Genomic DNA, 41,174 nt, shown 5'->3' with positions numbered 1-41,174 from the left:
GACCCACCGCGTCGGCGATGTTGCCGGTGCCGGCCTCGAACTTGTTCGGGATCGGCTGGAACACGGTCTTCTCGAAGGTCACGTCGGCGATCATGTTGCCGCCGCCCTGCCAGGGCGGCATGTCTTCGAGCACCTCTCGCTTGCCCCAGACCACGCCGATGCCGGTCGGGCCGAACACCTTGTGGCCCGAGAAGACGAAGAAGTCGGCGCCGATGTCCTGCACGTCGACCCGCATGTGCGACACCGACTGCGCGCCATCGACCAGCGCCAGCGCGCCGGCCCGGTGCGCGAGCTCGACGATCTCCTTCACCGGCACCACCGTGCCGAGTGCATTCGAGACCTGCGTGACGGCGACGATCTTGGTCCGGTCGTTGAGCAGCTTGCGGTACTCGTCGAGCAGCACCTGGCCCGAATCGTCGACCGGGATCACGCGCAGCTTCGCGCCCTTGGCCGAGGCGAGCTGCTGCCAGGGCACGATGTTGGCGTGGTGCTCAAGGTGGCTGACGATGATCTCGTCGCCCTCGCCCACGTGCTGGCCGCCCCAGCTCTTGGCCACCAGGTTTATCGCTTCGGTGGAGCCGCGCACGAAGATCACTTCGTCCACGTCGGGCGCATTGATGAACTTTCGCACCCGCTCGCGCGCCCCCTCGTAGGCATCGGTCGCGCGCGCCGCGAGTTCGTGCGCGGCGCGATGGATGTTCGAGTTCTCGTGCTCGTAGAAGTAGGCGATGCGGTCGATCACCGACTGCGGCTTGTGGGTGGTGGCGGCATTGTCGAACCAGACCAGCTGCCGGCCGTTGACACGCTCCTGCAGGATCGGAAAGTCGCGCCGCACCGCATGCACGTCGAAGGGCTGGCGCTCGCCGGCGGCCACCGTCGGCACGTCGCCGTGCGGTGACGGCTTGGCCGGCGTGACGTAGCCGCTCGGCAAGCGCACCGCATCGACGAAGTAGTACTGCGGCTGCGTCGAGGGTTCCGGAGCCGGGCCGGCTGGCGTCGGCGGCTGCTTCGCCAGCAGTCCCTGGACATCGCTGCTCCCGGGCTGCGCGAACGGATAGTCGGCCAGCCCATCGTGCACGCCGGGCGCGCCGGGCGCGCCGTCGGTGCCGCGACCGCCCGGTGACGGCCGGCCGTAGCTGTCGCCCAGGAAGTAGAACGGCGACGACTGCGAAGGCGTTGCCGCCAGCGCTTCGGGCACGCCCAGCACCGCACCGCCGAGCCGCGGCTCGTAGGCCGGCAAGGCGCCCAGCACGTTGTCAGGAACGCCGTTGCCCGCCAGCGCGTGCGGCTGCAGCGCCGGCGCGCGGTTGCCGAGCGACAGTACCTGGGTCGGCGAGGCCGGGATCAGGTTGGTCCCGGGCACCTGCCCTTGCGGGATCGGCGTGCCCGGCACGCTGGGGCCGAAGCCGGCCGGACTGGCCGGCGGCGAGCCGGGCGGAGCGAGTTGCGACGGCGCCTGCACGCCGGGCGGCACGGCCTGCCCCGGCAGCGCCGCGAACAACTGGCTCGCCATGCGGGCCAGCACGGCGGGGTCGAACGGCGCCTCGGTGGGCTGTGGCACGTGCGGCAGCCCCGGTGGAGAAAGTGAGGTGCTCACTGCGCGACTTATTTGTAGGTGTCGAGGACGGTGTAGTCGTGGTACTTGCCGATCTCGACGTCGTCGAGCACGGCCAGCGCATCGGTGGTCAGCACCGCGACCGAGCAGTAGAGCGAGATCAGGTACGACGCGATCGCGTGGTTGTTGATGCCCATGAAGCGCACCGACAGGCCCGGGCTCTGCTCGCCCGTGAGGCCCGGCTGGAACAACCCGACCACGCCCTGGCGCTTGTCGCCCACGCGCAGCAGCAGGATCTTGCTCTTGCCGTCGGCCACCGGCACCTTGTTCGACGGGATCAGCGGGATGCCGCGCCAGGTGATGAACTGCGAGCCGAACAGGCTCACGGTCGGCGGTGGCGTGCCGCGGCGCGTGGCTTCGCGGCCGAAGGCGGCGATGGCCAGCGGATGGGTCAGGAAGAAGGCCGGCTCTTTCCAGACCTTGGTCAGCAGTTCGTCGAGGTCGTCGGGCGTCGGCGCGCCGGTCAACGGGAAGATGCGCTGCTCGTCGGTCACTTGCGACAGCAGGCCGTAGTCCGGGTTGTTGATGAGCTCGCTCTCCTGGTTCTCCTTGATCGTCTCGATCGTCAGGCGCAGCTGCTCCTTGATCTGGTCGTGCGGGCTGCTGTAGAGGTCGGAGATGCGGGTGTGCACGTCGAGCACGGTGCTCACGGCATTGAGGTTGTACTCGCGCGGATGGTCTTCGTAGTCGACCCAGGTGCGCGGCAGCTGGTTTTCGCTTTCCTTGGCCGTGCAGACGACCTGGATCGACTCGGGGTTGCGGACCTTGTTCAGGCGGTAGATGCCGGCCTCGACCGGGACCCATTGCAAGAGGTGCGTGAGCCAGCGCGGGCTGATCGTTTCGAGCTGGGGAACGCTCTTCGTGGCATTGGCTAGCTGGCGGGCGGCGTTGTCGCCCAGGGCGGTGGTGCCACCGACGGTTGCGGTCATAGGAAGAAACTCCGTGGTTCGAGGTGGAATTGCAGGAAAGTGTCGAAGGATTCGGGTTTTCCCTCAACGGGCTATAGCCGACAAACTGATGAGTTGGCCGGCGCGCGCCTCGTCGAGCTGCTGGCAGCGCGAGAGCAGGGCTGCGACGTCGAGCTGCAGCGCGACGGCGAGCTTCTCCGCCGTGACGATCGAGGCGATCACTCGTCCCCGTTCGATCTCGCCGACATAGGAGCGGTCCAGTTCCGAGCGTTCGGCCAGCTGCACTTGGGACCAGCCGTTCTGGACGCGCAACTGACGCACCGTCACGCCGAAGCGCTCGATCAGCGCACTCACTGGACCGACACCGCGAGCGCCTCGCCAACGGGCGCTGCGTTCTGTACGCCGGCCTGCGTCACGCTGGCGCCGGCGGGCACGTCCGCAGTCAACCAGACGTTGCCGCCGATCACCGCGCCGCGGCCGATCGTGACGCGCCCGAGGATCGTGGCGCCGGCATAGATCACGACCTCGTCTTCCACCACCGGGTGGCGCGGCAGGCCCTTTTGAAGGATGCCGTGCGCATCGGTCGGAAAGCGCTTGGCCCCGAGCGTGACGGCCTGGTAGACTCGCACGCGCTGGCCGATCACGGCGGTCTCGCCGATCACGACGCCGGTGCCATGGTCGATGAAGAAGCCGCTGCCAATCTGCGCGCCGGGGTGGATGTCGATGCCGGTTTGGCCATGGGCCAGTTCGGCCACGATGCGCGCCAGCAGCGGCAACTGCAGCCGATAGAGCTGGTGCGCCAGCCGGTGGTAGATCATCGCCAGCACGCCCGGGTAGCACAGCAGCACCTCGTCGACGCTGTGCGCGGCCGGGTCGCCCTGGTAGGCGGCGATGACGTCGCTGTCGAGCAGCCGGCGAATGCCCGGCAGGGCGGCACCGAAAGCGCGCACGCCCTCGCGGGCCTGGGCGTCGATCTCGGCCGCCGCCCGCGGCGCATGGCGCCCGACGTAGTGAAGTTCGAGACGCGCCTGCTCCAGCAGGGCATGCAAGGCGGCATCGAGCGTGTGGGCGACGTAGAAGTCCTCGCCGTCGTGGCGCAGGTCGGAAGGGCCGAGCCGCATCGGAAACAGCGCGCCCTTGAGCTGCTCGATCACGACCGACAGCGCATCGCGCGACGGGAACTCCCGACCGGCGGGCTCGCGCGGGCGCTTCTGCGCATCGCGCCATTCGCCGCGCACGCTGCGCAGCGCGCCGACCACTTGGTCGACATCAAATCCCGACATTGCTTTTCCTCCGCGTTGCGAGTCCATGCGGGCGCGCGCTCGTGACGGCGCGCGTCCCGCACTCAGTCCTGAACCCAGGGCAGTTGATGGAAGCGCCAGCCGTCGGCCGCGCCCCGGTGCTGCGCGGCGTCTATCTCGCCTTCGAAGCCTTCGAGCACGTTGAACACATGGCTGAAGCCGGCTTTCGCGGCCGCCTCGGCCGCCAGCGCCGAGCGCTTGCCGCTGCGGCACAGCAGCAGCACCACGGCATCCTTGCCGCCGTCCTTGGCCAGCTTGGCTTCGAGTTCGCGCACGAAGCGCGGGTTGCGCGTGAGCGCGGTGCCGGTGGCCCAGGGCACGTGCAGGCTGTCGGGCACATGGCCCACGAACTTGCGCTCCTCGCCCGAGCGCACATCGACCAGCACGGCATCGCGCTGCTGAACGAGTTGCCATGCGACGGGCGGCGTGACGCCCCCGGCGTAAGGCAGGTTCTCTTGCTCCGCAGCGGCCTGGGCTTGCTCCAGCACGGCCGGCAGTGCGAGGGTTTCGACGTCCGATGACATGAAAATGCTCCGTTGGTTTGAGTGATTGCTCGGGTCGCCTTGATGGCGATAGACCACTTCAGGACGAAGCCCTTCAAGCACAAACGACTGAAAAGTCAATTCCTAACAACCAACTGATCTATTCATTGCCAGGCAACGCCGGACGTGTGCAGAGGGCTCAGAGCTTGGCGATCGAGACCTCGGTCGACTTGACCAGCGCGACGACATCCGAACCCACCTTGAGTTCGAGTTCGTCGACCGAGCGCGTGGTGATGACCGAGGTCACGATGCCGAACGGCGTCTCGACGTCGATCTCGGAGACGACGGTGCCGCGCACGATCTCGCGGACCTTGCCGCGAAACTGGTTGCGGACATTGATGGCCTTGATGGTCGAAGTGGTGGTGGATGTCATGCGAAGCTGCCTTGAATGGGAGGAGAGGGGCGTGGTGGAATCGGAATCGAGGCTCAGCGACCCGGTACGAAGAGCGCTGCCTGGAGGGTGTCGACCCGCCGTGGCAACAGTTTTTCGGCGAAGAAGGCATCGGCGATGCGCTGCTGCTCGCCGAGGCCGCCCGTCACGACCGGGCGGACTTCGTAGCTGCGCCGCGCGTTGGCCTGTTCGATGGTGGCGACGTCCAGCCCCCACACCGGCGCCAGCAATTCCGCGGCGTCGCGGGGATTGCTCTTGACCCACTTGCCCGCCTTGTCGAGCGCGGCGTAGATCACGCGCAGCACATCGGGACGCGCCTGTGCGAACTTCGTCGAGGCCAGGTAGTAGCGCTGATAGGAAGCGATGCCGGAACCGTCGACCAGCACGCGCACGCCGGCCTGGCGCTGCGCTGCCGCGAAGAACGGATCCCAGGTCACCCAGGCGTCGATCGCGCCCTTCTCGAAAGCCGCGCGACCGTCGGCCGGTGTCAGGTACGCGACCTCGACGTCCTTCAACGCGACCCCGCCCTTGTCGAGCGCGGCCAGCAGAAGGTAGTGGCCCCCGGAGCCTTTCGCGACCCCGATCTTCTTGCCCTTGAGGTCGCTCAGGGCCTTGAGGGGCGAGTCGGCTCGCACCACGATCGCCTGCGCGGTCGGCGAAGGCGCCTCCTGGGCCACGAACGTGAGTTGCGCGCCGGCAGCCTGCGCGAACACCGGGACCGTGTCCGCCACGTCGGCGCTGAAATCGAGGTTGTCGAGGTTCAGCGCCTCGAGCAACGGCAGGCCGCTGGTGAACTCGTGCCAGCTCAACTTGACGCCGAGCGGCGCGAGCTCGCGCTCGAGCGTCCCCTGCGCCTTGAGCACGGCGATCAGCGTCGACGACTTCTGGTAGCCGATGCGCACCACCGGGCTGGCCTGCGCGAAGGCGACCGTGCCTGCCGCGACCATGCCCACGGCCAACAGGGCCCGGGCCAGGCGTCGAATCATCCTCATGGCTTGGCCGCGACAACGGCGTCGCTGACCTTGATGGCCTTCGGAATCAGTTTCAAGTCGAAGAACGTGTCGGCGATCTTCTGCTGGTCGGCCGCGACGTCGGGCGTGATCGGCTTGACGTTGAACTCGTAGCGCTGCAACGCGAGTTCGACGACGTCGACCGGCAGGCCCTGCAGCGGCGCGATCAGCTCGGCGGCCTGGCGCAGGTTCTTCTTGAGCCAGATGCCCTGCGACACCGAATCCTCGAACAGCGCCTCGATCACCTTCGGGTTCTTCGTGACGAAGCCGCGCTCGCCCAGGTAGTACTGGTAGTTGTTGACCACGCCGGGCGAGCCGTCGGCCAGCACGCGGGCGCCGGTGGCCTTCTCGGCAGCGGCCTGGAACGGATCCCAGATCACCCAGGCGTCGACGTTCTTGCTCTCGAACGCGGCACGGCCATCGGCGGGGGCCAGGTACACCGGCTGGATGTCGCTGAGCTTGAGGCCGTTCTTCTCGAGCTGCTTGACGAGCAGATAGTGCACGTTGCTGCCCTTGTTGAGCGCCACTTTCCTGCCCTTGAGATCGGCGACCGAGCGGATCGGCGAGTCCTTGGTGACGAGGATCGCTTCGGCCCGCGGCGCCGCCGGGTCGTAGCCGAAGTAGACGAACCTGGCACCCGCGGCCTGGGCAAAGATGGGCGGCGCTTCGCCGACATAGCCGACATCGACCGCGCCGACGTTGAGGCCTTCGAGCAGCTGCGGGCCAGCCGGAAACTCGACCCACTTGACGCCGAAGCCGAGCGGCTGCAACTTCTTCTCCAACGTCCCCTGGACCTTCTGCAGAACGAACAGGCTCGCGGACTTCTGGTAGCCGATGCGCAGCTCGCCCTTGACCGCTTGCGCATGGGCCGAGGTCACCGCGAGGAAGCCGGTGATCAGCGCGATGGCACAGACGACCAGCGCGCTGAGCACGATATCGCGCAAGGTCTGCCAGAGGGAGCCCTCCGGCGGGTCGAGGTGGACGTGTTCTGCGGGGACGGGCGACATGTGAATTCCTGGGATCGTCTAAGAGCGGACGCGATTCTCGAAAGAGGTCGTCGAAAGAGGAACGACCGTTAAGTCAGTTGCATATAGCCAAATCAACCGACTACGCGGCGGCTGGCAAGGCGGCCGGTGTGGAGGCGCGTGCACGGCGTGCGTCGACGCTCCAGGGGCCCGGGCCAGCGGCAGCGATGTACAGGAAGACGAAGGAGAACAGCACCGCCGCCTCGCCCTGGTTCAAGAACGGCACCCCCACGAAGCCCTTGGTCGCATGGCCGATGAAATAGGCGAACGCCAGCAAGCCCGAGAGGACAAACGCTGTCGGACGCGTGAAGAGCCCGATCAGCAGCAGCACGCCGCCGACCAGTTCCAGGACGCCTGCCACGCCGAGCAATGACAGGATCTGGAGATTGTCGAAAAAGGCGACGTGAGGAAAGCCGAGCAGCTTGGCCGACCCATGCTGGATCAGCAGAAAAGCGGAGACGATGCGCAGCACGGACAGGACGCGGGGCGCCAGGAGTTCGGGATTGCGAAAGGACATGGTGAGCCAATCAATAAGGAGGGAGTGAAGGCCAGTGCGGTCAAATGCACGGCAGCAGACCGGCGAATTCTGCGGACGTACAACACGTCCGCCAACGAACGAATGCGAGTTTGCAGATGCGCTTTCCGTTGGCTTGCATAAGCATCCAAGCAATCGGTCTTTGGCGGCTTGGCGGACGCGGCGTACAAGTGCGGTCTATGTCTTCGACCCGCCAACTCAAGCTGGGTGCATTCATGCGCCCCGTCAGCATTCACACCGGCGCCTGGCGCTATCCGGGCGCCTTCGCCGACGCCAACTTCAACTTCGCGCACTTGAAGCGCTTCGCGCAGACACTGGAGCGAGCGCGCTTCGACGCCTTCTTCATGGCCGACCATCTCGCGGTGCTCAACATGCCGATGGAGGCGCTCCAGCGCAGCCACACCGTGACCTCCTTCGAGCCGTTCACCCTGCTGTCGGCGCTGAGCCAGGCCACCGAGCGCATCGGCCTGGTCGCCACCGCGTCGACCACCTTCGACGAGCCCTTCCACATCGCGCGCCGCTTCGCTTCGCTGGACCACCTGAGCGAGGGCCGGGCAGGCTGGAACATCGTCACCACCTCCAACCCCGATGCGGCGCTCAACTTCGGCCTCGACGATCACATGCCGCACGACGAGCGCTATGCGCGGGCGCGCGAGTTTTACGAAGTCGTGACCGGCCTGTGGGACAGCTGGGCCGACGACGCCTTCATTCGCGATGCTGCGAGCGGCCGCTTCTTCGATCCGGCTCGCCTGCACACGCTGAACCACAAGGGCAAGTACCTCTCGGTGCGCGGCCCGCTGCACATCGCGCGACCGGTGCAGGGCTGGCCGGTGATCGTGCAGGCCGGCGCGTCGGAGCCCGGACGGCAGCTCGCCGCCGAGACGGCCGAAGTGATCTTCGCCGCGCACGGCACGCTCGCGGAGGGCCGCAGCTTCTATGCGGACGTCAAGGGCCGGCTGGCCGCACTGGGCCGCGAGCGCGACCACCTCAAGATCCTGCCGGCGGCGTTCGTGGTGGTCGGCGACAGCGTGGAAGAGGCGCGCGCCATCCGGGCGAAGCTCGACAGCCTGGTGCACTACGAGAGCGCCATCGCTTCGCTATCGATCGCGCTCGGCGTCGATGCGTCGAAGTTCGACCCCGACCGCCCTCTTCCCGCCGTGCCGGACACCAACGCCAGCAAGAGCAGCCAGCAGCGCGTGATCGCCCTCGCCGAGCGCGAAGGCTTCACGGTGCGCCAACTGGCCCAGCGGCTTGGCGGCTACGGCGGCCTGGCCTTCGTCGGCACGGCGCAGACCATCGCCGACGAGATGCAGGAGTGGCTGGAGTCCGAAGGCTCGGACGGCTTCAACATCATGTTCCCGTGGCTGCCGGGCGGGCTCGACGCCTTCGCCGACAAGGTGGTGCCCGAACTTCAGCGGCGCGGCATCTTCCGGCGCGAGTACGAGGGCGCCACGCTGCGCGAGAACCTCGGCCTTCCGCGGCCGGCCAACCGCTTCTTCGCGGCCGCCGCACCGTCTGCTTCTTAGGGCTACTTGTTGGGCTGGGGCGTCAAGCGCAGGTAGGGGCGCACGGCCTTGAAGCCCTTCGGGAAGCGCTCGGCCAGTTCGGTCGGGTCCTGCAGGCTCGGCAGGATCACGACGTCGTCGCCGTCCTTCCAGTTGGCGGGGGTAGCCACCTTGTGGCTGTCGGTCAGTTGCAGCGAGTCGATCACGCGCAGGATCTCGTCGAAGTTGCGGCCGGTGCTCGCCGGGTAGGTGAAGGTGGTGCGGACCACCTTCTTCGGATCGAAGATGAAGACGCTGCGCACGGTCGCCGTGGTCGACGCATTGGGGTGGATCAGGTCGTAGAGCTCGGCCACCTTGCGGTCGGGATCGGCCAGGATCGGGAAGTCGACGGTGGTGTTCTGCGTCTCGTTGATGTCGCCGATCCACAGCTTGTGCTTGTCCGCCGGATCGATGCTGATCGCAATCGGCTTCACGCCGCGTTTCGCGAACTCGCCCGACAGCGCCGCCGTTTTGCCGAGTTCGGTGGTGCACACCGGCGTGAAGTCGGCCGGGTGCGAGAACAACACCACCCACGAATCGCCCGCCCACTTGTAGAAGTCGATCGTGCCCTCGCTCGAGTCCTGGGTGAAATCGGGGGCGGTGTCGCCGAGTCGCAGAGTGGCCATGGAAGCTCCTGAGAGGTCAAAAGCTCGATTTTGGAAAGACATGCCACTCGCGCCAACGAAGGCCTTGTACTTCGATATGCAGTTTCTGTATCGCCCCGCTGCGGCTCTTCGACCCGGCTACTTTTCGGCGAAGGCGCGCTCGACCACGAAGTCGCCCGGCGTCGAGGTGTTGCCTTCCTTGAAGCCGCGGGCCTCGAGGATGTGCTTGAGGTCGACCAGCAGGCCCGGGCTGCCGCACAGCATCACGCGGTCTTCGGCGGCATTGAGCGGCGGCAGGCCGAGGTCGTCGGTGAGCTTGTTGCTCTCGATCAGCTCGGTGATGCGCCCCATGTTGCGGAACTCCTCGCGCGTCACGGTCGGGTAGTAGAGCAGCTGCTTGTCGATCATCTCGCCGAGGATCTCGTGCTTGGGCAAGTGGTCGGTGACCAGGTCGTGGTAGGCCAGTTCGTCGATCTGGCGCACGCCGTGCACCAGGACGACCTGCTCGAACTTCTCGTAGGTGTCGGGGTCGCGGATGATGCTCATGAAGGGCGCCAGACCGGTGCCGGTGCCGAACAGGTACAGGCGCTTGCCCGGCAGCGTGTAGTCGATCAGCAGCGTGCCGGTGGGCTTGCGGCCGACGATGATCGTGTCGCCGACCTGGATGTGCTGCAGCTTCGAGGTCAGTGGGCCTTCCTCGACCTTGATGCTGAGGAACTCCAGGTGCTCCTCGTAGTTGGGGCTGACGATGCTGTAGGCCCGCAGCAGGGGCTTGTTGTTGACCTTCAGGCCGATCATCGTGAAGTGGCCGTTGGAGAAGCGCAGGGCCGGATCGCGGGTGGTAGTGAAGGTGAACAGGCGGTCGGTCCAGTGGTGGACGCTCAGCACGCGTTCTTCGCTGAAGGCACTCATTGGCGCGTGACGGCCCGATCCGACTCAATGCGCTCACCCGACGCCGGCGCCTCCACCAGTTCGAACTCGATCAGTGCGCCATGGGTTCGCGCCGGGTCGAGCGCGGCGCTGGTCTGTGCCGCGTCGGTGGTGCGCAGCACCAGCGCGTAGGGCCCTTCGCCGCGTGCGGCGAGCCGCTGCGTGAGCGGGCTCGAGGGCTCGCCGATCGGGTCGCGCGGTGCCGACAGCACCAGGGCACTGCCGCCGACCGCGACGACCGCGATGCGTCCGCTGCTGCCCGGGAGCGCCACCGCCTGGCCGACATGGGCGCGTTCGTCGTCGCCGCCATCGCCATCTCCGAACAACGCGCGGTAGCGCGCCAGGCTGGCGTCGAGATCGTGCACCGCGATGGCGAGGCTGGCGACGCCGAGCGCGCCGTTCGGATGCACCCGGGCGGCGCCTTCGGGCACCCGCAAGGCGCGCGGCGTCACGTCGCCGCACAGAAATGGCAGGTCGGGCGACGGCGGCCGCGCGGTCTGCCAGCGCAGCCGCTCGCCGTCGGGACGCAGCCGCCCGCCATCGAGCGGGCCATCGAGGACCAAGCCGCGCGCCGCGGCGCCGGCCACCGTGTCGGCGGTGCTGCGCGGCAGCAGCGCATAGTCGACGATGCCTTCGCCGTGGCGCTGCAGCAGCTTCCACCAGCGCTCCTCCGGTGCCGGCGCCTTCCAGGCGATCAGCTCGAAGTAGCTGCCATCGGCGAACACCACCAGCGCGTTGTGTGTGGTGCGGCCCGGATGATCCCCGCCGTGCTGCACGTTGAAGCCCAGCGCCATGTAGTCGGCGATGGCAGATTCGAGGTCGTTGACGACGATGACGATGTGGTCGAGAGGAAGAGACATGGCTTTGCTTTCGAGGTTCAGGCAGCGATGGCGTCCGGTGCCGTCTCGTCGGCGTTGGCCGCCGCAGCACGGGAGTTGACCAGCTTGACCTCGGCGCGGATGGCCTGCGGATTGCGCAGCAGGTTGAGGATCGGGCAACTGCGCTCGACCGCCTCGAACAACGCGTCGATGTCGGCGCGGCTGGCGGGCGAATCGATGTGCACGGTGTAGCCGATCTGGTGCGGCCAGATCGGCGTCTGTTCATGGCCCGGCCTGCCACCGCGCGGATCGATGATGCCGGTGACCTCCACCTCGAGGCTCTCCAGCGGCACCTGTCGCTCGGCGGCCTGGATCAGGAAGATGTGGGTGACGCAGGTGCCCAGCACGCCGAGCTGGAGCTCCGGCGAGCTCGGGCCCAGGTTGTAGCCGGCGAAGTCGGGCGGGCTGTCGCTGATGACCTGGTGCTCGCGGATGCGAAGGCGGCGCACGCCGCTGCGGCCTTCGGCACGCACGCTGGCCTTGAGCTGGGCGGGCTGCGCGGTGCCGGCTTCGATGGCGGCGTTGCGTGCGAGCACGGCAGCGCGCTTCTCGGAGAGGTAGTCGTTCAAGTGGCTCATGACAATCTTTCTTGGTTCAAACAGGTCCGGCGGGAAGCCGGTGATTCTTCGCATCGGCCGTCCGATGCGGAACGAAGAAGAAAGAGCAGGCTTAGTCGGTTTCCGTATATCCCTTGAGACGACAACGCGCAGTGGCTCGGGACAGCAAAATGTCACTCGAACCGAGCACACCCGTGCGAGCAAAGGATTGCGACATGAAGAAACTCTGGTTGCATCCCCTCGCTTGCTGCTGCGCTTTCGCGGCCGGCGCCGGTGCCGCCGAGAGCTGCGAGACCCTGCGCGCCCAGATCGAGGCGAAGATCGCCGCGGCGGGCGTGACGCGCTTCACCGTCACAACGCTCGATGCCGCCGCGCCGGTCGAGGGCCAGGTGGTGGGCAGCTGCGAACTCGGCAGCAGGAAGATCGTCTGCCAGCGCGACCGCGGCAACGGTCCCGAACCACCTCCATCGCGCGTCCGCGGCGAGCCGATCCTCACGGAGTGCAAGAACGGCAGCGTCTCTGTCGGCGGCGATTGCCCCCGATAAAGCGGGCTCAGCGGCAGACCGTGGTGGTCCCCACCGGCGTACAGGTTCTGCCGTCGAGGCCCTGGTATCGCTTGTCGAGCGCAGCCAACCAGGCGGCACCGCGCGTAGTCGTAACCCTTGTCCGCATGTAATTTCTCGGCCACTGGCGCGGCCTTCCGCGCTTGCCACCCACCGCCGACAGGGCCCGGCGCTCATCCCGCCGACCTGACGTATGACGCGCGGCCGATCGCCAACAGGCGATCGCTATCGTCGAACAGATCGACGTCCGCCACGCCCACGGTTCGGCCGTTCCGGCGGACACGCGCAATCACTTTCAGGTCCGTGGCGACGGCCGGACGCAGGTAGTCGACGCGGAAGTTGATGGTCGGCAGGCCCCGGCCGAGTTGCATCGCCAGCGCGAAGTCGCCCACGGTGTCGATGATCGCGGCCAGCGGACCGCCGTGCCACTGCTTGCTGCCGCGTTCCCGCTCGAACTCCGGCTTCATCGGCACGCGCACCGTGAGCAGGCCCTGCGCGAGGTCGAGCGATTCCGCCAACAGGCCCAGGGTCGCGATGTAGGGCGAGTCGTCGAAATGCCGCTGGACCTGCGCCAGCGTGAAGGTCTCCACCTGCGCCGTGCTCATGGATTCACCAGAACCTTGCCGACGATGCGGCGCTGCTCGATGCTGCCCAGGGCCTGTGCGCCATCGGCCAGCGCGTAGCGCTGGTCGATGGGCACCTTCAGCTCGCCTCGCTGCACCTTGTCGAGCAGGGTGTGGATGTCGTCGCGCTGCCAGCCGTTGGAGCCGCGGATCTGCAGTTCGAAGGTCCAGATGAACCGGAGGTCTTCCTTCGGGTCGTAGCCCGCCGTGGCGCCGCAGGTCAGCGCGCGCCCGCCGACGCGCAGGGTCCGCAGCCCCTTGACCCAGGTGTCGCCACCGGTGAAGTTGACCACCACGTCGATGCCGCGCGGCAGCGTGCCTTCCGGGTTGCGCTTGATCGTCGGCTTGCCGTGCCGCGCGTGCGACACCTGGAGGAAATCTTCCTCGGTGTAAAGGATGGTCTCGTCGGCGCCCAGCGCCTTCAGCCGCTCCGCCTTTTCGGGCGTGCCCGCGCAGGCGATCACATACGCGCCCGCCGACTTGCAAAGCTGCAGCGCACAGACGCCCACGCCGCCGCTCGCCCCGAGGATCAGCACCTTCTCGCCGGCCTGCACCTGGCCGATGGTGCTCACCATGCGGAGCGCGGTGCCATAGGCCACGGGCAGTGCGGCGGCTTCGTCGAAGCTCACGGCATCGGGCAGGCGGATCAACTGGTGCGCCCGCGCAAGGCATAGCTCGGCCAGCCCACCATGCACCGTCTCGCCCATCAAGCCGCCCTCGATTCGGTTGATCGGGTCGACCAGCACGCGGTCGCCGACCGACCAGCCCTCCACGTCGGCGCCGATGGAGACGATCTCGCCGGCCACGTCGAGGCCCATGATGGCCGGCAGCGGGATCCGGATGCCGGGCATGCCGCGGCGGGTGAACACGTCGTGGTAGTTGAGCGAGGCCGCGCGCACACGCACCACCACGTCGCCCTGCCCCGCCACCGGGTCGGGGAAATCGGTCTCCAGCTTCAATTGCTCGGGGCCGCCGTGTTCTCTCAGGACAAGTGCCTTCATCAGGTGTTCTCGGTTCGTTGGGATTGCTTCAAGGGAAAGGGGAGCTACCAGCTGGCGACGCCGCGCACCGCGGCCTGGGTGAGCGCAAGGCCGTGCTGCCACACCGCGTTGCGCCAGTCCTCGGCCACGGGGTTCAGCGCGTCGAGCACGTCGGCGGCCATCTGTTGGCGCACGTCGTCTTCAAGGCCGGCGCCATGGCGCCGCAGCCACTGGTCCAGGCGCAGCGCGCGTCCGGTGACCGCGCCGCGCGTGCCGAACTCGATCACCGCGCCCGCCAGCTGGCGGCCTTCGAGAAACGCCTGCACGCCATAGAAAACGAGGCCCTGGTAGTGAGGGCGGGCCAGGCCGTTGGGCCTTGAGCCGATGACCTTGTCCGCGCCCCACCAGCGGGCTGCCTCGGCCTGCTCGGCTGAGCCGTCTTCGTTGAAGCACAGGAAGAAGGGCTGGCCGCGCTCGCCGATACCTGTGTGCCAGTCGATCAGTCCGACCTTCTCGGCGCTGCCGAGGTGGCTGCGCACGATGTGTTCCAGGGTCACGTTCGACCACTCGCGCTGCACCCCGCCGTAGAACGGTCCGAACGGGTCGACGTACTGGCCGCGGGCCAGGGTGTCGAACAGCGCATCGGCGCCGTGGCGTTCGACGAAGGCCTTCTCGGCCGTATCGCCGGCAGCCAGCTGGTCCTGCGACCAATAGGCCGGCACCAGGTGCTCGCGCAGTTCGTCGTAGTGCGGGTTGACCGGATGCGGCTGCCGGTGGTCGACGAAGTTGCGGTTCAGGTCGACATTGTTCTCGGTAGTGCGAGTGCCGCGCGCGAAGCCATAGGGGTTGATGCCGTGCACCAGCAGCACGCCGGTGTCCGCCGGGATGCGCGCGGCATCGCCGCTCTTGAGCCAGGCCACCTGCGCGGCCGACCCGGCATAGCCCTCCTGGCCATGGGTTCCGCTGATGACCAGCAACTGGCGCCGCCCGTTGCGATTGCCCAGGTGAGCAACGTCGATGGCCAGCGCCTCGCCCGAGGGCCCGCGCTCTTCGGGATGCTCGTGGGCCTCCAGCGTGACGGCGCCTGCCGCCTCGGCCGCGCGGCGAAAGCGCTCGCGTGCGCCCACATAGCTGGCGGCAAAATAATCGGTGAAGTTCATGTCAGCCTTGATCGGTGAAAGTGAGTGCCAGGCCGAACGCCTGGCGGGCCGGCACGATGAGCCGATGGGGCAGCTCGATCACACCCTGGATCCCCCCATGCGTGAGCACGGCGCGTGCGGCGGCCAGGTCATGGGTGCGCAGCGTGAGACCGGCGTACCGGTCACCCGAGCCGAATTCGCGCCGGGCCTGCCCGTGCAGGTGCACGTCGACCTGCTCCGGCGTCAGGAACAGCACGACCGAGCGTCCGGTGTCGAGGCGCAACCCGCCCAGCACAGGGCTCACCGCCTGGTCGCCGAACGCCTCGACGAACGGGCGCACACTGGCCGCCGGGTCGGTGGCCGAAATCACGAACTCGCGAATGCCGGTGGCGCCGTTCGGATGGGTGCGCCACGCCTCTTGCCATACGTTCTCGGGCGTGTCGTGCTGGCAGAAGAACACCACGCCGCCGGCGCTGGTGTCGGCGGGCAGGTGCAGGACCTGGAAGCGGGCATCCGCCACCCGGCCCCCGGGCAGGGCGACCGGCCGCGAGAAAGACAGCGGCTCATCGACCGGCACGCCACGCGCCTTCAGCCGGCGGGCGACGTCGTGCACGTCGCCCGGTTTGAAGACGAGCCCGATCAGGCCGTTCGGGTACTGCCACATGGGCTTGTCGGCCTGCGCGGCGGCCTGCGGCGGTTCGTAGCCGAGGAGCTCGAGGTAGTCGTCGCCGAAGATGGCCAGATGGTTGCTGGTGCCCAGCGTGTGATGGCCGCGCGCCAGCAGCGAGAAGCCGAGGTCGCGAAATCGCGCCGAGGCGCTGTCGAGCTGGTCCTTCACGCCGATGACGACGTGGTCGATCTGAAGAGGCAAGTCGCTCATGGGATTTTCCTGTAGAGGCTCAAAGGCGTTGGCCGCCGCTCGCGTCGATGCGCTGGGCGGTCACCCAGCGAGCGGCGTCGGAGGCCAGGAAGGCCACGACGTCGGCGATGTCGTCGGGCTGCCCGACGCGTCGCAGCGCCGTGGTCGCCGCAATCGCCTGCGCCGACGCCGGATGGCTGGCGGCGGGGTTCATGTCGGTGGCGGTGGCCCCCGGCATTACCGCGTTGACCGTGATGCCGCGCGGCCCGAGCTGCTCGGCGAGCAGCAGCGTCAACGCTTCGAGCGCCGCCTTGCTCGGCGCATAGGCGGCCATCGCCGGATAGGCGGCGCGCGTGCCCATCGACGACACGTTGATGATTCGCCCCCCGTCCCGCAGCCTCGACAGCGCGCGCTGGATGATGAAGAAAGGGGCCTTGAAATTGACCTGCAGGATGCGATCGAGGTCGGCTGGCGTCGTGTCCTCGATGGTGGCGCGCAGGCCCACGCCGGCGTTGTTGACGAGGATGTCCAGCCGGTGCTCGCCAAGCCGCGCTTGCAGCACCGGGTCGAGCGCGTCAAACAGCTGCTCCGGCCCGGTCGCCGCCTGCAGGTCGGCGGCAATCGCCACGGCCTGGCCGCCGGCCGCCTCGATGCGCCGCACCACGTCGAAGGCCGCCTCGGCTGCCTGGTTGTAGTGCACGGCCACCAGGGCACCGCGCTGCGCGAGCTTCAAGGCAATGGCGCGTCCGATGCCGCGGCTGGCGCCCGTCACCAGCGCCACCTTGCCGCGCAGGTCTTGGGTGGGCTCGCCTTCTGGACTTGTTCGATCCACGTCGCTCATCTCGACCACGCCTGTGCGGCTTCCAGTTCACGTGCCTCGCGCAGCAAGGCTGCGCGATCGATCTTGTTGGTGCCCGCCCAGGGCAGCTCGCTGCGAAACGCGATGCGCCGCGGATGCTGGTAGGCCGGCCCGCGCTGGATGGTGAACTGCTTGAGCGCGTCGACCGTCGCCGTCGATTCCGCCGCGAGCACGATGAAGGCCACCGGCACCGCGCTGCGTTCCTCGTCCGGCAGCGGGACCACGGCCGCATGCTGCACCTGGGGGTGCTGCTCCAGCAGCTTCTCGACTTCGCCGGGGTAAATGTTCTCGCCGGAGCAGACGAACATGTCGTCGGCACGGCCCACGAAGTAAAAGAAGCCCTGCGCATCGCGCCGCATCACGTCGCCGCTGATGTACCAGCCGTCCCGGAACACCTCGGCACTCTTGGCCGGCAGGTTCAGGTAGCCGGTCGCGACCGCCGGGTTGCGCATCCACAGCACGCCTTCGTCGTCGCCGGTGCCGCCGACCAGCTTGACCTCGCCGCCGGCAATCGCGAAGCCGAGCGCCAGTGGTGGAATCGGCCTGCCGTCGGCAGGCGGCGCGAAGACGGCCGGCCCGGCTTCGGTCGTGCCATAGCCGTTGCCGACCTGGGCGCTCGGAATGGCCCGGCCGATGCGCTCGATCAGCGAATAGGTCATGGGCGCGGAGCCCAGCCCGATGCGCTTGAGCTTGCCCAGATCCAGGTCCGGCCGCAGTTCGAGCACCTTCACGACGCGCGCGAACATGGTCGGCACGGCCATGACGCTGGTGACGCCCCATTGCGCCAGCGCTTCGGTGTAGGCCGTGGCCTCGAACGCCGGCAGCAGCACCAGCGACGCACCGTGGAGGAAGACCCCCTTGGTGACCATCAGCCCGTTCATGTGGAACAGCGGCTGCGCCACGATCTGGCGCTCGTTCTCGGCGCCGGGGGGCACGCCGCGCGCCTGCAAGGCCCACAACTGCCCGGCATGGCTGAGCGGCACACCCTTGGGCCGGCCGGTCGAGCCCGAGGTGTAAAGCACCTGGGCGAGCTCGCCCGGCTCCGGGACCACGGTGTCGAACTCGGCCGGTTGCACCTGCGCGCCGAAGCCCGTGGGGCCCTCGTCGTCGAAGTCGATCTGCTCGATGGGTGCGGCGAAGGTGCCGCGCCGCGGTCCGTCGACGAATGCGATCCGGACTTCGGAATCGGTGGCGATGTAAACGAGCGTGTCGCGCGCCAGCTTTGTGTTGATGGGCACCGCCACGTGGCCGGCCCGCATGATGCCGAAGTAGGCGGCGATGTATTCGACACTGTTGAGCGAGGCAATCGCCACCCGTGCGCCGCGCGGCAGTCCTCGCGACACCAGCAGCCGCGCCACGCCGCCGGCCAGGCGGTCGATGTCGCGATGGCTGTAGACGCGGGGCGCGTCGGCTTGCCGCAGGTCGATGACCGCGGTGCGGTCCGGATCGCGGCTGCGGTCGATCAGGTCACCCAAATTTGTAGGCTGTGGCATGGGGAGAAGGGGGTTTCTGGAAAGGAAGGACGTTGACGGGCACGGGCGCCGCGGCCACCGGCGGCAGGTCGAAATGGCAGGCCAGCTGGCGCCCGTCGGCCAGCGTGCGCAACGCCGGCGCCTCGGCCACGCAACGCGCCACCGCGTGCGGACAGCGGGTGCGAAAGGCACAGCCTGAAGGCGGCGACAGCGGATTCGGCAGTTCACCGCGCAACAGCGCCTCGGGCCGCGATTGGCGAAGACGAGGATCGGCCACCGGCGAAGCCGCCAGCAGCAGCCGCGTGTACGGATGGGTCGGCTGTTCCCAGATCGCTTCCGTGGGGCCGCTCTCGACCACCTGGCCGAGGTACATCACCAGCAGCCGGTCGCAGACGTGGCGCACCACCGCCAGGTCGTGCGAGATGAACAGGTACGACACGCCCAGCTCGCCCTGCAGGTCTTGCAGCAGGTTGATGATCTGCGCCCGCACCGAGACGTCGAGCGCGGACACGGGCTCGTCGCAGATCAGCAGCATGGGCTGCAGCGCCAGGGCACGGGCGATGCCGATGCGCTGCCGCTGGCCGCCCGAGAACTCGTGCGGAAAGCGCTCGGCGGCGCTCGGCGGCAGGCCGACCTTGGCGAGCAGTTCCTGCACGCGGGCATCAATCTCACGCTGAGGACGACCCGCCACCGACATCGGCTGGCCGATGATCTTGTCGACGCGGTGCCTGGGGTTCAGCGAGCCGTGCGGATCCTGGAACACCATCTGCATCAAGGACCGCAGGGGCCGCAGACGACGCGTGGACAGGTGCGTCACGTCGTGGCCGTCGATGACGACCTGCCCTGCGCTGGCCGGCGTCAGCCGCATGATGGCCTTGCCCAGCGTCGACTTGCCGCAGCCGGACTCGCCCACCAATCCCACCGTCTCGCCAGCCTCGATGTCCAGGCTGACGCCGCGAACGGCCTGCACGACGCCACCCGGCGTCGGATAGCTGACCCGCAGCTCACGCACCGACAACAAGCTCATGCCGGTCTCCTTTCGATCCATCGGCCGCATGGACCGCAAAACAAGCCGCCTGCTGCCCGGCCCCGACGCGCACGAGCGGCGGCCGCTCGGCCAGGCAGCGGTCGAAGGCGCGCGGACAACGGGCCGCGAAGGCGCAGCCCGCCGGCAATGCCGACAGGTCCGCCACCATGCCGGGGATGTCCGCCAGCCGGCTGCCGCGCGCGCGCAGCGGCGACGGCGTCGCGGCCAGCAGGCCCTGCGTGTAGGGATGCTGTGGCGCGTCGAACAGCAGCTGCACCGGCGCCTCCTCGACCTTGCGCCCGGCATACATGACCAGCACCCGGTCGGCCACTTCGGCCACCACGCCCAGGTCGTGCGTGATGATGACCAGCCCCATGCCCGAGTCGCGCTGGATCTGCGCCAGCAGCGCCAGGATCTGCGCCTGGATCGTGACGTCCAGCGCGGTGGTCGGCTCGTCGGCGATCAGCAGCTTGGGCTGGCAGGCGATGGCCATGGCGATCATCACGCGCTGGCACATGCCGCCCGACAGCCGATGCGGATACTCATGCAGGCGCGCCTGCGCGTTCGGAATGCTGACCTGCTTCAGCAGCCGCTCGGCGCGCTGCCATGCGGCCGCACGGCCGATGCGCTCATGCGCCTGCAGCATCTCGACCAGCTGCGCGCCCACCGTGCGCACCGGGTTGAGCGAATTCATCGGATCCTGGAAGATCATCGCGACATCGCGTCCGCGCACGTCCTGCAGCTCGCGTTCGGACAAACGCGCAAGGTCGCGTCCAAGCAAGCGGATGGCGCCGCCAGCCATCTGCACCTGCGGCTGCGGCAGCAGACCCAGCACCGACAGCGCGGTCAGCGATTTGCCGCATCCCGACTCCCCGACGATGGCCAGCGTCTCGCCCGCCGATACCGAGAATGACGTCCGGTCGATGGCTTTCGCACGGCCCGAGCGCGTGTGGAGAACGACGTCGAGATTTTCGACCTCGAGCAAGGCGGAACCAGCCATCAGCGGTGTCCCAGCTTGGGGTTGAGGGCGTCGTTCAACCCGTCGCCGACGAGGTTGAGCGCCAGCACCGTCAGCATGATGGCCGCGCCCGGGATCGCGCAGATGAACCACGATGTGCGGATCAGCGTGCGGCCGTCGCCGATCATGCGGCCCCAGCTGGCGATGTTGGGGTCGCCCAGGCCGAGGAAGGACAGCGCCGACTCGAACAGGATGGCGCTGGCCACGGTGAGCGACGACAGCACGATGATCGGCGGCAGCGCATTCGGGAGGATCTCGCCCAGCACGATCCGCAGGTCGCTCATCCCGCTGGCGCGGCAGGCATTGACGAAGTCGCGCTCGCGAAGCGACAGGAACTCCGCCCGCGTCAATCGCGCGATGCCGTTCCATGAGACGAAGCCGATGGCCAGCGTGATGTGGGTCAGCGTCGGGCCGAGGATCGCCACGATGCTCAGCAGGAAGATGAGGTTGGGAATGGTCTGGAAAAGCTCGGACACCCGCATCACGACTTCATCGATCCAGCCGCCGCAGTAGCCGGCCAGTGCGCCGACGGTCACGCCGATCAGCGTGGCGGTCAGCGCCGCGAAGGCGCCGATCAGCAACGAGGCACGGGCGCCGTGCACGATCATGGCGGCGATGTCTCGCCCCATGGCATCGGAGCCCAGCAGGTGCTGCGATTCCTGCAGGGGCCACAGCTCGGGCGCGGCGACGATGCGCATCGGGTCTCGAGGAAAGAAACCGTTGGCGAGCACGGCGCCCGCGATGACGAGCAACAGGAGCAGCGCACCGGCCAGCGCGCCACGGTGTCCGGCAAACCGGCCCAGCAGGCCTTGCCTGCGTGCAACAGAGGAAATCAGGACAGAGGTCATCACAGCCGCACGCGCGGATCGAGCTTGAGATAGGCCAGGTCGGCGGCCAGGTTGCAGACGGCCACCACCAGTGCGCTGAGCACCATCACGCCCAGCACGACCGGGTAGTTGCGGCTCATCACGCTGTCGAACAACAGGCTGCCGATGCCGGGCCAGCTGAACACGGCCTCGATGACGACGCTGCCGCCGAGCGCCGTGCCCAGCTGAAGGCCGACCAGCGTCACCACCGGGAGCAGGGCATTGCGCAGCACGTGCGCCAGCACCACCCGGGCGCCCGACAGTCCCTTGGCCCGGGCGGCGCGCACGTAGTCCATGCGCGCCACTTCGAGCATCGAGGCGCGCATGACCCGCGCGTAGATGGCGGCGTAGAAGAGGCCCAGCGTGAGCGCCGGCAGCGCCAGGTGCCTGAGTACGTCGACGACTTGAATCCAGACCCCACCGTCCAGTCCGATCGTCTGCATGCCGCCCACCGGCAGCCAGCCGAGCTTCACCGAGAACAGCACCACCAGCATGATGCCGAGCCAGAAGCTGGGCGCAGCGAAGAAGAACACTGCCAGCGCACTGACCAGGTTGTCCCATCCGGAGCCGACCTTGACCGCGGCGATCACCCCGGCCGCGCTGCCCACCAGCACCGCGATGCTGATGGCCGACAGCATCAGCAGCAGCGTGGCGGGGAGTTGCGCCATGATGATGTCCATCACGGGCGCGTTCTGGCGATAGGAGAAGCCAAGGTCCAGGTGCACGACCGAAACGAGGTAGCGCCACAACTGGACCAGGGGCGGCTGGTCCATGCCGTAGGTGGTGCGAAGCCGCTCGACGATGGCTGGATCGGACACCTGCTGCTCGGCCGTCATGACATCGAGAAAGCTCCCGGGCGCGGCCTGGATGAGCGCGAAATTCAGTACGATCACCCCGAGCAGCAACGGGATCAGCTGCAGCAGGCGCCGCAAAAGCATGCGAGACATGGTCAACCTCGAAGGGTCGCCGCCGATCGGCAGGGCCGATCAGCGTGCGAGCCAGACCTCTCCCCAGCCTTCACCCATGAAGTTCGCCGATTTCGAATGGTCGCGCACGGTCTTGCGGGCCACCGTATAGGGCTCGATCTCCACCAGCGGCAGGATCGGCGCTTCGGTGCTCACGATGCGGGCGAAGTCGTGCGCAATGGCCTTGCGCTTGGCTTCATCGGTCTCGGTCGACAACCGCGCGACCAGCTTGTCGATTTCCGGCCTCGAGAAGCCGGTGGCGTTGCGGAAGGCCGCGCCCTTGACGATGCCGTCGGACGTGTAGAACTGGGTCAGCGAAGGCACGGGCTCCGCGGCGCCGGCATTGTTGGACAGCGCGATGTCGTAGTCGTAGTCGCCGTAGATGCGCTTGAGCGAGGTCGGCCGGTCGAGAACGTTGAGGTTGACCTTGACCTTCACGTCCTCCAGCGCCTGCTTGACGTACTGGCCGAGCTTGACGTTTTCTTCGAACCAGCCCGCCGCAACGAGGTTGACCGTGAAGCGCGAGCCGTCCTTGACCGGGAAGCCCGCAGCGTCGAGTGCCTTGCCTGCCTTCACCACGTCGACCGGGTACTGCGGCAGGTCGGGGTTGTAGAAGAGCGTGTTGATGCTGGAGAACGGACCGTTCCCCGGCCGCGCCTGTTTGTAGTAGATGGTGTTCGCGATGAACTTGCTGTCGATCGCCTGCAGCAGGGCCTGGCGTACCTCCCGCTTGTTGACGATCTCCCGCCGCTGGTTGAACTCGATCGTGGCGACCCAGGCCGAGTTCTGGTAGCCCCGCTTGTCGACCGCGAACTTGCCGCCGGTGGTCAGGCGCGCCAGATCGGGCACCGGCACCGGGTTGAAGGTGGCGATGTCGAGTTCCCCCGCCTCCAGGGCGGCCGCGCGTGACGCCGGGTCGCGCCACCAGCGGATGATCAGCTTGTCGAGGTAGGGCTGCGCCGGGTTCCAGTAATGGTCGTTGCGCACCAGTTCGACGTGGCTGCCACGCACCCAGGTCTTGTACTTGAACGGGCCGGTGCCCACGGGGGTGTTGTTGATCGGGTTGGTGATGATGTCCTTGCCCGCGTAGAGGTGCTTGGGCAACACCAGGTCGGTGGCCAGGATGCTTTTGAAGGTGAACTCGGGGATCGGCGCGTCGAGCCTGAAGACCACGGTCAGCGCGTCTGGGGTCTCGACCGTCTTCAGCGACTTGAGCGACACGCCGTCGGAGATTGGCTTCCAGTATTCGAGCGCGTTGTAGGCCACGTCGGCCGAGGTGAAGTCCTTGCCATCGTGCCACTTGACGCCCTTCCGGAGCTTCACCGTGTAGCTCCTGAAATCGGGCGCGGCGGTCACGCTCTCCGCCAGCAAGGGCGTGAACTTGAAGTCGCCCTCTAGCCTCAACAGGCGCTCGAGCACCTTGGTCGATGTGAACAGAGGGCTCGAGCCTCCGCCGGCAGGCACGAACAACGCCTGCGGCTCGAAGCCGCCCCAGGTGGCGGTCAGCGTTCCGCCCTTGACGGGGGTGTCCCCTGCCTGCGGAGCTGCCTGGGCCGCGAAGGCGAAGGTCAGGGCCAGTGTAGTGATCGAGATTGCGGAGCGCAGCGGCATTGAATCGAGTTGTCGTTTTGTGGTGCGAGAAGGATGACGCAGGTCATCGAAGCGAGACCGCAACCTTAGGGCTTCCCTGGCGTTTCCCCAACGAAGAAGAAGCAGCTTGCTTATTCGGTTTACGTCGGCCAATGCGTGCTAGTCCGCGAAGCTTCCGCGTTCTCGCTCGTGGGCGCGTAGTCTCGGACCTTCTTCGCCGCCACGGTGATGGCCGGATTGGCGCCCAGTTCGATCGATGGAATGTCTCTGTGCACGGTCTTCTGGAAGTCGACGAACGGCCTTGTCACGTTAGGCGTGACAAGTCGCAAACCCGACAGGGATGCCTGGGCTCAGGAGGCGGTGGACGGATTTTGGGTGAGGCCCGTGAAAAGGTGCCAGGCGTCGAAGCGCGCAGCGAGTTGCTTGCGGTGGAGCGATGCGCGCAGCAGATGGCGCTTGAGTGCGAAGTGCTGGCGGATGGGACCGAAGCTCGAGAGGAAAGCCTGCGTGCGCTCGGGCCGGCGAAAACCTCGCATGCGTCGCTCGCGTTCACGGGTGGGCTGATGGCTGTTCTCGGCGCGGTTGTTCACCCGAGCGCAGGCCTTCACGAACAGGTGGCGGACGTTCGCCAGCTCCGGAATCTCGGCCTTCGCTGCCGGATAGCTGTGCAGTTGGTCGGTGACGGTCCTGTGTGGAGGCTCTGGGCAGGCGGCCAGCACGCGCTTGAAGAAGCATCGCGGCCGCCATGTCGCGGCGCTTCTGCACCAGGATGTCGAGCTCGGTGCCATGCTGATCGACGGCGCGCCACAGTAGGTAGGGCTCACCGCGCAGTGTCACGAACATCTCATCGAGATGCCAGATCGAGCCCGGCTTGCGGCGTGCAGCCTTGGCCCGATGCGCGAAGCTCACACCGAACTTGTCGCACCAGCGCCGGATCGTCTCGTAACTGAGGACCACGCCGCGTTCGAACATCAACTCCTCGATGTCACGCAGGCTCAGCTGAAACCGGAAATATCAGCGCACCGCCTGGCTGATCAACACGGCAGGGAACCGATGACCGTGATACAGCGACCTCTTCTTTTGCATCCAGCAAGAGAGCGATTCAAATGGTGGGGTCATGCCGCCAAGGGCATCGTCGACGCGTTGGACGGGAACCCTGGGTACCAGCGGGCGAAGTCATCGCGCAGTTGGCCGTCGATGACGCGCACCCGCACCTGCAGCAGCAAGTGCGCGCTGCGGGGATCCCAGCGCATCTGCTGCGACTTGGACATGCGCTTGTCGATGAGCTGGTTGACAGCCGACTCCACGAAGGCACTGGAGATGCGTCGGCCCGCTCGGTAGCGCCTTCCATAGTTGGGCAGCGAGTCCGAGTTGTTGCGTAGGTAGCCGAGCAGCTCGAGGGTGAGCCTTCGAATCTGACGCGCGGCCGGCTTACGGCACACCGTCGACTTGCCCAAGACGTACAGCATCGTGGTCAGGCGCCGCATGGCTTCCGGCGCTCGACCATGCCAAAGCCGCCACTTCAATCCGCCGGCCAGCCGCGACAACGAGAGCATCCATTTCTTGGGGGTGTGCAGCGGAGCAAAGTAAGCTTCGGAAATGTCAACCGGAGCGTCCTTCGGGCAAGAAGTCCTGCAGCTGCGCGTTGTGCTGCGCAGCATCAGCCCATTGATCTTGCGCCGCCTGCTGGTGCGGGGCGATACGAGCATCGCCCGGCTGCACCAGATTCTGCAGGTCGTGTTCGGCTGGCAGGACATGCACCTTCACCGCTTCGAAATCCGCGGCCGCGAATACGGAATCCACCAGGATGGCGGCGCGTTCTTCGACACTGACGCTCACGAGGCATTGATCGGCCAACTGAAGCTGCAGCGCCTTGAACGATTCACCTACGAATACGACTTCGGCGACCGGTGGATGCACGATCTGCGCATCGAGGCCACGTGGCCCATCGACCCGAAGCGGGTGTATCCGGTGTGCATCGCAGGCCGGCGTGCAGCGCCTCCGGAGGACTGTGGCGGCCCGCATGCGTTCATGGCCAATCGGTCCCAGTACGCTTTGATGGGCAAAGGCTTGTCACGCGCCCAGCTCGACGGCCTTCTCGACGAGGTGGAGGACGAGGAGTGGGACATTTTGAGTCACTCCCATCCTGAACGTTTCGATCGGCGCGCCATCAATCGCAGGCTTGCCGCTTTGGCTACGCCATCCGAGGAAAGGTGTGGAGATGAAGGTCACCGTTCAGATTTGTATTGAGGGGGCCGCGTCGCGGCCCTTCACCGTGCCGATTCACACCATTGATTGTCCCTGTGACCGGGTGCAAGACGTTGGACTCGCCCTCGGCGACGCCAAGTCCATACTCGGGAAGCTCCAGCAAACGCTCGTGCGAGAGCAACTGGCGCTTTACTTGACCGACCACAGGGCGTGTCCGCAATGCGGGAGGCCGCGAGCGATCAAGGGCTATCACCCGCTGCGCTTTCGCACTGCCTTTTGGGATATCGTCCTGCGCAGTCCGCGTTGGTACCGCTGCCGCTGCGAGCAGTCACGAGAAGCAACGTTTTGCCCGTTGAGCGAACTCCTGACGGTGCACACGTCGCCGGAACTGGCGTATCTCGAGGCCAAATGGGCGGCGCAAGTCTCCTTCGCGGCCGTGAGGGAACTGCTGCAGGAGGTGCTGCCGGTCGAGCAAGGGTTGCATCAGGAGACCATTCGCCAACACGTCCTGGCCACCGCTGAGCGACTCGAGGCGCAGCTCGGCCCGGAGCAATTCGCTTACGACGGCGGCTCCCAGCGCGAGATCGAGGCTTCGCCGGAGCCTGCCGCCCCGATCACGGTGGGGCTGGATGGAGGCTACATCCGAGGTCGCGAGCGCCGGCCCGGCGCCAACGGATGCTTCGAGGTCATCGCGGGAAAGAGCATTCCCGAGGAAGGTACGGCGAAGGTCTTCGCATTCGTTCATCGGGTGGATCCGAAACCCAAACGCCGGCTGCGTACCGTGCTTGAGTCGCAGGGCATCCTGCCCCGCCAGCACATTACCTTCCTTTGTGATGGCGGCGACACAGTGCGCGAGCTTGGCGCGTTCGTCCATCCGCGGTCCGAGCACATCCTGGACTGGTTCCACGTTGCGATGCGCATCGAGCAGCTGCTGCAGACGACACGAGGCTTGCACAGTTCGCAGCAAGAGGACCTCCTCAGGAACGTCGAGCGAGTCAAATGGTTCCTGTGGCATGGAAACGTGGTCCGCGCCAACGACACCTTGAACGACTTGCTCTATGAGATCGACGATCTGCGCGAGAAGGATCGGCAAATGAGTCAACCGCCCTCGGTCGTGCTCAAGAAGCTTGCTCGAGCGCTCGACGAATTCGCGACCTACATCGACAACAATGCCGGCGCCATCGTGAACTACGGGGAGCGGTACCGGTGCGGGGAGCGCATTTCCACCGGCTTCGTCGAATCCGCGGTCAACCAGGTGATCGCCAAGCGGTTCGTGAAGAAGCAGCAGATGCGTTGGACGCCGCGCGGGGCTCACCTGTTGCTTCAGGTCCGCACCCAGGTCCTGAACGGCGAGCTACGCGCGTCATTCCAGCAGTGGTATCCGCGCTTCGGCGCTGAGGTTCAAGAGCCGCTCGCAGCGTAACCGAGGGGAAAGTTGCTCCACTGCACACCCCCAAGAAATGGATGCTCTCCTGGAGGCGGTGCTGGAGACCTGCGACGACTCGCTCAAGGGGAAGCGCGACCGCGCCCTCCTCCTCTTTGYGTGGGCCTCGGGCGGGCGGCGGCGCTCGGAGGTGTCAGAGGCGGTCTTCGAGAACCTGCGCCGGGTCGATGGGGGAAACTTTCTGTACACGCTCGCGAGTTCCAAGACGAACCACAGCGGGAAGGTGCGGCCCGAAGACGTGAAACCCGTGGTCGGATCGGCGGCCGAAGCGCTGGAGGCTTGGCTCAAGGCGAGCGGGATCACCTCGGGCCCCCTCTTCCGGCGCATCCTCAAGAACGGGAAACTGGGCACCGACGGGCTCTCGGGGACAGCGGTTCGGGACATCGTGAAGGCGCGGTGTGCGTTGGCCGGTGTGGGAGATGATTTCTCGGCGCACTCGCTGCGGTCGGGCTTTGTCACCGAGGCGGGTCGGCAGAACATGCCCTTGCAAGAAACGATGGCGATGACGGGGCATCGGAGCTTGGAGACCATAGGGGGTATTTCAGAGCGGGGGCCGCACAGGTCAGTGAGTTGGCTCGAATGATGGTCGCCGACCGGAGTCAACCAGACCCGCTTAGTCGAGAATCTCATTCGTAGTGAGAAGGTGAGAAGGTGAGAAGGTCGGGTGTTCGGCTCATCTCTCGGGCGCCAATACAGAAAAGGCCTCGTTGCTATCAAATAGATAGCAACGAGGCCTTTTCCTTTGACCGTGTCGGGCACAGGCCCGTCTGGACATCGTCGATTGGATCGAGGGCTTCTACAACCGCGTGCGCATGCACACGGCCCTCGGATACCTCGCACCTGTCGAAAGGGAACATAGCCTCTTGGCTGCGTGACTTGGTGTACGTGGAAACGAGGCAGGGTCATTCATTGCATTTTTGGCATTGGTCAGTCACGCACGCGAGCGTGTAAGCCGTCTTCACCGTAGTGAAGAACTCCTGCGCGTACTTGCCCTGCTCGCGCGGGCCGTAGCTCGAACCCTTGCGCCCGCCAAAGGGCACGTGATAGTCCACGCCCGCAGTCGGCAAGTTGACCATCACCATCCCGGCCTGGCTGTGACGCTTGAAGTGCGTCGCGTACTTGAGGCTTGTGGTCGCAATGCCTGCCGAGAGACCGAACTCGGTATCGTTGGCCGTGACCAGCGCTTCCTCGTAGTCCTTGACGCGAATCACGCTCGCGACGGGGCCGAAGATCTCTTCCTTGTTGATGCGCATCGCGGCCACGGATTCGCTGAACAGCGCCGGAGACATGTAGAAGCCGTTGGTGTCCAGCTTCAGGCGCTGGCCGCCCGCTGCCAGGGTCGCGCCTTCGCTCTTGCCGATCTCGATGTAGCTCAAGTCCTGCTCCAATTGGCTCTGGCTGGAGACGGGGCCTATGTCGGTGCCCTGCGCCAGCGCATCGCCCACCTTGATCTTCGTCATCCGCTCCTTCATCGCCTCGATGAACCTCGGGTAGATGCCCTGCGTCACGATCAGCCGGCTCGACGCCGTGCAACGCTGGCCGGTCGAATAGAACGCGCTCTGCACGCTCAGTTCCACCGCCTGCGCAAGGTCGGCATCGTCGAGCACCACCTGCGGGTTCTTGCCACCCATTTCGAGCTGCACCTTCTTGTGGTTCTCCACGCACTTCATCGCGATGCGTCGACCCACGCCGACCGAGCCGGTGAAGCTCACCGCATGGATGCCGGGGTGATTGACCAGCGCATCGCCAATCACGCTGCCGCGGCCCATCACCAGGTTGAAGACGCCCGCCGGGATGCCCGAGCGGCTGATGATCTCGGCCAGCGCCCAAGCGCAGCCCGGCACCAGGTCCGCGGGCTTGAGCACCACGCAATTGCCAAAGGCCAGCGCCGGCGCGATCTTCCACGCGGGAATCGCGATCGGGAAGTTCCACGGCGTGATGAGGCCGACCACGCCAACCGGCTCGCGCGTGATCTCGATACCGATGTTGGGCCGCACCGAAGGAATGACTTCGCCCGCCAGGCGCAGGCATTCGCCCGCGAAGAACTTGAAGATCTGGCCGGCGCGGGCGGTCTCGCCCATGGCTTCGGCCTTGGTCTTGCCTTCTTCGCGCGCCAGCAGCGTGCCCAGTTCTTCCTTGCGCGCAAGGATCTCGTTGCCGATCTTGTCGAGCGCGTCGCTGCGCGCCTGGATGCCGCTGTTTGACCATACGGGGAAGGCCGCGGTTGCCGCGGCCACGGCCGCCTCGACTTGCGCGGCGTCGCCCTGCGCATATTCGGCGATGGTGTCGCCTAGGTTGGACGGGTTCAGGTTGGGGCTGTAGCTGTTGCCCTTGACCCATTGGCTGTCAATGAGGTTGTCGTGTTGTTGCATGTGTCTGTTCTCAAATGCGGTGATTTGCGCTCCGCGCGCGACGGCCAAGAGCCCCTCCGATTGCGCTCATGCGCATCATGGCGTTGCCCATCGCGACCGGAGGTCGAATGGAGAGAGACGGTTGGCATCACAGTCGAAACCGTGATCAAGGCGCGTCAGAGCGAGTTTGTCTGCCGCGATGCGCCTTTCGCTATTCGGGTGATTTGCCCACCATCCGCGCTGCGCGCAGAAAATCGAAATCGACGCCTTTGTCGGCTTGCGTCACGGTCTGCAGAAAGAGCTTTCGATAGCCGCGCTCGGCTGTCGGCTCGGTCACTGGAGACTCCTTGGCGCGGCGTGCCAATTCTTCGTCGGATACCAGCAGCGAGATCTCGCGATTGGCTACGCTCAGGCGAATCTGATCACCGTTGCGCACGTACGCCAACGGCCCGCCGATGGCGGCTTCGGGTGTCACGTGCAACACGATGGTGCCGAACGCCGTGCCACTCATGCGGCCGTCGGAGATGCGCACAATATCTTTGACCCCGGCGCGCGCCAGCTTGCGCGGGATCGGCAGGTAGCCGGCCTCCGGCATGCCGGGGGCACCCTTGGGACCGATGTTCTTTAGCACCAACACGTCGTCGGCCGTCACGTTGAGTGCGTCGCTGTCGATGCGGTTGGCCATATCTTCGATGTTCTCGAAAACCACCGCACGACCGACGTGCTCCATCAATTTCGCGGTGGCCGCCGATTGCTTGATGATGGCGCCGGCAGGCGCCAGGTTGCCCCGTAGCACCGCGATGCCGCCCTGCGGGTAGATTGGTCTGGAAATACTGCGCACCACGTCCTGCTTGAAAGCGGGGCCAGCGCGCTCGATCTCTTCACCCAATGTGCGGCCGGTCACCGTCAGCGCTTGGAGCTGAAGTAGTGGCTTCAACTCGCGTAGCAGCGTGGCCATGCCGCCGGCGCGGTGAAAGTCTTCCATGTAATGCTGGCCGGAAGGTTTCAGGTCGAGAAGAACCGGCGTGTCTCGACCCATTCGGTCTAACGCCGTCAGATCGATTTCAAGGCCCACGCGACCCGCGATCGCGGTCAAATGCACGATGCCGTTGGTCGAGCCGCCGATCGCCAGCAGCACACGCATGGCGTTCTCGAACGCCGCAGGTGTTAGCACCTTGTCGATGGTCAGCCTATCGCGCGCAATCTGCACGGCTTGCGAGCCTGTCTGTTCGGCGATGCGGATGCGGTCCGCAGTTGCCGCAGGCGGCGAAGCGCCACCTGGCATCGTCATGCCCAGTGCCTCCGCAATACACGCCATCGTACTGGCCGTGCCCATCACCGAGCATGTGCCCACGCTTGCGACGAGCTGATTGTTCACGTCGGCGATTTCCTCGGCATCAACCTCGTCGGCGCGATACTTACCCCAGTAGCGCCGACAGTCGGTGCATGCGCCCACGCGCTCGCCGCGGTGGCTGCCGGTAAGCATGGAGCCGGTGATCAGCTGGATGGTGGGAATGCCAGCCGAGGCCGCGCCCATCAACTGCGCCGGAACGGTCTTGTCGCAGCCGCCGATCAGCACCACCGCATCCATCGGCTGCGCGCGCACCATCTCTTCGGTGTCCATCGACATCAAGTTTCGAAGATACATGCTGGTTGGCGCGGCAAAACTCTCGTGCACCGATATCGTCGGAAACTCCATCGGCAGCCCCCCTGCCAACATCACGCCCCGTTTGACGGCCTCGATAAGTTGCGGCGCGTTGCCGTGGCACGGGTTGTATGCGCTACCGGTATTGGCGATACCGACTACTGGCCGGTCGAGCGCAGTATCAGTGAAGCCCGCGCCCTTTATGAAAGCCTTTCGCAGAAACAGCGAAAAGCCTTGATCGCCATAGCTTGTGAGGCCCTTGCGCATGCCGGAGGGATCGGCGGCATCGTCAGGTTCGAACGGAGAATTTGTCATGTGGGGCAGTAAATTTAGAGCTGGGAGCGAAGAGTGCCCCAGCAAGGAGTGCTTGCAGTACGTTTAGTCAGGCGCTTCTCAAAAACTTCCTGACGCGCCGACCGCACCATCACCCGCCGTAATTGAACGAAATGTTGGCCGACTTGGCCAATTCGCTCCAGCGCTTCAACTCTGAGCTATTCCACGCGACGAATTCGTCGACACGACGGAATTTCGGTTCGAACCCTGCTGTGATCAACCGTTCCTGGTTTTGGGGCGTGGACAAGCCTTCAACAATGTCGTTAGACAGCCTTTTCATCAGTTCGGCGGGAACACCCGCGGGCGCGTAGATGCCCAGCCAGCTGGTGACATCGAAACCGTTCATGCCCTGCTCCTGCATGGTAGGCACATCGGGAAGCTGTCTGACTCGGTAAACGCTGGTAGTCGCAAGCACATTGATCCTGCGGCCCGCCAAAAGTGGCAATGTCGGAGGCACGTTCATAAAGCAAAGGTCCAGGTCGCCATTGGAAACGCCCACAAGCGCTTCGGTCGACGACTTGTATGGCACATGGGAGACCTTCAAACCTGCACGAAGCCCGAACAGTTCGCTTGTCAGATGGGACGAAGTACCCAGACCATTGCTGCCGTACAAGGCCGGCTTGTTGCTGGCTTTCAGACTCTGCACCAGTGCCTGCACCGTTTTGGCCGGATGATCGGCACGCACGACTAGCACGTTCGCAAACTCGCCCACTTGCGCGACCGGCGAAAGCACTTTTGGAATATCGATGGGCAGCCCCTTGATCGTGGCAGACGGAAGCACATTGTTGCCGAGACCACCGGTCGCTAGGGTGTAACCGTCCGGCGCCGAAGCGGCGGCGGCTTGCATCCCGATAAGCCCACCCCCTCCAGCGCGGTTCTCGATGATCACGGTCTGGTGGTACTTGGCGGTCAGGACTTCCGCCACAAGACGCCCCATTAAATCGGTCGGACTGCCGGGCGCTGCGGACGCGATGATTTTGATCAGGCGAGAGGGGTAAGCCGCCGCCTGCGCTCTTGCTTGCCCCACAGTAGCCAGGCCCGCGAGTATTCCGAACGATTTGAGTATGAAGCGCCGGTCATGCATTTGACTCTCTCCAATTAGGTACGTGATCGAACTCAACCAACATTCATTCGCTTGGCAATAAGTGCCCTGCACGCGTGCCGCCCATGCGTCGTTTCGGCATGGCCGGACTGCGCACCATCGCTATCGAAAACTGCTGTCCCAGACCTGCGGATTCACCATGGCCTTCGGTGTTTCGCCACGCAAGGCGCGCACAAGGTTGTTGGTTGCCAAGGCGATCATGGCTCGGCGCGTCTCCACGGTGGCACTTCCGACGTGCGGCTGGAGCACCACATTGGGCAGACTGCATAGAGGGCTCGCAGCATCCAGCGGCTCTTGAACCATTACGTCCAATCCGGCACCAGCGATGCGCTTGCTGCGCAGGGCCTCGATCAGGGCAGTCTCATCGACCACCGGGCCGCGCGAGGTATTGATCAGATAGGCGCTCGTCTTCATCAAGGCGAATTCCCGCTCGCCTACCGAGTTGCGGGTCGCATCCGTCAGCGGCACATGCACGCTCACGACGTCGGACTGCTCAAACAATTCATCGCGCGCTACATATCGGGCCAACTTCTGCGCCTCAGCATCTTCGTCTCGAGTACGGTTGTGGTAACACACATCCATGTCGAACGCTTTCGCCCTCTTGGCCACCATCTTGCCTATGCGGCCCATGCCGAGAAGGCCCAGCGTTTTTCCGGCAACGTCGATCGCCAACGGCGCAGCTGCCGCTTTCCAGCCTCCTGTGCGGACAAAGTCATGCAAGGGAACCATATTCCGCGTGAGGCACAACAACAAGCCGAAGGTCAAGTCCGCCACAGCAGCGTCCAACACACCCGGCGTGTTGCACACCAGCACGTTGCGTTCGCTCACGCGGTCGATTTGTACATTGTCGAAACCAACGGCATAGTTGGAAATGACTTTCAAGTTGGGAAAGGCATCGAGCAACGTGTCGTCCACACGAGTGCGAAGCGTGCACAGCATGCCGGTGACCGCGTGACGATCTGATGCGGGCACTACCTCGTTTGGCGGCGTTCCGCTTGGAACGATGATCACCGGAGTAATCTTCTTGACTTGCGCGAGCAAATCTTCAGGAAGGGGCGCAGAAATAATGACGGTCATTTGTGAAAGTCTTCGAGTAAATGAAACGGTGATCAGGCGAGGCCTTCGATGTCCTGGGCGAAGACGGGCTCTACCGACCCGGAAGCGGGAGTCCCGGCTTCGGCGGTGGCGTCGACTATCCGGCACAAGAGCCAGATGCCGTCTTGTGGGTTCTCGAAGACCTCGATCAGTTGGCCAGCCCTGGTGCGCAGGCGAACACCGGGTTGCACATCAACGAGATTCAAAGTTTGCAACGTTGCCATGGTTGGTCCTCCGCTACATCTGCAGTTGCTCGCAGGGCATCGCAACTTCGATGCCGTCCAGCGAATCATCCATGATGATCTGGCAGGCGAGACGGCTACACGGCCCCGACTCTGGGACGAACTCGACTAGCGCGAGTTCACTAGGGCTGGGTGCTTCGAGCTTGTCCATCCAAGCCGTGTCGACAATGACGTGGCAGGTTCCGCATATCGCTCCACCGCCGCATTCAGCCACGATGCCTGCGATGAGGTTTTCACGGGCCGCTTCCATCAGGCTTACACCTGGCGCGACGTCGAGTTCTTGCTGTGTACCGTCGGCTTGTTTGAAAACAACTCTAGCCATGTTCGCTCTTTTCGTAGTCTGTCGGGAGGAGCCTTTGGAGGGCGGGTCGTGGGTCCGAGCGCGTCAGAAGAAGGTCGTGAGTGCCTTCGCCATCAGAACCGATTGGTTCAAAAATACGTCGCGCTTGATGATCGTGATGTCGTCGTCTGATAGGCGCAGCGTGTCTTCGCGCTTGCCGACGAACAGATTGCTCTCCGACTGCAGTCGGTGCTGCGATACCAGAAAGCGCGAGCGTACAAGCACGGCCTGCGCACCGTCGGTCAGGGGCTCCGATCCGATGATGCGAATGTTGGTCACCAAGTGCGAGACGCGGGACGTCGGCTCCTCGGCCCAGTGAATGCCAGTTTTGATTTGCGCCACGCGCTGGCGCAGCGTCGCAATGCCTTCGTCGAACCAGGCTACCTCGCCAGCGGCTGTATACTCTCGGTCCATCTGGTCGCGGCGCACATTGCGCGCGATCGGCATGCGGTAGCGGATGCTCTCATCAAGCAGCCCTAGCCACTCCTCATATCGCCGCTCGTCCAGAAGGTCGGCTTCGAGATGCAGGAACTGCGAGACGCGCCACCAGACCTCTGGCGTATTCATGGCGATGGGTTCAGACATGCACAGCCTCCGCCTGCGATTCGGCCATCAGGTCTTCCCATGTCAGGCCCTCCATGAACTGACGCCAGCGGCGATAGAAGATGCGGGCATTCTCTTCGGTAAACTCGCCGTTCTCTACCGCGCCTTTCAGGCCCGGCACTGGCTTTGCATGACCGAGCCCCATCTGGTAGTTGAAGAACATCCGTGAAGCGATCTCGCCCATACTGGCTTCGGTCGCCCCGGTCCAGTTCTCCATGTCGTCCGACTCTGTCATCCCGCCGGGCCCGGAATAACGCAGGAAATAGCTCCTTGCCGCTTCCTTCACTGAATCGGGCGCGTCCTTGTCCACCAGGTACATGCGCCACATCTCCATTTCTGTCGGACTGATCGGGTGAAACACAGCGAGAGTCCGCGGCTGCCTTCCATGGAAGGACATGTTCGGAAAGATTGTTCCGACGGAGTGCGTGACTCGCATCCGGTCACCTAGCGTCGTAACACGCTTTTCGTGAATCTGGCGGTAGTAGCTTTCAACCTCGGGGTTCTGTGCATAGGTCGGCGCATAAGGAGCTTCTTCATAGTGAGGCATACGGCCCAACACGCCGTGCCCGAGGGACTTAAAGCCAACCGTCATGCGGTGCGGCATCGGGTCGCGCCGACCTTTGCCGCCGCTCGGGCCGATTCCGACGATGTCCACCGAACGGTGGCTAATATCGTGGTAAAGATCACCGATGAAGTTCTCCGGTGCGAGCTTCCAGTTGCATTTCACGCGCCACTTCTGAACTCCGGCGATCAGTTCGGAGCCGCCAGGACTGCCGTCGCGGTGGTCGAGGGCGTAGTCGAGGTAATGCCGCATGTCGCCCAGATAGTCGAGGAAGGCTGGCGCTTGCTCGTCCCATGTCGCCCAGATCGTGCCCTTGTAGTTTTCGACTTTGGCGACACGCTTGAGTGCCCAGTTCTTCTTCTCGAGTTCGCCGTGGTAGTAGGTCGCGAAGCCTGGCACCCCCACGAGAGCACCAGGTTGCTCCGCCAGGCGCCCGTCGGTCGTAAAACTCCAGCCGTGATAGGGGCAACTGAAGGTCCGGTTGTTGCCTTGGTCATAGCGGCACAACTTCATCCCGCGATGCGGGCAACTGTTGAGGAACACGTGGATTTGCCCTTGCCGGTCGCGCGTCAGAATCACAGGGTCGGTGCCCATGCGCGAGATGAAGTAGTCGTCCGGATTGGGGATCAGGCTTTCGTGCCCGACGAACAGCCACGTCTTAGCAAAAATGCTCTTGATCTCTGCGTCGAAGATTTCCTGGTCGACGAAAATGCGCCGTCCGATTAGCCCTTCATCGGGCTTGGCAAGGGCTTGGATAGTTTCAGGCTTCACTGTGTTGCTTCCCCAATAAAAGTTTGGTTGCACCCGAATCGGATCGGGCCTGTTGCTGCCTCAGTCGTGCCGCCGTGTTGAGGACATGCGCATCAGCCCGCTCGCGCGCCAGGTCCGGATCGGAGGCCTCGATCGCGGCCAGTAGCAGTTCGTGCTCTTTTTGGGAATGGGACGCGCGTCCTGCCTTTTTCGAGTTCTCGCGAGACACCGTCAGGTTCTTCTTGTAGAGCTCCGCAAGGAACTCGAACATCGTGACGTAGTGATCGTTGCGGGTGGCCACGGCGATCGCGCGATGAAAATCCAGATCGGCCTGCACCCCGACGGCAACGTCGCCCGAGCGGATAGCCCTACGCATCTGATCGACCGCCTCATGCATCATCTTGAGGTCTTCTGCGGTGCGCCGCTGGGCAGCAAGCGATGCGGCAATGATCTCGATGCCATGCCGTAGTTCTACGATCGCCAACGCCTCCTTGGAGTCGCCGGCTTCGGCGGCATGAATCTTCAGCACAGAGGGTGTGCGGTTCAATGTGACGATCAAGCCCCGACCCTGTTTGCTGGCCACATACCCTTCCGCCTTGAGGCGGGCAACTGCCTCTCTCAACACTGTGCGCGACACACCCATATGGGTGGCGATGGTCTGCTCAGGAGGCAGAACGTCCCCCAGCGAATACCGTCCGCCCGTGATCTCAGAGAGCAGCAACCCCCTGACGCGCTCGGTCAGATTTGGCTCCGCGCGCAACGATTCGACAACACTGGGTTCAGCTAGAAAAGTCATGATTCGATCTTTGTAGGATAATAGCACAATAAGTTTATCGCGCAATGCTTATCGTACAAAAGGTTGCCGGCTTCGGCTTGATGGCTGCCAACCGGCGTTTCATGGGTTTTTGGCGCAGATGGGCTTGTCGGCGACGAGGCGTTTCGCCATCAATCCGGAGTGCAAGGTGTTCAAGGTGGCATGGTGGTGGACCGCCCGCCAATGCCGGGGCCCGTAGCGGCCGAGGCCCTTCAGAACTGCTAGTTGCGCTCGATGCGCCAGCGCTGATGGGCAACGCTGACAGTTCGTTGGTGGTGATGTCCTCGTGTAGCGTRGACGGGAGGTACTTGCGCGGCTCATCGCCGTTCACCGGCCATCGACTCGGTGAGCGGCTACCGCACTGCGTCTTTGGGCGAACTCACTCGGGGTCTGATGGCCGAGCAACCTGTGGGCCGCGATGGTTGTGGTTGTGGTTATCTACCAAGTTTTGACCGGACCCGAATCCTGTATCGCGATGACCTCTGGCCAACAACAATTATTGTGAGCGGCGTGTCAAAGCAGTTGACACCGGATGGAACTCGCTGGCACGAGAAGCCTGCACGTTGTAGCGGCTACGCAGAAGTGCACGAGGCGGGTCTGCGGCACCCAGATGCTCCCGCCAAGAACCTTTACGACGCCGGAGTTCCCTTTCGTCCGGACACTGAAAGCTTGGGAAGCAGGAATATTGGGTAGGTCAGGATTCCGCGACCCGATAGCGCAAGGCGGAGCACCCCCTCTCGTGATCAGGGCTGCGCCTTGTCGGCCTCAGTAGTGAACGAGTCCGCGTAGAACTCGTCGGCCGGCAGCCCAGCGTTGGCCGTGTACTCGGCGCGCGCCGAATCGACCACAATGGGCGCGCCACAAGCATAGATTTGGTGGCCCGACAGGTCTGGAAAGTCTTCCAGCACTGCCTTATGCACGAAACCGATGCGGCCGGTCCAGTTGTCCTCAGGCATGGCGTTTGAGATCACGGGCACATAGCTGAGCTGCGGCATCTCGGCCAGCTTGTCGCGCACCCACAAGTCCAAATATAGGTCGGCAGGACGTCGGCCTCCCCAGTAGAGGGTGGCGGGCCGTACTATCCTGTTGCACTCCATGAACTCGATCACCGCCTTGATCGGCGCAAAGCCGGTACCCGAGGCCAGAAGCACCATTGGCTTGGTGGAGCTCTGACGCAGGAAGAAGCTGCCGTAAGGTCCTTCGATGCGCAGGATGTCTTTTTCCTTCATCGCGGTGAAGACATGATCCGTAAATTTGCCGCCGGGCATGTGGCGGATGTGCAGTTCGAGGTTGGGGCTGAGCGGGGGGGTGCCATCGGGTTGAAGCGCGTTGGGCGGCGCGTTTGCGACCGAATAGCTGCGCCGGACGCCGTCGCGCAGAACGAACTCCACATACTGGCCCGCGTGGTAGCGCATCGGGTCGTTAACGGGCAGTTGCAGCTTGACCAGCATCACGTCGTGAGACTTTTTCTCCAACATCGTTACGCGCGAAAGCATTGTCTTGATGGGAAATCCGCTCTCGTCAGTGATTTTCCGAGATTCCAGCACTACGTCGGAGTGGGGCACCCCGCAGCAGGTCAACACGAAGCCCGCGGCCTCTTCCGCGGGTGACAGCGCCTTGCTCTGGTGCGGCCGATGAACGACGATGCCTTTGATCTTTTTGCACTTGCACACTCCGCAGACGCCGTCCTTGCAGCCGTAGGGCAGCCCAAAACCTTGGCGAATGCCGGCGGCAAGGATTGTCTCGTCAGGTTTGCTTGAGAACGAACGGTCGCCGGGTTGTACGGTAACCTTGAATGTGGTGGCCGTCGGCGTCATGGTCTTTGTCGCTGTGGCTTCGGTAGCGGTCATGTCTTTAAGTATTCGCTGTGCGTAGTTCATTCGACGCGGCCGAAAGAGCGCAAGATGAATCCTGATGGCATCTCATCTATCCAAGATCGTTGATCCGGCATCGACTCGCGCGACAGATTGATCGGCCAGACTGAACCGCTGCTTCGCGCTGTGCGCGTTCAACAACTCAATGAACCAGCTGCGCTCACACGTTGGAGCAATGCAGCGACCACCGCCCACGATTGATGCCGCACGATTTGGACGATACCAAGGTGCTAAAGCAAGGCGTGATGCACTCCGGATTTAGGCCATCACGTAGACCTTCCGTAGAGTTTCGATCACAACCCATGTTCCTTTGGTTTCAGGCGGAAAGACGACGATGTCACCGGCCCCGAACGCCACGGTATCACCGCCCTCGTGGGTGAACGTTGCAACTCCCGAAAGAATGAACATCAGCTCGCCTGTCAGCGTGTCACGTTTGAAGGTGCCGGGAGCGGACTCCCAGATACCAAACCTGAATTGCTCGGATCCGGGCATGGCGAACTTCTCGCCGATCCGCACCGGATCGGTAGCCCCCGGGTTTCCGGGTCGGGCAGCCAGCGTGAAATCGAGGAGGCTTCGCTTAGAGAATGTCTGAATGGTCATATGAATGAAACGCGGATGAAGTTCGCGCCAGTGAACCGAGCGCAATCGATGACTTACAAATACGATTATACGATATATGCTGGTCTGTCATGTGAAACTTGCAAAGGTTTTGGTGCAAACCGAACGTCAAGCAACGCCCGCGCGTGACTTCCTGCGATTTACAGAGCTGCCAACACTGCATTCCAGATCGCAGGCGCACTGCGGTCTGTGAGACGCTGCTCGCTTAGATCGAACTGGCCCTTGTGAATCTTGCGCAGCAACTCATTTCCCGCGATCGTGATGGCCGCAGTCTTGAACTGCTTGAAGCCGAGCATCGGACCGACGCGGAGCTTCACGCCTCGGTGGTCTTGCTCGATCTGATTGTTCAAATACTTGGAGGACCGAAGCTTCAGGCCTTCGGGCAGCAGCCCGTCCGCCTTGATCTCGCGCACCGCTCGGTGCGATGCGGCGTAGCCATCCAACGTGATGGTTTGCGGCACGCCCTGACTTTTGACCGCCTTGCCGAAGAAGGCCTTCGCCGCAGCGACGTCGCGCTTGGCGCTGAGTCTGAAATCGACCGTTTGGCCTGCCCGATCGGTTTTGTCGCGCTAAGCCGGTCGAGGCGGACGAAGTCCGGCAATTTTGGGTCAACGGACGGAGAGACTGTAGAAGTAATCGGCATCTGAAAATGCCAGGCCACCGGGGCAGCGCAGCTGCCCCTTCTTGACCATGTGCATCGTCTCGATGCCGGCGATCAGCCGGGCAGCACAGTCAAAAGACTTGAATCCCATCATCGGCCCGATTCGCCGCAGCAAACCGGCGACGGGTGCCAGGCCGCGATTCGGCGTCGAGCCCATAGCCCTGTCCTTCTGGGCGTTCTCCTCGCGAAAAATCGGATCGGTGACCGCATAGCGGACGCTGGCAGTCACTTGTAGCCGGCTTCTTCAAAGTCCGCTATCGCAATGCCGACTTAGGGCGGCCAGGGCTGACCAACAGCCGTGAGCTGCCTCGCTGGAGGCGCAGTGCCAAGCTCGAAATGAAACTCTTTGGTTCCATTGAGATAGCGCGCGCACCCAATGGGTAGACCGACTGCACCGAATCTGCGTGTCAAACTTGACGGTTTTCCGAGGAGCCAAGCGCCCCGCGACGGATGCGACGCACCCAGGGCCCCACGTCCCGTGCCTCCGCCCTTTGTGCTTCAAACCAGGTGATAGGCCGGCGCGTTGGCCGCAGGCTGGGCCTGCGCGTTCTCGTACGAACGGATGACGCCGCGCAGCCGCTCGCATTCACGCTCCAGGGCGGCGACCCAGGCGCGGGCGTGTTGGGCTTCGTTGTAGGCCTGCGTGTGCAGGGCGGCCATGCCCCAGCGGCTCTCGAACCAGAGGGCCAGGTACACCGCCCGGGGTGCGTTGCCGCTGGCCTGGTAGCGC

At 64.9% G+C, this 41,174-nt stretch carries 41 protein-coding genes and 5 pseudogenes; 6 read left to right on the top strand and 40 right to left on the bottom strand.

Going from position 1 to position 41,174, the window contains the following annotated elements; all coding sequences use genetic code 11:
* The 9 genes from AC1D2O_RS34310 to AC1D2O_RS34270 all read right to left on the bottom strand — a co-directional run.
* On the bottom strand, window positions 1-1,513 hold a 1,513-nt coding region (locus tag AC1D2O_RS34310; RefSeq protein WP_478158659.1), incomplete at its 3' end, for an aminotransferase class V-fold PLP-dependent enzyme.
* A gap of 92 nt (window positions 1,514-1,605) precedes the next feature.
* Complete coding sequence (locus AC1D2O_RS34305) at window positions 1,606-2,544, bottom strand: family 2A encapsulin nanocompartment shell protein (RefSeq protein WP_478158656.1); 939 nt, start codon at window positions 2,542-2,544, stop codon at window positions 1,606-1,608.
* A 63-nt stretch (window positions 2,545-2,607) separates the two neighbouring features.
* Window positions 2,608-2,877: a helix-turn-helix domain-containing protein gene (locus AC1D2O_RS34300; protein WP_478091407.1), complete on the bottom strand. Its 270-nt coding sequence runs from the start codon at window positions 2,875-2,877 to the stop codon at window positions 2,608-2,610.
* Window positions 2,874-3,806 carry a serine O-acetyltransferase EpsC gene (gene epsC / locus AC1D2O_RS34295; RefSeq protein ID WP_478091408.1) on the bottom strand — a complete coding sequence of 311 codons (933 nt, stop codon included), beginning with the start codon at window positions 3,804-3,806 and terminating at the stop codon, window positions 2,874-2,876. Before epsC ends, AC1D2O_RS34300 begins: the two co-directional genes overlap by 4 nt.
* Window positions 3,807-3,868: 62 nt before the next feature.
* Complete coding sequence (locus AC1D2O_RS34290) at window positions 3,869-4,348, bottom strand: rhodanese-like domain-containing protein (protein WP_478091409.1); 480 nt, start codon at window positions 4,346-4,348, stop codon at window positions 3,869-3,871.
* A 157-nt stretch (window positions 4,349-4,505) separates the two neighbouring features.
* A complete protein-coding gene (locus tag AC1D2O_RS34285; RefSeq protein ID WP_478158655.1) occupies window positions 4,506-4,739 on the bottom strand; it encodes a TOBE domain-containing protein in 234 nt (77 codons plus the stop codon).
* Window positions 4,740-4,792: 53 nt separating this feature from the next.
* A complete protein-coding gene (locus AC1D2O_RS34280; protein WP_478158658.1) occupies window positions 4,793-5,743 on the bottom strand; it encodes an aliphatic sulfonate ABC transporter substrate-binding protein in 951 nt (316 codons plus the stop codon).
* Between the two features lie 2 nt (window positions 5,744-5,745).
* Window positions 5,746-6,774, bottom strand: coding sequence for a sulfonate ABC transporter substrate-binding protein (locus AC1D2O_RS34275; RefSeq protein WP_478094267.1), 1,029 nt, complete (start codon window positions 6,772-6,774; stop codon window positions 5,746-5,748).
* A gap of 100 nt (window positions 6,775-6,874) precedes the next feature.
* On the bottom strand, window positions 6,875-7,309 hold the full coding sequence (locus AC1D2O_RS34270) for a DoxX family protein (RefSeq protein ID WP_478094265.1): 435 nt from the start codon (window positions 7,307-7,309) through the stop codon (window positions 6,875-6,877).
* A 197-nt stretch (window positions 7,310-7,506) separates the two neighbouring features.
* Between AC1D2O_RS34270 and AC1D2O_RS34265 the strand changes: the two genes are divergently transcribed.
* Window positions 7,507-8,853, top strand: a complete 1,347-nt coding sequence (locus tag AC1D2O_RS34265) for an LLM class flavin-dependent oxidoreductase (RefSeq protein ID WP_478158654.1) — start codon at window positions 7,507-7,509, stop codon at window positions 8,851-8,853.
* A 2-nt stretch (window positions 8,854-8,855) separates the two neighbouring features.
* Here AC1D2O_RS34265 and AC1D2O_RS34260 read toward each other — a convergent pair whose 3' ends face one another.
* From AC1D2O_RS34260 to AC1D2O_RS34245, 4 genes are all read right to left on the bottom strand, one after another.
* The gene (locus AC1D2O_RS34260) at window positions 8,856-9,497 is read right to left on the bottom strand and encodes a peroxiredoxin (protein WP_478090451.1); all 642 of its coding nucleotides are present in this window, start codon (window positions 9,495-9,497) and stop codon (window positions 8,856-8,858) included.
* Window positions 9,498-9,614: 117 nt separating this feature from the next.
* A complete protein-coding gene (locus AC1D2O_RS34255; protein ID WP_478158653.1) occupies window positions 9,615-10,388 on the bottom strand; it encodes a ferredoxin--NADP reductase in 774 nt (257 codons plus the stop codon).
* A complete protein-coding gene (locus AC1D2O_RS34250; RefSeq protein ID WP_478090449.1) occupies window positions 10,385-11,266 on the bottom strand; it encodes a VOC family protein in 882 nt (293 codons plus the stop codon). Before AC1D2O_RS34250 ends, AC1D2O_RS34255 begins: the two co-directional genes overlap by 4 nt.
* Window positions 11,267-11,283: 17 nt before the next feature.
* The gene (locus AC1D2O_RS34245; RefSeq protein ID WP_478090448.1) at window positions 11,284-11,862 is read right to left on the bottom strand and encodes an OsmC family protein; all 579 of its coding nucleotides are present in this window, start codon (window positions 11,860-11,862) and stop codon (window positions 11,284-11,286) included.
* A 194-nt stretch (window positions 11,863-12,056) separates the two neighbouring features.
* Here AC1D2O_RS34245 and AC1D2O_RS34240 point away from each other — a divergent pair, with 194 nt between their 5' ends.
* Window positions 12,057-12,386 carry a DUF1161 domain-containing protein gene (locus AC1D2O_RS34240; RefSeq protein ID WP_478090447.1) on the top strand — a complete coding sequence of 110 codons (330 nt, stop codon included), beginning with the start codon at window positions 12,057-12,059 and terminating at the stop codon, window positions 12,384-12,386.
* A gap of 191 nt (window positions 12,387-12,577) precedes the next feature.
* Here the strand turns inward: AC1D2O_RS34240 and AC1D2O_RS34235 are convergent, their stop codons facing one another.
* From AC1D2O_RS34235 to AC1D2O_RS34175, 13 genes and pseudogenes are all read right to left on the bottom strand, one after another.
* Window positions 12,578-13,009: a PaaI family thioesterase gene (locus AC1D2O_RS34235; protein WP_478158652.1), complete on the bottom strand. Its 432-nt coding sequence runs from the start codon at window positions 13,007-13,009 to the stop codon at window positions 12,578-12,580.
* Window positions 13,006-14,028 (bottom strand): quinone oxidoreductase family protein, encoded by a 1,023-nt coding sequence (locus AC1D2O_RS34230; protein WP_478090445.1) that lies wholly within the window; start codon window positions 14,026-14,028, stop codon window positions 13,006-13,008. The genes AC1D2O_RS34235 and AC1D2O_RS34230 overlap by 4 nt, the downstream gene beginning before the upstream one ends.
* Window positions 14,029-14,072: 44 nt before the next feature.
* Window positions 14,073-15,167, bottom strand: a complete 1,095-nt coding sequence (locus tag AC1D2O_RS34225) for a M14 family metallopeptidase (RefSeq protein ID WP_478090444.1) — start codon at window positions 15,165-15,167, stop codon at window positions 14,073-14,075.
* A gap of 1 nt (window position 15,168) precedes the next feature.
* The gene (locus AC1D2O_RS34220) at window positions 15,169-16,026 is read right to left on the bottom strand and encodes a VOC family protein (RefSeq protein ID WP_478090443.1); all 858 of its coding nucleotides are present in this window, start codon (window positions 16,024-16,026) and stop codon (window positions 15,169-15,171) included.
* A 19-nt stretch (window positions 16,027-16,045) separates the two neighbouring features.
* Window positions 16,046-16,846 carry an SDR family oxidoreductase gene (locus tag AC1D2O_RS34215; protein ID WP_478158651.1) on the bottom strand — a complete coding sequence of 267 codons (801 nt, stop codon included), beginning with the start codon at window positions 16,844-16,846 and terminating at the stop codon, window positions 16,046-16,048.
* Complete coding sequence (locus AC1D2O_RS34210) at window positions 16,843-18,357, bottom strand: class I adenylate-forming enzyme family protein (protein WP_478090441.1); 1,515 nt, start codon at window positions 18,355-18,357, stop codon at window positions 16,843-16,845. The genes AC1D2O_RS34215 and AC1D2O_RS34210 overlap by 4 nt, the downstream gene beginning before the upstream one ends.
* Window positions 18,332-19,363 (bottom strand): ABC transporter ATP-binding protein, encoded by a 1,032-nt coding sequence (locus AC1D2O_RS34205; RefSeq protein ID WP_478090440.1) that lies wholly within the window; start codon window positions 19,361-19,363, stop codon window positions 18,332-18,334. The genes AC1D2O_RS34210 and AC1D2O_RS34205 overlap by 26 nt, the downstream gene beginning before the upstream one ends.
* Window positions 19,341-20,363, bottom strand: a complete 1,023-nt coding sequence (locus AC1D2O_RS34200) for an ABC transporter ATP-binding protein (protein ID WP_478158650.1) — start codon at window positions 20,361-20,363, stop codon at window positions 19,341-19,343. The genes AC1D2O_RS34205 and AC1D2O_RS34200 overlap by 23 nt, the downstream gene beginning before the upstream one ends.
* Window positions 20,363-21,229, bottom strand: a complete 867-nt coding sequence (locus AC1D2O_RS34195) for an ABC transporter permease (protein WP_478158649.1) — start codon at window positions 21,227-21,229, stop codon at window positions 20,363-20,365. Before AC1D2O_RS34195 ends, AC1D2O_RS34200 begins: the two co-directional genes overlap by 1 nt.
* Window positions 21,229-22,194 carry an ABC transporter permease gene (locus AC1D2O_RS34190; RefSeq protein ID WP_478158648.1) on the bottom strand — a complete coding sequence of 322 codons (966 nt, stop codon included), beginning with the start codon at window positions 22,192-22,194 and terminating at the stop codon, window positions 21,229-21,231. The genes AC1D2O_RS34195 and AC1D2O_RS34190 overlap by 1 nt, the downstream gene beginning before the upstream one ends.
* A gap of 39 nt (window positions 22,195-22,233) precedes the next feature.
* On the bottom strand, window positions 22,234-23,823 hold the full coding sequence (locus tag AC1D2O_RS34185) for an ABC transporter substrate-binding protein (RefSeq protein ID WP_478090507.1): 1,590 nt from the start codon (window positions 23,821-23,823) through the stop codon (window positions 22,234-22,236).
* Window positions 23,824-24,152: 329 nt separating this feature from the next.
* A pseudogene (locus AC1D2O_RS34180) lies at window positions 24,153-24,888 on the bottom strand (IS6 family transposase).
* Between the two features lie 29 nt (window positions 24,889-24,917).
* Window positions 24,918-25,463 (bottom strand): hypothetical protein, encoded by a 546-nt coding sequence (locus AC1D2O_RS34175; protein WP_478090506.1) that lies wholly within the window; start codon window positions 25,461-25,463, stop codon window positions 24,918-24,920.
* Between AC1D2O_RS34175 and AC1D2O_RS34170 the strand changes: the two genes are divergently transcribed.
* The 4 genes and pseudogenes from AC1D2O_RS34170 to AC1D2O_RS34155 form a co-directional block, all read left to right on the top strand.
* Complete coding sequence (locus AC1D2O_RS34170) at window positions 25,450-26,052, top strand: plasmid pRiA4b ORF-3 family protein (RefSeq protein WP_478090505.1); 603 nt, start codon at window positions 25,450-25,452, stop codon at window positions 26,050-26,052. The two genes, AC1D2O_RS34175 and AC1D2O_RS34170, sit on opposite strands and share 14 nt — an antisense overlap.
* The gene (locus tag AC1D2O_RS34165) at window positions 26,024-27,433 is read left to right on the top strand and encodes an ISKra4 family transposase (protein WP_478090504.1); all 1,410 of its coding nucleotides are present in this window, start codon (window positions 26,024-26,026) and stop codon (window positions 27,431-27,433) included. Before AC1D2O_RS34170 ends, AC1D2O_RS34165 begins: the two co-directional genes overlap by 29 nt.
* A gap of 37 nt (window positions 27,434-27,470) precedes the next feature.
* On the top strand, window positions 27,471-28,037 hold the full coding sequence (locus tag AC1D2O_RS34160; RefSeq protein ID WP_478158647.1) for a site-specific integrase: 567 nt from the start codon (window positions 27,471-27,473) through the stop codon (window positions 28,035-28,037).
* A gap of 169 nt (window positions 28,038-28,206) precedes the next feature.
* A pseudogene (locus AC1D2O_RS34155) lies at window positions 28,207-28,329 on the top strand (IS3-like element ISBvi3 family transposase); the annotation flags it as partial.
* Window positions 28,330-28,356: 27 nt separating this feature from the next.
* Here AC1D2O_RS34155 and AC1D2O_RS34150 read toward each other — a convergent pair.
* From AC1D2O_RS34150 to AC1D2O_RS34085, 14 genes and pseudogenes are all read right to left on the bottom strand, one after another.
* Window positions 28,357-29,826 carry an aldehyde dehydrogenase family protein gene (locus AC1D2O_RS34150; protein WP_478158646.1) on the bottom strand — a complete coding sequence of 490 codons (1,470 nt, stop codon included), beginning with the start codon at window positions 29,824-29,826 and terminating at the stop codon, window positions 28,357-28,359.
* A gap of 190 nt (window positions 29,827-30,016) precedes the next feature.
* On the bottom strand, window positions 30,017-31,765 hold the full coding sequence (locus AC1D2O_RS34145; RefSeq protein ID WP_478158645.1) for an IlvD/Edd family dehydratase: 1,749 nt from the start codon (window positions 31,763-31,765) through the stop codon (window positions 30,017-30,019).
* Window positions 31,766-31,874: 109 nt separating this feature from the next.
* Window positions 31,875-32,867 (bottom strand): Bug family tripartite tricarboxylate transporter substrate binding protein, encoded by a 993-nt coding sequence (locus AC1D2O_RS34140; RefSeq protein ID WP_478158644.1) that lies wholly within the window; start codon window positions 32,865-32,867, stop codon window positions 31,875-31,877.
* Window positions 32,868-32,987: 120 nt separating this feature from the next.
* Window positions 32,988-33,962 (bottom strand): 2-hydroxyacid dehydrogenase, encoded by a 975-nt coding sequence (locus tag AC1D2O_RS34135; RefSeq protein ID WP_478158643.1) that lies wholly within the window; start codon window positions 33,960-33,962, stop codon window positions 32,988-32,990.
* Between the two features lie 32 nt (window positions 33,963-33,994).
* Complete coding sequence (locus tag AC1D2O_RS34130) at window positions 33,995-34,204, bottom strand: hypothetical protein (RefSeq protein WP_478158642.1); 210 nt, start codon at window positions 34,202-34,204, stop codon at window positions 33,995-33,997.
* Window positions 34,205-34,217: 13 nt separating this feature from the next.
* Window positions 34,218-34,544, bottom strand: coding sequence for a 2Fe-2S iron-sulfur cluster-binding protein (locus AC1D2O_RS34125; RefSeq protein WP_478158641.1), 327 nt, complete (start codon window positions 34,542-34,544; stop codon window positions 34,218-34,220).
* Window positions 34,545-34,607: 63 nt separating this feature from the next.
* On the bottom strand, window positions 34,608-35,147 hold the full coding sequence (locus AC1D2O_RS34120; protein ID WP_478158640.1) for a 3-phenylpropionate/cinnamic acid dioxygenase subunit beta: 540 nt from the start codon (window positions 35,145-35,147) through the stop codon (window positions 34,608-34,610).
* The gene (locus AC1D2O_RS34115; protein ID WP_478158639.1) at window positions 35,140-36,498 is read right to left on the bottom strand and encodes an aromatic ring-hydroxylating oxygenase subunit alpha; all 1,359 of its coding nucleotides are present in this window, start codon (window positions 36,496-36,498) and stop codon (window positions 35,140-35,142) included. Before AC1D2O_RS34115 ends, AC1D2O_RS34120 begins: the two co-directional genes overlap by 8 nt.
* Entirely contained in the window at window positions 36,488-37,273 is a 786-nt protein-coding gene (locus AC1D2O_RS34110) for a FadR/GntR family transcriptional regulator (RefSeq protein WP_477650592.1), read from the bottom strand. The genes AC1D2O_RS34115 and AC1D2O_RS34110 overlap by 11 nt, the downstream gene beginning before the upstream one ends.
* 761 nt (window positions 37,274-38,034) lie before the next feature.
* Window positions 38,035-39,108 carry a CDP-6-deoxy-delta-3,4-glucoseen reductase gene (locus AC1D2O_RS34105; RefSeq protein ID WP_478158657.1) on the bottom strand — a complete coding sequence of 358 codons (1,074 nt, stop codon included), beginning with the start codon at window positions 39,106-39,108 and terminating at the stop codon, window positions 38,035-38,037.
* Window positions 39,109-39,423: 315 nt separating this feature from the next.
* Window positions 39,424-39,765 carry a cupin domain-containing protein gene (locus AC1D2O_RS34100; protein ID WP_478158638.1) on the bottom strand — a complete coding sequence of 114 codons (342 nt, stop codon included), beginning with the start codon at window positions 39,763-39,765 and terminating at the stop codon, window positions 39,424-39,426.
* A 158-nt stretch (window positions 39,766-39,923) separates the two neighbouring features.
* Window positions 39,924-40,340 (bottom strand): annotated as a pseudogene (locus AC1D2O_RS34095) (DDE-type integrase/transposase/recombinase); the annotation flags it as partial.
* Window positions 40,341-40,391: 51 nt separating this feature from the next.
* A pseudogene (locus AC1D2O_RS34090) lies at window positions 40,392-40,541 on the bottom strand (IS6 family transposase); the annotation flags it as partial.
* Window positions 40,542-40,942: 401 nt separating this feature from the next.
* Window positions 40,943-41,174 (bottom strand): annotated as a pseudogene (locus AC1D2O_RS34085) (hypothetical protein); the annotation flags it as partial.

It is taken from the genome of Variovorax sp. P1_G12 (genome assembly GCF_056405555.1).
This window is presented reverse-complemented; position numbering and strand designations above follow the sequence as displayed.

Bases quoted from the DNA above. Each gene is read 5' to 3' on its own strand.
- AC1D2O_RS34305 (WP_478158656.1), bottom strand. From the start codon at position 2,544: ATGACCGCAACCGTCGGTGGCACCACCGCCCTGGGCGACAACGCCGCC.
- epsC (WP_478091408.1), bottom strand. From the start codon at position 3,806: ATGTCGGGATTTGATGTCGACCAAGTGGTCGGCGCGCTGCGCAGCGTG.
- AC1D2O_RS34290 (WP_478091409.1), bottom strand. From the start codon at position 4,348: ATGTCATCGGACGTCGAAACCCTCGCACTGCCGGCCGTGCTGGAGCAA.
- AC1D2O_RS34285 (WP_478158655.1), bottom strand. From the start codon at position 4,739: ATGACATCCACCACCACTTCGACCATCAAGGCCATCAATGTCCGCAAC.
- AC1D2O_RS34280 (WP_478158658.1), bottom strand. From the start codon at position 5,743: ATGATTCGACGCCTGGCCCGGGCCCTGTTGGCCGTGGGCATGGTCGCG.
- AC1D2O_RS34275 (WP_478094267.1), bottom strand. From the start codon at position 6,774: ATGTCGCCCGTCCCCGCAGAACACGTCCACCTCGACCCGCCGGAGGGC.
- AC1D2O_RS34270 (WP_478094265.1), bottom strand. From the start codon at position 7,309: ATGTCCTTTCGCAATCCCGAACTCCTGGCGCCCCGCGTCCTGTCCGTG.
- AC1D2O_RS34265 (WP_478158654.1), top strand. From the start codon at position 7,507: ATGTCTTCGACCCGCCAACTCAAGCTGGGTGCATTCATGCGCCCCGTC.
- AC1D2O_RS34260 (WP_478090451.1), bottom strand. From the start codon at position 9,497: ATGGCCACTCTGCGACTCGGCGACACCGCCCCCGATTTCACCCAGGAC.
- AC1D2O_RS34255 (WP_478158653.1), bottom strand. From the start codon at position 10,388: ATGAGTGCCTTCAGCGAAGAACGCGTGCTGAGCGTCCACCACTGGACC.
- AC1D2O_RS34250 (WP_478090449.1), bottom strand. From the start codon at position 11,266: ATGTCTCTTCCTCTCGACCACATCGTCATCGTCGTCAACGACCTCGAA.
- AC1D2O_RS34245 (WP_478090448.1), bottom strand. From the start codon at position 11,862: ATGAGCCACTTGAACGACTACCTCTCCGAGAAGCGCGCTGCCGTGCTC.
- AC1D2O_RS34240 (WP_478090447.1), top strand. From the start codon at position 12,057: ATGAAGAAACTCTGGTTGCATCCCCTCGCTTGCTGCTGCGCTTTCGCG.
- AC1D2O_RS34235 (WP_478158652.1), bottom strand. From the start codon at position 13,009: ATGAGCACGGCGCAGGTGGAGACCTTCACGCTGGCGCAGGTCCAGCGG.
- AC1D2O_RS34230 (WP_478090445.1), bottom strand. From the start codon at position 14,028: ATGAAGGCACTTGTCCTGAGAGAACACGGCGGCCCCGAGCAATTGAAG.
- AC1D2O_RS34225 (WP_478090444.1), bottom strand. From the start codon at position 15,167: ATGAACTTCACCGATTATTTTGCCGCCAGCTATGTGGGCGCACGCGAG.
- AC1D2O_RS34220 (WP_478090443.1), bottom strand. From the start codon at position 16,026: ATGAGCGACTTGCCTCTTCAGATCGACCACGTCGTCATCGGCGTGAAG.
- AC1D2O_RS34215 (WP_478158651.1), bottom strand. From the start codon at position 16,846: ATGAGCGACGTGGATCGAACAAGTCCAGAAGGCGAGCCCACCCAAGAC.
- AC1D2O_RS34210 (WP_478090441.1), bottom strand. From the start codon at position 18,357: ATGCCACAGCCTACAAATTTGGGTGACCTGATCGACCGCAGCCGCGAT.
- AC1D2O_RS34205 (WP_478090440.1), bottom strand. From the start codon at position 19,363: ATGAGCTTGTTGTCGGTGCGTGAGCTGCGGGTCAGCTATCCGACGCCG.
- AC1D2O_RS34200 (WP_478158650.1), bottom strand. From the start codon at position 20,363: ATGGCTGGTTCCGCCTTGCTCGAGGTCGAAAATCTCGACGTCGTTCTC.
- AC1D2O_RS34195 (WP_478158649.1), bottom strand. From the start codon at position 21,229: ATGACCTCTGTCCTGATTTCCTCTGTTGCACGCAGGCAAGGCCTGCTG.
- AC1D2O_RS34190 (WP_478158648.1), bottom strand. From the start codon at position 22,194: ATGTCTCGCATGCTTTTGCGGCGCCTGCTGCAGCTGATCCCGTTGCTG.
- AC1D2O_RS34185 (WP_478090507.1), bottom strand. From the start codon at position 23,823: ATGCCGCTGCGCTCCGCAATCTCGATCACTACACTGGCCCTGACCTTC.
- AC1D2O_RS34175 (WP_478090506.1), bottom strand. From the start codon at position 25,463: ATGCTGCGCAGCACAACGCGCAGCTGCAGGACTTCTTGCCCGAAGGAC.
- AC1D2O_RS34165 (WP_478090504.1), top strand. From the start codon at position 26,024: ATGAAGGTCACCGTTCAGATTTGTATTGAGGGGGCCGCGTCGCGGCCC.
- AC1D2O_RS34150 (WP_478158646.1), bottom strand. From the start codon at position 29,826: ATGCAACAACACGACAACCTCATTGACAGCCAATGGGTCAAGGGCAAC.
- AC1D2O_RS34145 (WP_478158645.1), bottom strand. From the start codon at position 31,765: ATGACAAATTCTCCGTTCGAACCTGACGATGCCGCCGATCCCTCCGGC.
- AC1D2O_RS34140 (WP_478158644.1), bottom strand. From the start codon at position 32,867: ATGCATGACCGGCGCTTCATACTCAAATCGTTCGGAATACTCGCGGGC.
- AC1D2O_RS34135 (WP_478158643.1), bottom strand. From the start codon at position 33,962: ATGACCGTCATTATTTCTGCGCCCCTTCCTGAAGATTTGCTCGCGCAA.
- AC1D2O_RS34130 (WP_478158642.1), bottom strand. From the start codon at position 34,204: ATGGCAACGTTGCAAACTTTGAATCTCGTTGATGTGCAACCCGGTGTT.
- AC1D2O_RS34125 (WP_478158641.1), bottom strand. From the start codon at position 34,544: ATGGCTAGAGTTGTTTTCAAACAAGCCGACGGTACACAGCAAGAACTC.
- AC1D2O_RS34120 (WP_478158640.1), bottom strand. From the start codon at position 35,147: ATGTCTGAACCCATCGCCATGAATACGCCAGAGGTCTGGTGGCGCGTC.
- AC1D2O_RS34110 (WP_477650592.1), bottom strand. From the start codon at position 37,273: ATGACTTTTCTAGCTGAACCCAGTGTTGTCGAATCGTTGCGCGCGGAG.
- AC1D2O_RS34105 (WP_478158657.1), bottom strand. From the start codon at position 39,108: ATGACGCCGACGGCCACCACATTCAAGGTTACCGTACAACCCGGCGAC.
- AC1D2O_RS34100 (WP_478158638.1), bottom strand. From the start codon at position 39,765: ATGACCATTCAGACATTCTCTAAGCGAAGCCTCCTCGATTTCACGCTG.